We start from the raw sequence: 57,671 nt of genomic DNA, 5'->3' as shown, positions 1-57,671 counted from the left end.
GCGGCTTCCATTGACGGTGCGCGCGGTGCGCGGCGCTTCTGGACCATCGTTTTCCCGCTGCTTGCGCCGACAACCTTCTTCCTGCTGGTCGTCAACACCGTCTACGCCTTCTTCGATACGTTCGGCATCATCCATGCCGTAACCGGCGGCGGCCCCGCCAAGGCGACGGAAACGCTGGTCTACAAGGTCTATAATGATGGCTTCGTGAACCTCAATCTCGGCTCTTCCGCCGCGCAATCCGTCATCCTGATGGTGATCGTCATCGCGCTGACCGCCTTCCAGTTCCGCTTCGTCGAGAAGCGCGTGCATTACGGCTGAGGATCTCCCATGATTGAAAATCGCCCCATTGCGCGCGTGATCGCCCATCTGATGCTGGTTCTCGGCATCATTATCGTCGCCTTCCCGATCTATTACACCTTCGTCGCGTCATCCATGACGTCGACGGATATCATCCGCCCGCCGATGTCGCTGCTGCCCGGCGATCATCTCACCGAAAACTACACCGAGGCCATGGTCGGCGGCGTCGAAAGGGTGGTCGGTGTCAGCCTGGAACGGCTGCTGTTCAACAGCTTCGTCGTGGCGCTCGCCATTGCCATCGGCAAGATCGTCATCTCGTTCCTGTCGGCCTTCGCGATTGTGTTTTTCCGCTTTCCCTTCCGCATGGGCTTTTTCTGGATGATCTTCATCACGCTCATGCTGCCGGTGGAGGTGCGCATTCTGCCCACCTACAAGGTCATCGTCGATTTAGGCTTGATCGATACCTATGCGGGACTGACACTGCCGCTGATGGCGTCTGCGACAGCGACATTCCTGTTCCGGCAGTTCTTCCTCACCATTCCCGGTGAGATGGTTGAGGCGGCACGTATCGACAATGCCGGCCCGTTCCGCTTCATGCGCGATATCCTGCTGCCACTGTCGAAAACCAATATCGCCGCTCTTTTCGTGATCCTGTTCATCTACGGCTGGACCCAATATCTCTGGCCGCTGCTCGTTACCAACGACGCCAAGATGAACACGATCATCATCGGCCTCAAGCGCATGGTAGATTTCACCGATGCTTCGACGCCCTGGAATTATGTGATGGTGACGGCGATCCTCGCCATCATCCCCCCGATTATCGTTGTGGTGCTGATGCAGCGCTGGTTCGTCAAAGGTTTGGTGGAGACCGAGAAGTAATGGCAAAAATTGCGCTGAAAGACGTCCGCAAAGTTTACGGCGGCAATGTCGACGCCATCAAGGGCGTATCGATGGAGATCGCCGACGGCGAGATGATCGTGCTGGTCGGCCCCTCCGGCTGCGGAAAATCCACGCTTCTACGCATGATCGCCGGACTGGAAAGCATATCGGGCGGTCAGATCGTCATCGGCGACCGCGTCGTCAACGATCTGGAACCGTCTGACCGTGACATCGCCATGGTGTTCCAGAACTACGCGCTTTATCCGCACATGACGGTGCGCCAGAACCTTGCCTATGGCCTGAAGAACCGCAACACGCCGAAGGATGAGATCGACCGGCGTATCACCGAGGCCGCCAAGGCGTTGGAAATCGAACAATATCTGGAGCGCAGGCCGCGCCAGCTTTCCGGCGGCCAGCGCCAGCGCGTCGCCATGGGCCGCGCCATCGTGCGCAAGCCCGCAGCGTTTCTGTTCGATGAGCCGCTCTCCAACCTTGATGCCAAGCTGCGCGTGCAGATGCGTGTCGAAATCCGCCGTCTGCAACGCTCGCTCGCCACGACAAGCGTGTATGTGACCCACGACCAGATGGAGGCCATGACGCTGGCCGACCGGCTGGTGGTGCTGAATGCAGGCCGCATCGAACAGATGGGCACACCGATCGAGCTTTATGAAAAACCGGCCACCACCTTCGTTGCCACCTTCATCGGCTCGCCATCCATGAACCTGCTGACCTATGGTGCGGCATCGGCCAACGGTTCATCCGGCTGGTCGGTGAGTGGAACCGGCGCACTGCCGCAAAACGTCGCTACGCTCGGCATCCGCCCGGAAGACATCACGCTGGCGGAGGCAGAGCCCGCCGACGCTGCCTTCACCGGCACAGTGCAGGTGGACGCCGTGGAACTGGTGGGCGCGGAAAGCTACGTACACGGCTCCTTCGCCGACAGCACCACCATCGTCTTCCGAGTTCCCGGCCGTTCGCAGCTTCGCATTGGCGAGATGCTGAAGATTGCCGCACAGGCGAAGGATTTCCACCTGTTCGATGCGGCAGGGAAACGGATCTAAGGCCTTACGACCGACAAGGAGACACCCGCCTCGCGGCGGGTGCTCGGGCTACCACACCAGTTCCACCTGCGGCAGGCCGTTGGAGGTTTTTTCCACCGTGCGTCCTGATGTGTCGATGTTGCAGTGGATACGCTGCCGGAAAGCGGAGAAGCTTTCGAAGGTCACAACATCCACCGGATCGTCGAGATGCAGGGTGAGCCGGTAGCGTTCAGGATCGCCGCCGAGTGCCTGCACACCCAGCACGGAAGCGACGAAGGGCTGGCCGAGATAAAGACCTTCTACCCGTGAACCCAGAAGATAGGGATTGAAGACGGGGCGGTTTCCAGCCGCGGCGTGCAGAGTATTCCAGTCGCGGAAGCCATATTGCGCAGCAATGAGTTCCAGCGCCTTTGAATGGGTGATTGCCTGCCCCTCTCCTTCAAGGGCGGCGCGCAGCCGTTTTGCCTGTTCTTTTAGTCCCTCAAGCGCGGGAAGTGGTTTGGACGCGTTCATAACGGTTCTCCAACATGCGCATGCCGAATTTTCCGAAGGGGGTCCGCGTTGCCATCGACGACATGCTAAACATGGGGATGACCGTTATTCAGGAAAGAGCTTCACCAGGGGCGTAAACGCCTGCGGACGGCCGGGGCTCTTTCGCCCGTGGCCGTCCGTATAACTTAGAAAGCACCGCCAGTCAAAGGCGATGCTGCGCCGACAGGAGCGTCAGAAACGATAGGTGATACCGGCACCGATCAGCCAGGGATCGAGCTTCGCCTTGCCGCTGATCGGCGTGCCGCCCAGTTCGGCGGTCCAGTCTGTCTTCAGGAAAATCTTCTTCACGTCAAAGTTCACGCCCCAATGCTCGTCCAGCATATAGTCGAAACCCACCTGCACGGCCGCGCCGAACTTGTTCTTGACGTCCAGATTGCTGAAACCCGGCTTTTCGGACTGGTTATAGAACATCGAATAGTTCACACCCGCGCCGATATAGGGCTTGAAGGCGCCGAAATCGGTGAAGTGATATTGCAGGGTCAGTGTCGGCGGCAACAGCCATGTCTTGCCCACCGGCGTGCCGGCCAGCACACCCTCGCCGTTGATCTTGGCATAAGTCGTGCCGAGAATGAGTTCTGCGGCGATATTCGGGGTGAAGAAATAGCTGATGTCGAGTTCGGGGATCACGGTATCCGAATAGGACAGGCCGGCACCCGGCACGCCATCGACGCTGCCGCTATCATTGGTGATGACACCGAGACCACGCACGCGCAGCATCCACGGGCTTGCCGCCGCAATCGCCTCTTCGGCAGTGGGCGCCGGTGCTGCCGGGGCCAGGTCGGCCGCCATGGCATTGGTCGACATCAGCATTGCCGCAATACCGGCAAGCAAGGCGGTTTTTTTGTTTCTCTTGGTCATTCCATCTCTCCTTTAGCGCACCGCACCGGACAAGCCCCGGCTGATGATCGCAGTCCCCGCGGATCCCCGCTTGCCGCGATCGCTGCGGCCATTATGGCCAAGCGAAAGGAGGGCCGATTGAGATGGATCAAACCGAAGCGCCCATGATGGGCCAAGGCGACCGACCGGCCGGAATTGTGACAATTGCGCAACAAGCTGCGATGACAGCTGTCAATAAAACGGCTCGTGCCCGTCCACCGGAAAGCGCAAAGGAGGCCTCTCTTCGCAGGCCTCCTCCACTACATCATTACGCTATCACGCCGCCTGCGGCGCAAGAGTCGCCGAGCCCGGCTTCCTGAGAAGCAGCACCGAGACGGCTGCGATCATGCACATCACGCCGGCAATCTGGAGTGCGGGCATATAGGTGTCGAAGTCGCTCTTGAAGAAACCGGCACCGAAGGCGGCGGTGGCGGCTCCCAGCTGATGGCCTGCAAACACCCAGCCGAACACGAGGCCAGCCTTTTCACGGCCGAAACTTTCAGCGGCAAGCTTCACCGTTGGCGGCACGGTCGCGACCCAGTCCAGCCCGTAAAACACGGCGAAGACCGAAAGCTCCACGAAGCTGAAGCCCGAAAGCGAGAGATAGATCAAAGACAGTCCACGCAGGCCATAAAACCAGAAGAGCAGGAAGCGGTTGTCGAAACGGTCGGAAAGCCAGCCGGCGAAAATGGTGCCGAAGAAATCGAAAATGCCGATTACCGCCAGCGTGCCCGCTGCCGTGACCGCCGCCATGCCGAAATCACCACAGATCGAAATCCAGTGTGTCTGGATAAGGCCGTTGGTCGAAAGCCCGCAGACGAAGAAGGTGCCGAAAAGCACCCAGAATACCGGGTTGCCGGACACGCTCTTCAGCGTCAAAATCGGCGATACCAGCGTTGCGAGAAACTTATGGTCCTGCTTCGGCGGTTTTACCACCACCGTCTCGCCATAGGCGGGCAGGCCGACATCGGCGGGATGGTCACGCATCAAGAGCAACACGAGAATCATGGCGATAGCAATCACCGCAACGGATAGCGTCAGCGCAGTCCGCCAGCCATAAGCTTCCGTCAGTGCCGCAAGCAGAGGCAGAAAAACCAGCTGTCCGGTGGCATTGCTGGCCGTCATCAGGCCGATCACCAGTCCCCGGCGCTTCGAAAACCAGCGCGACGCCACCGTCGCACCCAGCACCAAGGCCGTCATGCCGGTGCCGACACCGATTACCACACCCCAAAGCAACAACAGCTGCCACACCTGCGTCATGAAGAACGAGGCAACGATGCCGCTCATGATGAGGGCAAGTGCGGCAGACACCACCTGGCGGATGCCGAAATGATTCATGAAGGCAGCGGCGAATGGCCCAAGCAGGCCGAAAAGTACCAACCTGACCGCCATGGCCGAGGAAATATCGGCGATATCCCAGCCGAATTCCTGGTGTAGCGGCTGGATCATGACCCCCGCCGATCCCATCGCGCCGGCGGTGGCCAGCATGGTCAGAAAGGTGGTTGCGGCAACAAGCCAGCCATAATGTATGTTTTTGCCGGCCATCCAGCTGGCAAGGCGTGTGGAGAGCATGTTCAAAATCCCTTTTCGAAAGCCGATGGCCGGTATTTTACGGGCATATACCCACTTCTCTTCCAAAAAATTACAGGGCTGCGAGCAGTTCCTGCAATTGTGCGGTCTTTTCCGGCCCGAGCCGGGCCTCTATCTCATCCTGCACGGCGTCCCAGAGCGGTGCGCCTGTTTTCAGGATCTCCTGCCCCTCTTCCGTTACGGTCAGCATAGCCTCCCGCTGGTCCTCACCGTGGCCGATCACCACCAGCCCCATGCGCACCAGCACCCTGGCATTACGGCCAACGGTGGAGCGATCCAGTTCCACACGCGCAGCCAGATCGGTGAGCGATACCGGCGCCACGCTGTTGATGTTGCGCAACAGGCTGAACTGACCGATATTGACGCCAAGCGGCGCCAATGCCTCGTCATAATATGACGAGACCTTACGGGATGCTTTGCGCAACAGGATGCAGTGGCAGGTATTGTTCGGCATTTGTCTCGGGTATATACCCGTAAATTCTCGCGTGCAAGAGGCGTTCGGAAAATTGTCGTCAGGGAAAGGTCGCGCGCATTGCCCGAGACAGGCGCTTATCGCGGAAGGGTACGATCCCGAAAGCGATCGTCACCTACTGCCCGGATCTAATCATCTCACGAATTTTAGTCGCCTTCTCGAAATGATCGAGCGCATGGGTTTTGATCCACCACTCGGCGGCTTCCATCAGGAGGTCGGGGTCGTCGTTCCTGTTCGCAAAAAACGCATAAAATGACAGGCCAACGCCCTCACCCTTTTTTGCGATTTTGTCGTCGCAGACTGAAATGACTTTCGTCCTTAGGGTTGGTCTCATGGTCTGCCTTATACTTCGCAAGTCGCCTAGAATCGGCCTGCGCCCTTAGGGTCCAAGCACGACGATGGGATCGCTCACGGACCCGTTGGGCGGAAGCCAGATCGTTTGCATTGATGGCTGCATGCCACCGGTTGATGGCGTTTTCCATGATCTTGGTCATAAGCCAATATATAGGCGATTTGCATACATACAATCAGGAGATGCTATATCGCATCCGATCCCTCGGCTTTGCATAAAAGAAGATTTTGCGGCACTTAAATATCCGCGGCATCACCCCCGGCCGTTCAGCCGGGGCATGAGATCAACGGAAATTCGTCTCAGGCAAACAGCCTGCGGCCGCTTGCGACCAGCATGCCGGCAGCGCCTTCCAGCCAGCCGGCTTTCAGTTCCAGCGCCAGAAAACGGCTGCGCTCGAACGGGCCGGGCATGATCAGGTGCTGGGCCTTGTCGGCGAAAAAGCCGAAACGCTCGTAATAGGACGCGTCGCCGACCAGAAGAATGCCGCCGTGGCCGCGTTTGGTGGCTTCGGAGATCGCAGCGCGCATCAGCGCCGAGCCGATGCCCTTGCCCTCATGGGCAGCATCGACCGCAAGCGGGCCAAGCAGCAGCGCTTCGACAGCGCGACCTTCGCGCGAAATGCCGGCCTCGACATTCCACAGGCGTACCGTGCCGATGACATGGCCGTCCTCATCGCGGGCGACGAGCGCCAGGCCTTCGGCCGGAACGCGGCCGGCGCGCAGCTTTTCGGAAGACTTGCGGCGGCGGCCAGCGCCCATGGCGCGGTCGAGCAGGTTTTCACGGGCAACGACGTCGCCCGGATTTTCCTGATCGATATGAAATGTCTGCGGTGTGAAAAATGCACGTACCGAATTCAGAAGAGCGGCCATCTCTCGGCCCTCCGTCACACAACCGCCCACACGCGGCCCTTGATCAAAAAATGGTGGAGCCGTTCCGGCCCGCCGACACGCTTTCCTCGGCTGGAAGAGGAGCGGCAAGCAGGGGTTTGCGCAACAGCACAATCGGCAGAGCCGGAACGGAAGCTTGTTCGAGACGCCGCCCTGCTCAGCGGGCGGCGTTCGGATCAGATGACGTAGGCTTTCAGCGGCTCGAAACCGTTGAAGGCAACCGCCGAATAGGTCGTCGTATAGGCGCCTGCGCCTTCGATCAGAACCTCATCGCCGATGGTCAGAGAGACCGGCAGCGGGTACATGTTCTTTTCATACAGCACGTCGGCGCTGTCGCAGGTCGGACCGGCCAGAACGCAGGGCTCCATCTCGTCCTGATCGCGCTCAGTGCGGATCGGATAACGGATAGCCTCATCCATCGTCTCGGCGAGACCGCCGAACTTGCCGATGTCTAGGAACACCCAGCGGTGGTTGTCGTTGTCGGACTTGCGCGACACGAGAACAACTTCCGCCTTGATGACGCCAGCATTGCCCACCATGCCGCGGCCCGGCTCGATGATCGTCTTCGGGATCTGGTTGCCGAAGTGCTTGCGCAGCGCCGTGTCGATAGCATGGCCGTATTCTTCGGCAGCAGGAACGTCGCGCAGGTACTTGGTCGGGAAACCACCGCCCATGTTGACCATCTGCAGGTGGATGCCCTGCTTGGAGAGCGAAGCGAAAACACGCTTGGCATCGCCCAGCGCCGCATCCCATGCGTCGAGATTCATCATCTGCGAACCGACATGGAAGGAAACGCCGTAGGATTCGAGACCCAGCTGATGCGCATAGACCAGAACATCGACAGCCATCTGCGGCACGCAACCGAACTTGCGCGACAGCGGCCATTCGGCGCCTTCACCATCCGTCAGCACGCGGCAGAAGACGCGCGCGCCGGGAGCGGCACGGGCAACCTTCTCGACTTCCTCATGGCTGTCGACGGCGAAGAGATCGATACCGAGCGCGTAAGCGCGGGCGACATCGCGTTCCTTCTTGATGGTGTTGCCGAAGGAGATCCGGTCGGACGTTGCGCCCGCATCGAGCGCCATCTGGATTTCAGCCACGGAGGCGCAATCGAAGTTGGAGCCGAGCGAAGCAAGCAGCTTCAGGATTTCAGGGGCCGGGTTTGCCTTCACGGCATAATAGATCGCGCTGTTCGGCAGGGAATGCCGGAACGCGTTGAAATTGTCGCGCACGACGTCGAGATCAACCACAAGGCAAGGGCCTTCGGGACGTCGGGTTTTGATGAAGTCGAGAATGCGTGCAGTCGTCATCGATATATTCCCTATAAAACCGGCTCCGGAAAATCCGGAGGACAAAGGACGCTCGAGATATGCATACGAATCAGCCGGTGGAGGCGCAGAATCGATAGCATACGCTCAAGGCGTGAATGTGAACGATGCCCTGCCAGAGCATCATTCGGCTTTGTCTGCCATCGATTGGAGGGAATGACCCGACCGCACTTCAGGCAATGATGGTGTGCCTCTTCAGTACCCCGGCTGATGGAAAGCCGGCAGAGAACCAGAAAGGCCCGCACCGTCGTTGCTTCATATGTCCTCGCATTTCCCGGTTGGCCGGAATAGCGACTGGAGGGGTTAGTTCCAGGTACCTTACCGAACTCCTCACCACATCGAGGACTCGGCGGACACACATGGGCACGTGCGACTTTGGGCAGCACGGGAGATAAGAATATTCGCAGTCATAATCAAGAGGATTTTTTCACCAGATAGCGGATTTTTTCGGCAACCATTTTACGGGTTGAACAGTCACCCCTCAGCGTTCAATTATATGGAACGAACCGGAGGGACTTCATGGACACGCTCACCCGCATCCGCGCCTTTATCGATGTTGTCGAAGCGGAGGGTTTTTTCAGCCGCCGCCCGCAAGACCGGGCGTTCCAAAGCGCTTTTGTCCAAATATGTCCGGGAGCTGGAAGACGATCTCGGCGCGCTGCTTCTCAACCGCACCACCCGGCAATTTTCGCTGACGGAGGCCGGCCACACCTATTACCGCACCGCCTCCGACATCTTGAAGGAGATCGACAACCTCGCCGATCTGGTACGTGAGAAGAATGCCGATCTGAAAGGCAAACTCAGGATCTCGGTTCCGCGCACCTTCATCGATGCCGATGTCGGCCAGAGCCTCATCGATTTCGCCAAGGAAAATCCGGAACTGTCGCTGGAAATCGTCGCCGATGACCGATTCGTCGATCTGATCGAGGAAGGTTTCGACCTTGCGATCCGCATAACGCGGCTGGAAGATTCGGGTCTCATCGCCCGCAAGCTCTCCGATTTCCGGGTCTATGCGGTGGCAACGGCGGATTTTGTCGCCAGGCACGGTCCGCTCGATGGCCCGCAGGATTTTTCCCGCGTGCCCTTCATCATCGACACCAATACCCGCTTCCATAATACCGTGCGTTATCTCGAACCGGATGGCGGCTCGAACTCCGTTACCATCAGCGGGCCGATCGAGGTGAACAGCCCGCAGGCAACGCTGCGCGCCGCCCGCGCCGGGCTTGGCATCGCCATGGTGCCGGATTTCATCGCACGGCCCTATATCCAGTCCGGCGAACTGGTGACGCTGTTCGACGACTATATTTCCAAGGACCGGGGCATCTACGCGGTCTATCCGCACCGCCGTTACCTGCCCGCCAAGGTGCGCAGCTTCGTGGACTATCTCTCGGCGTGGTTTCGCAAAAGCGGTTGACGAACGGTCTTCATTCTTCACCTGCAAACAAAAAACGCCCGCCTTCCGGCGGGCGTTTCCCATTGGTCAAACGAATCCTCAGAACGGCGAATTCGGGAAGTAGAACTGCTTGGCATTGTCCTTGGTGATGAGCGTCGCGTCGAGAATATACTCGCCGGCAACCGGCACCTGATCATAGAAATGACCGGCCGTCAGCTGCATGGCGGTCGCCACCATCGCTGGCGGGTAGAGCACGTCGACCGGCACCAGCTTGTCGCCGTCCATGACCTTCTTGATCATGTCCTTGGAACCGGCGCCCGCAACAATATACTTGATATCGGTGCGTTTCGCCTGCTGGATAGCTTCCAGCACGCCGATCGCCATGTCGTCGTCCTGACACCAGACCACGTCGATCTTCTTGTATTTGGTCAGGTAGTCCTGCATCACGCGGAAGGCGTCGTCGCGGTTCCAGTTGCCGTACTGGCGGTCGAGAACCTTGACGCTGGAACCGGCAATACCCTTGTCGAAACCATCCTGGCGCTGCTGATCGATCGGGATCGGCAGGCCGCGAATGACCACCACTTCCGCGTCAGGCGTGGTTTTCTTGATGTATTCGCCCGCCACCTGTCCGAGTGCCGGATTGTTACCCGCAACATAGAGATCGCGGATCGAATTGTCGTTGACGCTCGGTGCGCGGTCGACAAGCGCGACAAAGGTGCCCTTGTCCTTGATTTCCTTGATGGCGTTGACGAGCGGATCGGGATCCGACGGCAGCACGACCAGTGCGTCCAGCCCCTGCACGGCAAGATCCTGAAGCGCGTTTGCCTGGTTGGCGGCATCCGGCGAGGTCTTGACGATGATGTTCAGGCCCGGATGCTCCTTCATCAGAAGCTTTGCCACCCGCTCGGCATGATAAACGACGCCCGCCGTCCAGCCATGGTCGGCCGCCGGAATGGACACGCCGATCGTTACCTTCTTGTCCTGCGCATGGGCAGAGCCCGCAAGGACGGCAGCCAGCGCGGCAAATGCCACGCCGATGAATTTTCTACGCATAGTCTCTTTCCTCCCAAGACCGGGGCGTTCCTCCTCTTAACAACCGCGCCTGCCCCACATAGCGCGGCCAAACTCCCCATCCTCCCGGCTACCTGCGGCTCAAAGAGCGCTGCACCAGCATGGCGATGATGATGATCGCGCCCTGAATGGCGCCGATCAGATATTCGCTGACGAAGTTCGACAGGATCATGATGTTGCCGACGATCTCCAGAATGAAGGCGCCGCAGATTGTGCCCCAGATGCGCCCGACGCCGCCCCGCAACGCCGTGCCGCCCACGACGACGGCGGTGATGGCCTGCAGCTCCCACAACATGCCTGTCGTGGCAGATGTGGAGGCAAGACGCGGCACATAAAGCAAGACGGCAACGGCGACGCAAAGTCCCTGAACCACATAGGCAATCGTGCGGACCCGGACGACCGAAATGCCGGAATAACGCGCCACATCCTCGCTGGAACCCACCGCCGTCAGATGCCTGCCGTAACGGGTACGATAGAGCACGAAAGCGGCAATGGCGGCGGTGACGAAGATGACGATGACCGGCACCGGCACGCCGAAGATGTTACCGAAATAGACCGGGCGATAAAGCGTCTGGATTTCCGGGTTGCGCAGCGTGATCGCGCCGCCCTGCGACAGCCAGGTGGTCAGCCCGCGATAAATGCCCATGGTGCCGAGCGTGGCGATGAAAGGTTCGATGCGGCCGATGGTGGTGATGAGGCCGTTTGCCAGCCCACAGGCCGCGCCGATGGCAATCGCCAGCGCCATGGCGGCGACCAGCATCAGCACCGGATGGGCAATGACGCCGCTGTTCATGAACAGGATCATCAGGCTGGCGACAAAAGCGACCATCGCGCCGACGGACAGATCAAGCCCGCCGGATGTGATGACATAGGTGGCGCCGAGCGCGATGATGGCGATGAACGCGCTACGGGTCACGACATTCAGAAGATTGTCGATGCCGATGAAATTCGGATTGGCGATGGTGCCGAGCACCAGCAGCAAAGCCAGCGCCACAAAGGGCGCGACGGCGCGCAGGTCCCAGTCTTTCGAGGTCTTCGGCGCTTTGCCGTTATCAAGTGCGGCCTCAGTCATATTTCCCCTCAGTTGTCTTTTCTTCAGGCCATTTCCGCCGGGACATCAGCCCTCAGGCAACTTCCTGCGTGTGAACGCCCGTCGCGAGCGCCACGATATCGTTTTCGGTCATGCGTTCGCCTGCCACCTCGCCGACAATCCTGCCGGAGCGCATCACGAGGACGCGGTCGCAAATGCCAATCAGTTCCGGCATCTCCGAGGAGACGACGATGATCGACCGCCCCTCATCCGCAAGCTTGGAGATAAAGCGGTAGATCTGTTCCTTGGTGCCGATATCGATGCCGCGCGTCGGCTCGTCGATGATGACGATGGACGGATCGAGCAGCATCATCTTGGCAAGCAGCAGCTTCTGCTGGTTGCCGCCGGAAAGCTGACCCGCGAGCAAGTCCTTGCTGCCGGTGCGGATATCGAAATCACGCACCGCATCGTCAAGCGCCTGCGCCTCCCGGCGGATATCGATCTGGAACAGCCGGCTGAATTTGTCGAGCGAAGCGAGTGTGAGATTGACCCGCAAATCCTTGGTCAGCAGCAATCCCTTGCCCTTGCGATCCTCGCTCAGATAAACGATGCCGGCCTTCAGGCTATCTTCCGCTTTCGCAAAATGTACCGGCCTGCCGAGATGGCGGATCGTGCCCCGCCCAGGACGCAGGCCAAGCACGCCCTCCATAAGCTCCGTTCTGCCCGCCCCGACCAGACCCGCAAAACCAAGGATTTCTCCCTTGCGCAGGCTGAAACCGGCATCCTGCGCATAACCGGGAACGGTGAAATGCTCCACCTGCAAGACAGGCTCGTGCTCACCACCGGCATTTCGGTCCGGATAGAGCTTTGCGACATCGCGCCCCACCATCAGCCGCGCCATATCGGCCGGCTCCAGCGCCGATGCCGGGTGCGAGGCGACCAGCCTGCCATCACGCAAAACCGTCACGCGGTCGGCGATCTCTTTCACCTCCGGCAGGCGGTGCGAAATATAAAGTACGGCCACGCCCTTTGCCCTGATGTCACGGATGACGTTCAGGAGTGCGTCGGTTTCGATGGGTGTGAGACTTGCAGTCGGTTCGTCGAAAATGACGACGCGATGCGGCACCAGCAGAACGCGGGCAATCTGCACCAGTTGCCGCTGAGCAATCGACAGGCTGCCGACGACGGCATCCGGATCGATCGTGCCGCCAAGCTCGGCGATCGCCTTGCGGGCGCCGGCACGCATGGCGCGGTCGTCCATCATCGGGCCTCTGCGCAATTCGCGACCCAGATAGATGTTCTGGGCCACCGTCAGATCAGGGGCCAGCAATATTTCCTGATGCACAAGAACGATGCCGCGATGTTCGGCATCCACCGGCCCGCTTAGCGCAACGGCCTCGCCGTCGATCCTGATTTCGCCGCCCGACGGCTTCTCATTGCCCGCAAGCAGCTTCATCAGCGTCGACTTGCCGGCACCATTCTCACCGATGATGGCGTGAACCTCGCCGGCGCGCACGGTAATCTCTATATCCTTCAGAACCTGTACGGGACCGAAAGACTTGGACAGGCCGACAGTCCGTATAAGGGCATGATCTGGAGATGAGTCAGCATAAGCCATTTGCCGTCACCGGTATCCGGCACGAACGAACGGCACTTGCGCCTCGATTTTACTTGAAATGACCATCTGCGAACCCCTCCCAAAGCTCTGGGAAGAAGCTAACGTCCGTTTTGAGGTACGTAAAGCAAATTTCGCTGGTCTTTTAGAATACACTCAAATTTGACCGGAGCGGCCACCCCGACAGGTGCAAAAATCCGGTCATTATGCCGGGGAGCGGTCGCCCGGAAACGGGGCGGCCGCGATTGATCGGCGAAACAGGTTGGCAGAGCGCACTCCCGGCGCGAAAGCAACCCGAGACGTACCCGTCCGGCCTAACCGGCGCGCATGATGTGCGCTGCCAGATCGAGGCAACGGCAGGCATAACCCCATTCGTTGTCATACCAGGCAACAAGTTTGGTCAAACCACCTTCGGTCTGCATGCCGGCGAGCGCATCGAAGATCGAGGAATGTGGATTGCCGCGCATGTCGGTCGAGACCACGGGCTCGTCGCAATAGGCCAGGATGCCTTTCATGCCGTTCGCAGCCTCGGCCCGGATCATCGCGCATATGTCCGTGTAGGACACGTTTTCCCTGAACCGGCAGGTGAGATCGATCATCGATACGTCCGACACCGGCACGCGCACCGCCAGACCGTTGATCCGGCCATTCAGCTCGGGCACCACCCTGCCGACCATGCGTGCAGCACCAGTTGTCGCCGGGATGATATTCTCGAGGATGCCACGCCCGAAACGCCAGTCCTTGCGCGCCACGCCATCAACCGTATTCTGGCTCGACGTTGTCGCGTGAACCGTCAACATCAGCGCCTCTTCCAGGCCGAATGCGTCGTTCAACGCCTTGGCGAGCGGCGCGACACAATTGGTGGTGCAGGAAGCGTTCGAGACAATGGTTTCGCCGGCATAGCCGCTCGCATTGACGCCCATCACGAAGACCGGGGTGTTATCCTCCGGCGGCGCCGAAAGCAGGACCTTGCCTGCCCCGGCAGCAAGATGTCCTTCCACCGCCTTCGCTGTCAGGAAAAAGCCGGTCGATTCTGATGACGACATCGACGCCCACCTCGCCCCAACCGATTGCGCCCGGCTCCCGCTCACTGAAGGCACGGAGCCTGTCGCCATCGATAACAAGCGCGCCGTCCGAGGTGGATATGCTGCCCTTGAAGCCGCCGTGAACACTGTCATACTTGAGGAGATAAGCGAGATGATCGATCGGCAGCAGATCGTTGATCGCCACGATCTCGATGTCGTCGCGCGCCATCGCGGCCCGCAGAACGGTCCGGCCAATACGGCCGAAGCCGTTAATGCCGATACGGATTTTGTCAGTCATCGGTTGCCCTTCGTGTCGAGACAAAGAAAAGGTGCGTGCTTTCGCACGCCTACGCGGCCCGGAGCGCTGCAGGTCGCAACGCATGCGTCTGCCTGCCACCCGCTGCTTCAAGAGGGATTGTTTTCCGCACTGCGTATTTTTATACTAGATCGCACAAAAATACGGCGCAACGAATTTATTGCGAAACGGTACAAAAATGACAGAAAAGTCTACCCGAGGGCGTCCCCGCCAATATGATGCCAGGGCTGCGCTTGATGCCGCACTCCTTGAGTTCCGGCGTCACGGCTACTCGGCCACATCGCTCGACCACCTGTCGGAGGCGACAAAAATGGCTCGACCGAGCCTTTATGCGGCCTTCGGCAACAAGCGCGCCATCTACTTGCGGGCGGTCGCACAACATATCGAGGACAGCGCGGAGCGCCGGAACCATGCGCTCTTTTCCGAACCATCGCTCGCCAAGGCGCTGAATGACTACTTCATGAGAATTATCGCCATCTATTCGGAAGGTGATGACTACCCGCTTGGCTGCCCGGTGCTCAGTGTCATTACCGGCGAGGCAACCGCCGATCCGGTGATGGGCGCCGAACTGTCTGCCGCTATCGGCCGCACCGATGCGCGGTTTCGTGCCCAGATCGTAGCGGCGCGCGACGATGCCCAGCTGCCGCCCGAAGTCGACATCGATGCCACCGCCGACATGCTGGCCGCCCTGCAGCACAGCCTCGCGCAACGCGCCCGTGCGGGCACCGCCCGGCCGGAACTGGAGCGCATTGCCCGCAATAGTATTGCGCTGATCCTCAAGGCCACGGGTGCCACCCAGACTTTATAGGCGTCGAGACGACTGCTATCAGAGAAGGCGTTTCAGGGATGTGGCTTCCGGCTGCGGGGAAGCCTTCGTTGTGTCGCTATTGTCGGCAGACCTGTTGCGCAGGGCGGCATAATAGGCGTTTTTATGCTCGTACATATGCATATCGGCGCGGCGCACCAGCGACTCCATCGTCTCGCCGGTCTCGCTGGTCGCCACACCGAGCGAAACGCTGAGCGGCGCGCTGGAGTAAAACTGGTTGTTGATCTTCAGCAGCTCATAAACGGTATCGACCATCGCGGCGGCGATCTGCTTGTCGGCGCCGGGTAAAAGGATCGCGAATTCGTCGCCGCCGATGCGCGCGGCGTGGTTCGGCGCGGTGACGACGCCGTTCAGGACCTCACCCAGACGCCGCAACAGCGCATCGCCGGCATCATGCCCGAGCTTGTCGTTGGCATCCTTCAGGCCATTGAGATCGATGACGATGGCCGAAACGGGCCGGACCGTGCTGCGCTCCAGTCTGTTCATCTCGTCCGAATAGAAGGCGCGATTGTGCAGCTTGGTCAGCACATCATGCTTGCCGAGATATTCGAGATAGGCTTCCGCCTTCTTGCGTGCCGTAATGTCCGTCAGCGCAACCTGCACCAGCGACCAGTCATGTTCATGGCCGGGAAAAACGGAGAAATGCAGCAATACATGCCGCTCCGACCCATCCAGCGCGTAGTTCACCACCTCGCGGTGGTGGTTGAGATTGCCGTTCCAAAGCTCCATCAGCTGTTCACGGAAGGGCTTTTCCATTTCGCCACGGAAAATATCGCCAAGCCGCTGCAACAGCACCTGCCGGTCCGGTGCGCAAAACAGGTCCAACGTCGCCCGGTTGACGTCGATCACACGGATTTCGCTCATGCATTGCCGCACGAATTCGGGATGCACATCCATGAACACCCGGAAATCGACGATGCCGCGTTCCCTGACCTCCTCAATCAATCGCCGAACCCGGCTGAAATCCTCCACCCACAGGGAAACCGGCGAATGTCTGAACATGCCTTCGGCATAACGGCGGTTGAAAAGTTCCTTGCGGCGGGCTTCCTCACGTTCCGTCACGTCTTCGGTCGTCAGCAACAACCGTCCAAGCGTCTGTTCGTGGCCGGGGATGACCGCGCCACGTAGCTGGATATCCAGCCGCTTTCCGCCGATCGAATAATTGACGGCATTGCTGGTGAATTCCGTCTTTCCAGCCCAAAGCTCGGAAAGCTCGTTCACATGGCTTTCGAGCATGTCGTCGCGAAAAATCCGGTGCAGATTGTCGACAAGATGCGCCTGATCGCGCGCCTCGAACAGCTCCAGCGTTTTGGCATTGACCTGAACTACGCGGATTTTCTGCGAACACGCAGCCACCCGCGACAAATCCTCCAGCAAAAATGCCCGGATATCCTCGACGCCCTGCGCCCGCCAGATATCGAACTGGCTTTTCACCTCGCTGAAATCCTCGATCCACATCGCCACCGGAGCGAGATTGAAGATATTGGTATCGATGGTTTCAATCATACGGGCAGTCTTCTTCAGGATGAATGCGGGCGGATGCCGAAATCGTGCGGCGCAGCGATTGCCGACCGCATATTGGGATTTATTAGGGATATTCGATTTAACGCAAGCATTTATCGCGCAAGCCATCGGTTTGCGCGATAAATCTCGGTTTCGCTAAGGTATCGCCCGTTACCAGAGCTTCACGTGGCGGTTCACATCCTTGTAGAGCAGGTAGCGGAACCGGCCCGGCCCACCCGCATAACAGGCCTGCGGGCAATAGGCACGCAGCCACATGAAGTCGCCCGCCTGCACTTCAACCCAATCCTCGTTCAGCCGATAGACCGCCTTGCCTTCCAGCACGTAGAGACCGTGTTCCATGACATGGGTTTCCATGAAGGGAATGGTCGCGCCCGGCTCCAGGCTGACGATGTTGAGATGCATGTCGTAGCGCACGTCTTCCGGGTCGATGAACCGGGTGGTCGCCCATTTGCCGTCCGTATCGGGCATAGCCGACAAAGCGTGCTCATCCTCATGCGTGAAGATCGCCGGCGGCGGCTCCAGCCCGTCCACCGCCTGAAACGCCTTACGGACCCAATGGAACTTGATTGCTGCCTTGCTCGAATTACGCAGCTGCCAGCGCGAGCCGGCGGGCAGGAAAGCGAAAGAGCCGGCGCGCAAAGCGTGCTGCGTGCCTTCGAACTCCACGGTCATTTCACCGTCGACGACAAAGATCGCCGCTTGCGCCCTTGCATCCGGCTCCGGCCGGTCGCTACCGCCGCCGGGCTGCACTTCAACGATATATTGCGCGAAAGTCTCGGAAAAACCCGTCATCGGCCGAGCGATGATCCATGCCCGTGTGCCGGTCCAGTGCGGAAGCACGCTCGTCACGATATCGGACATTACGGTTTTGGGGATGACCGCATAGGCAGTCTTGAACACAGCCTTGCTCGACAGCAGTTCCGTCTGACCCGGCAGACCGCCCATATCCGAATAATATTTCTTCATTTCAGCCATTCCATTCTGCAACGATTTCGCGCGAATTCTTAGGCTTGTGGCGGCGTTTAATCAAATAATTATTGGTGCAGATAGCACTTGCCGCCCGCATACCAAAGACGGGCGGCATATTTCGCACGGACAAGCGAAACGAAATCCGGATCAGGCCTTTTTACGCATCGTGGCGTAGACGATATTGTGGTTTTCGCCGAAGAACACTTCCGCCTCAATGCTTGCGGGATCGGCGCTGGCGTTGACGATCCGCCACATATCCGCCTTCGAGCGCAACAGCAGCGCCCAGTTCATAAAGGTTTCCATGTAACCATCGACCACGATGTCTTCGGAGAAGTTGGCGAAGAGGAACATCCCGCCGGGCTTCAGCATTTCCATGCAGCGTCGCGTGAGCTTGATCGCCACTTTGTCATTCAGATAATCGTAGAGACCGGCGGCATAAACCAGATCGAACGTGCCGAGTTCCTGCGAACGCAGGACGATATCGCGCACCGAACCATCAACCGCCTCAATGCAGCTGCCACTGAAATCGCGGGCGACGGAACCAACGCTTAGGGGATCCTGATCGAGCGCCACCCAGCGCCGGATCTTGCCCTCTTTCAACGCCACCGATGCATCCGCCTCGCGTAGATGTCCCGACGCGATGGTGAGGATTTCCGTTTCGTTTCCATGCCGGGCTGCGGCCTCGTCAACAAACCGCGTCAGCAAATCCCGCCGCTCGCGGACAGCGACCGAGGAGCTGGCATCCTTGGTATAATCATAAAGTGCCGTGCCAAGTGGCGTCGCGTTCTTCACCTTGTCGGCAACGCTGTCGTGACCGTAGATGAAGTCGAGAAGTTGGGCATCGCCCGAATAGCCCCGCGGCTTTTCGAACGACCAACGCGTGAATGGATCTTCCAGAAAATAGTCCGATACGGAGTGATTCTGCACCAGGAGGATCAGTTCAGCCCACACGCTGGAGTGGAGCTTTTCGCGCAGGCCATGCAGTGCGCCTGCCGTTCGATGTATTATCTCATGTGCTGAAACACCATTTTCGAACTGCTGCTGTGCCAATTCAAGAATGATCGCGATCTCTGCTTTCGCAACTGCGAAATGCTCATCGAACGTTTCCGTTTTCCGTGCAAAAACCTCTTTTGCGACAGTATCCGGGGTGATCAAACTTGCTCCGTCCAGATTTCTTTTCTTTACCTGCCTCACTTCAGCCTCCAGTATTAACACATTGTTAACTATACGTTTCTGGGAGACGGAAGGCCACTCGCTTTCGATTTTTGAGCGGTGTAGGGATACATTAGTTTATTAGCGTATTTTTTTGGTCACACTCGTGAACCGGAGGAGAAAGCGGATACGCGATTTAGCGAAACTTAATGTTGCGAGCGTATGATGCGCTCTTCCTTTCCATGTTTCCCGCCCGCATGGGGAGAGATCGGCAGGAACTCGCGCTTAGCGCGAAAGTACACGGAAAAGTGGAATAAGCAGTTACTTGATAAAGTATACGCAACACTATGGGAAAGTGCATGAAGCACACATTAGGAGAGGTGAGTGGACAGCAAGAATATCGGCGGCCGGACTCCCGGTTTTCTGATGAACTTCTTGCCCTTTACCAGCAGGAAGGCGAACGCAGCCGCCGGGGTTCGATCAGGCAGGGCCTGTGGATCGCTGTTTTCATCTATCTGCTATTCGCCATTACCGACATCATTCTGGTACCCGACGTCGCTTTTTATACAATCATCGCACGACTTCTCGTTGTCACAACATCCCTGCTGACGCTGGAAATCCAGCTGCGCCTGGGTGCGAGCACCGCAGCACTCGACCTTACCTGCGCGACCGCGCTTGTCATGGGCTATATCGGCTGGCTGGTGCCCTCCTTTTGACCGATAATCTCGAAAACATGTCCTATTACATGGTTTTCGGGGCGATCTTCATGATGGGCGCCAATCTGTTTTTCACCTTCCGCTTCCATCTTTCGCTCGTGTCTTCGGGCATCATTCTCGTCACCTATTTCCTGGCGGCGACGCAATTTCCCGAAGATGCGTTCTACAAGTTCGCTTTCGGCACCTTCTATATCTCCTGCTTCGTCTTCACCTCTTACGTGAACTGGAACCTGAACCGGGAACGCTACCACGTCTTTCTCAACGGGCTGGAGGCAAAGGCCCAGCAGAAGGCGGCGGACGAGCGGGGGCAGGCGCTATTGCGGCTTTCGAACACCGACTCCCTGACCGGCCTGCAGAACCGCCGCGCTATCGACCAGCATCTGCGCCTGCTGTGGGACAATTGGAGCAAGAAGCAAGAAGGTTTCTCCGTCTTTCTGATCGATGTCGACTTCTTCAAGAAATACAACGACCGTTATGGCCACCAGGAAGGCGACAAGTGCCTGGTGACGGTGGGCAACGCCCTGCAGGACGCGATCATCGACCATGGCGCCTCTATCGGCCGTTATGGCGGTGAGGAGTTCATTGTTTTAGCGCCGTTCAAGTCCCGGCAGCAGGTCGGCGAACTTGCCGAAATCATCCGCCACACCGTCGAAGACCTGTCGCTTTCGCATGATCAGCGCCGCGACGGCACCTTCATGGTCACCGTCAGCATCGGTGCGTCCTTCACCCGCCCCAATCCGGACGGCAAGCTCGAAAAAATCATCAATGAGGCGGACCGGGCGCTTTATATCGCCAAGGCCAATGGCCGCAATTGCATGAAACTGTTCGATCCGGACGATCCGCAGACCAGCGACGAGACGGAAAACATCGCGGCACTTCTGAAAATCGCCGTCGCGGAAAACCTCGTTTCCCTCGTTTATCAGCCGATTCTCAACGTATCGACCAATGAGACGGCAGGGGCTGAAGCCCTGATGCGTCTTCGCCTGCTCGATGGCGGTTCCGTATCGCCCGGTATTTTCATCCCCATTGCCGAACGTACCGGCACGATCATGGAACTGGGCCTCTGGACCATCAAGACTGCCTGCCGGCAGATATTGGCCGACGACAAGGCGGCGGTGGTCAGCGTCAACGTATCACCGATGCAGCTGAAGAACCCCGGTTTTGCCACTTCGGTCGCAGCGATCCTCGTCGAGGCGGGGATTGGCGGCGGCAGGCTGGCCTTCGAAATCACCGAAGGTGTTGATATGGAGATGCATTCGGATGTGCTGCGTTGCCTCAACGACCTGAAGACGCTCGGCATCAAGATATGGCTGGACGATTTCGGAACCGGTTTCGCGGGCCTTTCCTGGCTGCGCATGACCGATTTCGATACCGTCAAGATCGACCGATCCTTCCTGCATGACAGCAAGACCCCGCGCGGCCGGGCGATGCTGCAGGACATGATCCGCCTTATCCGCAATCGCGGCCACAAGATCCTGATCGAAGGCGTGGAGACGGAAGAGCAGCTGCGGCTCGTGCGCCAGCTAGAGATCGATTATGCGCAGGGTTATTATATTGGACACCCGGTCGTAGCCGAAAGGTTGAACGTGACGGCGACGCCCTATCCGCGGCCCAACATGCTGCTGCGCCCCGCCTGACGGGGCGATGGTGGCGGCGAACCGCCGTCATCGGTACACCGCCTTAGAGCGTTTTCGCTTTTACTGGAAATGCCTAATGATAGGCGGGCGGAACGATCGAGAATTTTGCGGCAAACCCGTCAAACGCCGCCCGGGTGACGGGATCGACAGGCGCGCCTTCCCTCTCCCGCTTTGCCGCCACCGCCCATTCCCGGTCGCCCGGCGCCATAACCTTGCAATCCTCCCGGACCGGTGATTCCCGCAGCACCTCAAGGTAACGTTTCATCCCCTCGTCAAACACCTCGCGTTCAAGGAAGGCTTCCGGCTTCAGCGCCAGCACGAAGGCCCCGAGCCCGCGCGGTGTGGAAAAATCCGGCCCAGACATCGGCGCAAGATCGAAACTGAGCTTCATGCCGGTAAGGACAGCGCTGAATATCTCCACCATTCCCGCCAGCGCCGCGCCCTTGAAACCGAAGGCGCCGCCAAGAGGGGCAAGCATTTCGACGGCATGCGGGTTCTGCGTGTCGACACCATCGGCATCCGACGCGACGCCTTGCGGCAATTGCTGTTCCAGGCTGCGGTAAAGCAGAACGCGGTTATAGGGCACCGCACTTGTGGCCATGTCCAGGAGCCAGGGCATGTCATCGGCTGCCGGCACACCAACCGCAATGGGGTTGGTGCCGTGGAAACGCATCGCGCCATCATGCAGGCGCATGAAACTGTCGGAGTTGCAGAAGGCAAGGCCGATATATCCCCGCCGCGCCGCCTCCAGCACATAAGCGCCGGCCGGGCCGAAATGCGAGGAGTTCCTGATCGCAACTGCGCCGATACCGAATTTTTCCGCAAGCGCGGTGGCCCTATCCATCGCCGCATAGGTGGCGCGGGCGCCATGGGCATGGTCGGCGTCGATCGTCTCCACCGCGCCGAAACCGGACACGCGACTGATCTGTGGCCGTGGATTGAGACGCCCACCTTCCAGTCCTGCAACATAATGCGCAAGCAGCCGCACGCCGTGGCTGTCGACGCCCAACCGCGTGCCATGCATCATGGCGCGGGTCGCCGCGTCGGCCGTTTCGTCATCGGTACCGACTGCCAGGAAAACCGCGCGGCAGAACCGCTCCAACTCATCCAGCCTTGCCAGAACGGTGACATTTTCATTGCTGTGCGACATCAGGGAAACCTCCCGATTCCAGAATCCATGCCGCACAAGCTAGTCACGGGGCGCGTTTTTGCAATCGAATATCGCGCCTGAAACGCCAATCAATCAGCAGGCGCATGCAAACCGACTTTAGTGCCGTGCCTTGAGCAAATGCCGTGGCTTGTGATGCTCCCTCACGTCCGTCATTCCGGCCCTAAGCCGGAATCCTGCGCGATCAAGTCCCTGATTACGAAAGAATAGCTTCTCACGGCGTAGACGCGCCGTGGCTGGATGCCGGATCCAGGTCGCATCCTCATTAATTTTATTGCCGCGGAGAAAACCTCGCCCACGGCTGTGAAAACCCGACTATGCGCTATTCCTGCGTTGCGACTTGCGTCAAAGAGCGTCGGTAGTGCATGGCAACAACGCCGTTGCGGAGCGGCTTGGCTGAAACCAGTTTGAGCTGTCGCGCGCTCGGCAAGCCGCTCTCGTATAGAGTGGGGCCGTGGCCGGCGATCCTGGGGTGAACGAGGAACTTGTACTCGTCGATCAAATCCAGCCGATCCAGCTCAGTCGCGAGCTTGCCGCTACCAAGGAGCACGCCCGCAGGGGTCGCACCTTTAAGATTCTGCACGCCTGTTCGCAGATCACCGGCGATGTGGTGGCTATTGTTCCACGGGAAGTCGTTTCGCGTTGACGACACCACGTATTTCGGCTTGGCATCGAGTTTGACCGCCCACTCGCGCGTCGACGGCGGTACCTCCGCTTCGCCGCGGGCGACCGCTGGCCAGTAGCTCTCCATCATCTCGTAGGTGACGCGGCCCCACAGCATCGCCCCGCTCTCGTCCATGAGGCGGGTGAAGAAGGCGTGTGTCTCGCTGTCGGCGATACCTTCCTGGTGGTCGACACAGCCGTCCAGGGTGACGTTGGTGCTGAAGATCAATAGTCCCATGCGACAGGCATACAATCTTCCGATACCGCAGTCACGCGGTTCCTGTGGCTGTTGCGGGCGGCAGAACGGCTACTTGAGGTCGCATGTTCATAAGCGACAGGCAGATCGGCTGAGAACCGATTCAAACTCCGAAAGGAGTTTACGATGGCCCACGGCCGTTATGACCTGACTGAGTTTGAGTGGAATGTGATCAAGTAACATTTGCCGAACAGGGTGCCGGGCGTTTCGAGGGTAGATGAGCGGCGCGTGAACGACAGATACGCTCGGCTTACCTCGCCTTTGCAAAGCTTGGTGCTATCCGGCTATGGCTCAGGTTTTATGAGTCCACAGCCCGGTTCGGCATGACAAGGTTAAGGGAACTGCACAAGAGATCCCCAGAATCTATGCGCCTATCAGTCGTCCGCCCCCATGGGCTCGTAGGTATCACGCTCGCCGGCAATGATGGCGCGTTTGCCGACATGGTTGGCCGGGCCGACAATGCCTTCCTGCTCCATACGCTCGACCAGCGAGGCGGCACGATTGTAACCGACCGACAGGCGGCGCTGGATATAAGACGTCGAGCACTTCTTGTCGCGCATCACCACCTTCACGGCCTTTTCATAGAGGTCGTCGCTGTCGTCGTCGCCCATCGATGTCTTGTCGAAAACCGCCGTTTCCTCTTCAGCCTCGTCATCGGCCTCGTCGGCGTCTTCGGTGACGGTGCCGAGATATTCCGGGCGCCCCTGGGTTTTCAGATGCGCCACGACCTTTTCCACTTCCTCGTCCGATACGAACGGACCGTGGACGCGGGAGATGCGGCCGCCGCCCATCATGTGAAGCATATCGCCCTGGCCGAGCAGATGTTCCGCGCCCTGTTCGCCAAGAATGGTGCGGCTGTCGATCTTCGAGGTCACCTGGAAGGAGATGCGGGTAGGGAAGTTGGCCTTGATCGTGCCGGTGATGACATCGACGGACGGACGCTGGGTGGCCATGATGAGATGGATGCCGGCGGCGCGCGCCATTTGTGCCAAGCGCTGGATCGCACCTTCGATTTCCTTACCCGCGACCATCATCAGGTCGGCCATCTCGTCGACGATGACGACGATATAGGGCATGGCGGTGAGGTCCATTTCCTCCTGCTCGTAAACCGCCTCGCCGGTCGCGCGGTCGAAGCCGGTCTGTACGTTGCAGAACACCGTCTCGCCCTTGGCGCGGGCGGCAGCGGCCCTTGCATTATAACCGTCGATATTGCGCACACCAAGACGCGACATCTTGCGATAGCGGTCTTCCATTTCGCGCACGGCCCATTTCAATGCCATGACCGCCTTTTTCGGATCGGTGACCACAGGGGTCAGCAGATGCGGGATTCCGTCGTAAACGGAAAGCTCGAGCATCTTGGGGTCAACCATAATCAGGCGGCATTCCTCCGGCTTCAACCGGTAGAGCAGCGACAGGATCATGGTGTTGATGGCGACCGACTTGCCCGAACCGGTGGTGCCGGCAACGAGCAGATGCGGCATCTTCGCCAGTTCTGCAATCACCGGCTCGCCACCGATGGTCTTCCCGAGGCAAAGGGCGAGCTTCTGGCGGGTCTCACTGTAGTCAGTCGCTTCGATCAGCTCGCGCAGATAGACCGTCTCACGCACCGGATTGGGCAGCTCGATGCCGATTACGTTGCGGCCGGGCACGACGGCGACACGCGCCGAGAGCGCCGACATCGAGCGGGCGATATCGTCCGAGAGGCCGATGACGCGCGAAGATTTCACGCCGGGGGCGGGCTCGAACTCGTAAAGGGTCACAACGGGGCCGGGGCGAACATCGATGATCTCACCCTTGATGCCGAAATCTTCCAGCACGCTTTCCAGCAGGCCGGCGCTCTGTTCCAGCGCTTCCGGCGTCATCGTCGTGGTCTGCTGGACCCGGGCTTGCTGCAGAAGATCGATGGAAGGGTATTCGTATTCCCCGTCCGCAAAGATTGGCGCGTCCCGGAACATCGGCTGCGAAGCCTGAATGGGCGCGCGCGGCGTGAAACGCGGCTCGGTCACAGGCCTTTCCACCGGCTGAACCTGCTCCACTGGCCTCTGCGGCTCGGCAACCACGACCGCCTCCACGACGGGCTGTGGAGCGATCTCCGGTTCGGCGACCTGCATGGGCGCTGGGATCGCGGCCTGATGCACGCCGATTTCGCGGTAAAGCCTGATCGCGGAACCGCCGGGCACCCTGACGACGGGCGGTACGGCCGAAAGCCGGATGGTGGGGGCGACTGGAGATGCAGGGGCCACCGTCGTGGCAATCGCGGGCGCTGTCAGCGACGGGTTTGCGAGCACGGCGCGTGCAGAAGCGGGAAGGCCTTCGCCGGCGTCGCCCGGCAGATCGAGCGTCATCACTTCCCAGAAAAGCTCATCCGGCAGATGCGCGGCAAAGGCGGGAATGGATGCCTGCGACGTGGCGACCTGTTCGTCGGACGCAAACGGCACGGCGGGCAGCGGCTGAACGGGCGAAGACATTTCCGGCACCGGCGTTTCGAAGACGACGGCTGCAGCCGTCGGCTGTACCGGCATCAGGGCCGCAGCGGCAGCTTCTTCCGCCTGCTTGCGGGCAAGTTCCAGTCGCAATTTGTAAGTCAGCGCCCTTGCGCCACGCGCATCGGGCGGCTGCGGCAGAAACGGCATGCGTGGCGGCTGAATGCGCGGCTCCGGCGACTTTACGACCGGCGGAAGCGCGGCCTCCTGTTGCACGATAACCTCCGGCTGCTCGACCATCTCAGGTTCGACAGTTTCCGAAAGGACGGCGACGGGCACTTCTTCTTCCGCAAGATGCGGTGTCTCAACCGGCATGCGCCGATTGAAGGCGCTTTCCGGCGTACGGGTGAAACGGACATTCGGACCAAGCACGAAAGCATTCTGCCAGCCCGGCATTTCGGCACGGCCCTCGATGGCGTCGGCTGCGCTGACATCGGCATTCGGCCGGGGCGTAACACCCGCCTTCGTTACCGCCGCCTGCTCCTGACCGGCAAGAGCCTTGCCGCCGGCATGACGAGCCTTATCGCTCCCCTCCCCTACGCTATTGGACGAATTCTGGAATCTGGATCGGGAGAAGCTCATGGCAGCGTGCACACTCATCATAAACGTACATATTTCGGTCTCCCTGAAATAGAAAATAAAGGTTAATTACCCCTTTCCAAACGGGGTCGACGAGGCAGATTTTCGCTTTGCCCACAGGAGGAGCGCCGTACGAACCACCAGCAAAACGGCATTCCAAGCCTTTAAATTTATTATATAAAATCAAGTTTTCAGGCCGCTGCCCATGAACCGGCACGGTGGAAGAAAAGGTTATTGCAGCCGTAAAGCATATTGTTTCCGCAAACGGCCACGCAACGTAAAATCATTGCTGTAAAGCCCGCGAATTAACGTGGACACTGCTGCGGTTGCAGTCTTAAGATCGGGCAGGCCGCGGCCCCGCGGAAAGGCCCGCCCCGCCCTCATTCCGGAGTGAATTTCATGTCGCCAGTCCACCTGTCCCGCCGCTCGCTTCTCAAGACCTCGCTGCTTCTTGCCGCAACCACCGGGCTTGCGGGAATCGCTGCCGCGCAGCAGTCAAAGCCCGGCGGACGGCTGATCGTTGCGGCCGATCGGAACCTAAGAACCTCAACCCGGCCATCGTCGCTTCCAACGGCGTGTTCTATATCGCGAGCAAGATCGTCGAGCCGTTGGCGGAAGCCTCCTTCAACGGCAGGGATGGGCTGGAGCCACGGCTTGCGACGGAATGGCACGGATCCGAGGACGGTTTGAGCGCCACCTTCAAGCTGCGCGAAGGCGTAACCTGGCATGACGGCAAGCCCTTCACCTCGGCGGATGTGGCCTTTTCCGCGCTTTCGGTATGGAAGCCATTGCAAAATCTCGGACGACTGGTCTTCGCCAATCTTGAAAAGGTGGATACGCCGGATGACCACACGGCCATCTTCCACTTCTCCAAGCCCACTCCCTTCCAGCTCATCCGCAATGCGCTGCCGGTCGTTACCAGCGTCGTGCCGAAACATCTTTATGAAGGCACCGATATCGCCACCAACCCGGCCAATACCAAGCCGGTCGGCACCGGGCCTTTCGTTTTTGCGGAATATAAGCCCGGCGAATATTATCGCCTGACCCGCAACCCGAATTATTGGGGCAAGAACCAACCACAGCTCGACGAGATCATCTATCGCGTTCTGCCAGACCGGGCGGGCGCCGCCTCCGCGCTGGAAGCCGAGGAAATCCAGCTTGCCGCCTTTTCCGCCGTGCCGCTTGCCGATCTCGCCCGCATCGCCAAAGTGCCGGGCATCAAGGTCATCCCGGAAGGTTACGAAGCCCTCACCTATCAGCTCGTGGTGGAAATCAACCATCGCCGCAAGGAACTGGCCGATCTCAAGGTGAGAAAAGCCATTGCCCACGCTATCGACAAGAAATTCGTCATCGACAAGGTCTTCCTCGGTTACGCCACGGCATCGACCGGCCCTGTGCCGAAAAATGCGCCGCAATTTTATACCCGTGAGGTCGAGACCTATGATTTCGACGTCGCCAAGGCAAACGCCCTGCTGGACGAGGCGGGTTATGCGCGCGGAGCGAATGGAACACGGTTTTCGCTGAAGCTTCTGCCGGCACCTTACTTCAATGAAACCAAGCAGTTTGGCTCCTATCTTCGCCAGGCGCTGCAGGAAATCGGCATCGATGCCGAGTTGGTCAACAATGACGCCGCTGCGCACCAGAAAGCCGTCTACACCGACCACGCCTTCGATCTCGCCGTCGCGCCGCCGGTCTTCCGTGGTGATCCGGCGATCTCTACCACCATTCTCGTGCGCTCCGGCATCCCGGCGGGCGTCGGTTTCTCCAATCAGGGGGGTTACGAGAACAAGGCGCTCGACGCACTGATCGACAAGGCGGCGGAAACCGTGGACACGGCCGCTCGCACGGTACTCTACAAGGACTTCCAGAAACAGGTCGCGGCCGATCTTCCGCTGATCAACGTTGCCGAATGGGGCTTCATCACGGTGGCGCGCGATACGGTCAAACATGTCGCCAGCAATCCCCGCTGGGCCGTTTCCAACTGGGCGGATACAGTGGTCGATACCTGAGGACACGCCGTGAGACGCACGGCGACATTGCTGCGACGAAGAGCGGTCAGCGCCATTCCGGTGCTGCTGATCGTTCTCATCTTCACCTTCGTCCTGCTTGAAAACGCATCCGGCGACGCGGTCGATGCCTATCTCGTGTCCATCGGCGGCGGCGATGCCGGGCTGCGGGATGCGTTGCGCGAGCAATATGGGCTGAACGGTTCGGTTCTCGCCCGCTTCTGGCTCTACGCCAGCTCGGTGCTACGGCTCGATTTCGGCTGGTCGCTTGCCTTCGATCGGCCGGTGCTGGGGCTGATCCTCGAGCGGCTGCCGAATACGTTGCTGCTGATGGGCAGCGCCACGGCACTCGCCTTCATCACCGGCACCGCACTCGGCATCGTTGCGGGCGCGCGTCCGGGCGGGCTGACAGACCGGGTGCTCTCCGCCTTGTCACTGGCGCTTTATGCCACGCCCGGATTCTGGCTGGGCCTCGTGCTTGCCATCGTTTTTGCCGTGCAGCTGCGATGGCTCCCGACATCCGGCATCGAAACCATCGCCTCGGGGAAACAAGGGCTTGCAAGGGCGCTCGACATTGCGCGCCATCTCGTCCTGCCGGTTGCCAGTCTCGGGTTGATCTATTTGGCGCTTTTCCTGCGCGTCATGCGCACCGCCATGGCGGCCATCTGGCCGCTGGATTTCGTGCTGTTCGCCAAAGCCAAGGGCCTTTCGAGACGGAGGATCGTGCTGCGCCATGTCGCCCGCAATGCCGCCCTGCCGCTCGTCACCGTACTCGGCCTGCAAGCGGCCACCATGCTCGGCGGCAGCGTTGTCATAGAGAGTGTCTTTGCCATTCCCGGCTTCGGTCGGCTGGCGCAGGAAGCAGTCAGCGGCCGCGATACGCCGCTGTTGATGGGCATCATCCTGACGAGTGCCGTCTTCGTCATCCTCGTCAATCTTGCCGTCGATATTCTCTATTCCGTTCTCGATCCGCGCATCGGCAGCGGGGAGCAGCAGGCATGAGTTTCACTCTCCGGCTCCTGCGCAGTTTCGAAGGTGCAACAGGCGTCATCATTCTGATGCTGCTTGCTGTGACGGCGCTCGCTGCGCCCTTCGTCTTTCCCGGCGATCCGCTATCGATCGTCGGCGAGCCGCTCATCGCGCCCTTCACGGACGCCGCCTTGCCTCTCGGCACCGACCGGCTGGGCCGAGATGTGCTGGCCGGACTTGCCCATGGTGCGCAGGCCTCCCTGCTCGTCGGCATCGGTGCCGCGGCTGCGGCTCTCATGATCGGCACCGTCATCGGCACCATTGCCGGATTTGCCGGCGGCCTCGTCGACGAAGCGCTGATGCGTGTTACCGACGCCTTCCAGATCGTGCCGAATTTCCTGCTGGCGCTTGCCTTCGTCAGCACCATCGGCCCCTCCATGCCCATCGTCATCCTTGCGATTGCGCTCGGCGCCTGGGCGGATCCGGCGCGGCTGATGCGGGCGCAGGTCTTGAGCATCCGCGAGCGCGATTATGTGCAATCCGCCCGCGCCATCGGCATGCATCCGCTGGAGATAGCCTTCCGGCAAATCCTGCCCAACGCCCTGCCGCCGGTACTGGCGCTTGCCGCCATCATCGTCGCCGCCGCCATCCTCACCGAAGCAGCACTCTCTTTCCTCGGCCTCGGTGACCCGAATATCGTCACATGGGGTTCGATGATCGCGGAAGGACGCAATGTCCTGCGGTCTGCGGCGTTTCTTTCCGTCATCCCCGGCATCGGCCTTCTGGTCACGGTCCTCGGCGTCTATCTTCTCGCAGAAGGCATCAACAAAGCGATGGCGACACGGAAGGAAACGCCATGAGTGGCAATGCACTCTGCCGGATCGACGACCTTGGCGTCCGCTATGCGGCGGGCGATGCACCGGCGCTGCAGGATGTTTCGCTGACGATCCGGCAGGGACAGAGGCTGGCGATCATCGGCGAAAGCGGCTCGGGCAAATCGACGCTCGCCAAGGCCATTGCCGGGCTGCTTCCCGCCGATGCGCGGGTTGCCGGTGATATCTCCTGGAGCCGCGACAGTGGTCTTTTCCCGGACAGGCCACTGCCCGGGCGCGATATCGGTTACATCTTTCAGGATACCGGCGCGACGCTGAACCCGGTTCTGACCATCGGTGAGCAGGTGGGGGAAGGTGCCGTGCGGCATCTTGGCCTTTCATGGGGCCAAGCGCGGGATCTTGCCCGCGACCTTCTCGAACGGGTGCGGTTGCCGCATCCATCGCATCTCCTCGCCGCCTATCCGCACCAGCTTTCCGGCGGGCAAAGACAGCGCGTGGCGATTGCCGCCGCCATTGCCGCACATCCTGCAATCCTGATCGCCGACGAGGCGACGAGCGCGCTCGACACGGTGAGCCAGGCCGCCATCGCCGCCCTGCTGGATGGTCTGGTACGCGACGAAGAAAGAACACTGGTGTTCATCACCCATGATATCGGCCTCGCCTCCAGCCTTGCCGACGAGATTGCGGTTCTGCGGGCGGGACTGCTGGTGGAACACGGCACGACCCGGCAGGTGCTCTCCGCCCCTGCACATGACTATACGCGTGCGCTGCTCTCCGACTATCTCGATCTCTCCACCCCGCCTCTTATCAATGAGGCCGTGTCATGAATGAGGCCCTTCTGAGCGTCGAAGACCTCTCAAAGACCTACCGGACCGGCGGACGCACGGTAGAAGCACTTTCCGATATCTCCTTTTCGCTTCAGCCCGGCGAGACGCTGGGGCTTGCCGGCCCCTCCGGCTGCGGGAAATCGACATTGGCGCGCATCCTGATGCGGCTGATCCCGGCCGATGAAGGCATCGTTCGTTTTGAGAATCGCGACTGGCTGGCGCTGAACGGTAGTGAACTGCGCACTGCCCGGCGGCACATGCAGATGGTGTTTCAGGATACCCATGGCGCGTTCAATCCACGCGCCAGCGTCGAGGACGCCATAGACGAGCCGCTACGCATCCATCGCGTCGTCGAAAGACGCGCGCGTCCGGCGGAAATCCGCCGTCTTCTCGACCGTGTCGGCCTGCCCGCCAACTATGCCGGCCGCTCCGTCTTCGAGCTTTCGGGCGGGCAGCGGCAGCGCGTGGCGATTGCACGCGCCATCGCACTCAAGCCATCCCTTCTCATTCTCGACGAAGCCGTTTCGGCGCTGGATGTTTCCATCCGCCGGCAAATCCTCGAACTGTTGGTGGAAATACAGCGGGAGACGGCCGTCGCCTGTATTTTCGTTTCCCACGACCTCGCAGTCATTCGAGCCGTCTGCCATCGCGTCGCCATCATGGAGGCGGGGCGTATCGTCGAAATCGGCAGGACCGGAAATATCGTTTCCGCGCCGCAATCCTCGACCGCCAGAACCCTGATCGAGGCCGCACCGCGGCTCACCATCACCACGCAAGGATAAGATATGCCCGCCCCGGATTACGCATTGCTGCTCGACCCGCCCGCCTTTCCTGCAGAGCGTTATGCCGTTCTGGCCGACCGGCTGGCAGCTTTGATGGGCACGAAGAACGACGTGCTGCTGATACAGGCGGAGGCCGTGCTGGCGCTGGAGGCAGCGGCGACCAGCCTCGCGCGGCCGGGCCTCAGAGCGCTCAACATCGTCACCAGCCCCTATGGCGCATGGTTCGGCGGCTGGCTGGAAAGAGGCGGTGCCACGGTGCGCAACCTGACTGCCACCCCGGCAAAGCCGATCGCAGTTCACGAGGTCGAGCGGGTGTTGAACGAGGAACAAGGTTTCGACCTTCTCTCCATCGTCCATGCGGAATCGGCAAGCGGCATTCTCAATCCCCTGCCCGCCATAGCCGCGCTTGCGAAGGACAGAGGCATCGTCACCCTCGTTGATGCCGTAGCCTCCATCGGCGGCCATGCCTTCGATGTAGACCGACTCGACATTGATATCGCAGTCATCGGCCCGCAAAAGGCGCTGGCAGGACCGGCAGGCGTATCTGCCGTCTCCGTCAGCCAGAGGGCGTGGGAGCTTCTTTCCCATGGCACCGCACCGGAAAACTCCATGCTTTCGCTTCTCGACCAGAAGAAACTCTGGCTTGATACCGGCCGCGGCGCGCTGCCCGGAACACCGGCGCCGCTGGAATTCTACGCGCTGGAAGCGGCACTTGACCGGATAGAGGCCGAGGGTCTCGCATCCGCCAATGAACGCCACGAACGGGCGGCAGCAGCCACCCGCAACGGCATTGCAGCGCTCGGCATCGCAACATGGGCGGAAGAACCCCACGCGTCTGTCCTGGTTTCCTCGGCGATCTTGCCGGACACGGTGGATACCGGCGCGTTTCTTGCGGCTGCGTCCAAAGAGCAAGGTGCTGATATTTCCGGCGGCGTCGGCCCCGGCGCGGAACGGCTGATACGGCTCAATCATACCGGCCGACGCGCGAACCCGGATGCGGTGAAAGCCAATATCGTGGCCGTCTCAAGCGCCTTGAAAAACCTAGGCCACACAGCAGACACCGATTCCGCGCTGGAAGCGGCCGAAAAGAGCTATTCCGACACCTCAACAAAGGGTCTTTGACGGCGCAGATAAACGTTCATTGCGCGAAATCCGTCACCGGCGGAACGTCAGTCACGACATTGTTGTTAAAAATGGTAGACAAATTCCTCGGCCAATCTTGACGAAATCATGGCAACGCGCGAAACTTAACGCAACGTTAACTCGCGTGAAGAAGGGAAATGGCCATGGTAGCAGGGTTCAATATGCTCTCCTTTGACCTCTTTGGCATCGGCCGAAGAACACCCGTCATGAACGAGCGGGTCGAGAAGGATTTGCAGGACAGGACACCACGCAGACCCGACGACGAACAGCACGATGACGACCGTGACCAGGAATACGAACTGTTCTTCTGGTCGCTTTATCCGGTGATCTGAGTGTCTCACGGCGGCCCACAGGGTACGAACCTTGCCAAGGACCGCCGGTTCATTCAATGATTGGCGCATGCGCCGGTCCGGAAATGAAAAAAGCTCTGCAAACAGAGACCTGAAACTCCTGCGCCGACTTCTGCGCGCCAGGGATCATATGGACGCGGCGCCCCATGAGGCGTGGCCTGTTTCACGCCTTGCAAGTGTCAGCGGCGCCTCGCAGGCCCACTTCGCAAGATCTTTTCGAGATGCTTTCGGCATACCCCCTCACCGCTATCTGCTGACCCGCAGGGTCGAGCGTGCCGCTGCACTATTGCGTGACACGGACCTTCCCATCATCGAAATCGCTTTAGAGACCGGCTGGAACAGCATCGGTACTTTCGGTCGCGTTTTCCGTGACGTGACCGGGGAAAATCCGAGTGAACTGCGGCGGCGGATGCGGGCTGCACCGGGTGATCTTGAGCAGGTTCCCCATTGCTTCGTGAGCGCTGCGCATCGCCCCCACCTCAAAATGGCAGTTTCGGAGAAGCGCCGGCAGACGGAAAGCGATAGGCACGACGAGCGAAACGGAGATATCTGATGAAAAATGGTGTTCAGGTTGTCGGGCTTTATGTTCTTGATCAGGACGAGGCGCTGCAGTTCTATGTCGAGAAACTTGGATTTCGTGTGCATACGGACGCGCGCAACGGCGATTATCGCTGGCTGACCGTCCAGCACCCGGACCAGCCGGACTTTCAGCTGGGTCTGTTCCGGCCGCAGGCTCCAGTCGTTGATGACGCAACGGTACAGGATCTGATGGAAGCCGTGGCCAAAGGCGCAATGCCGCCTCTGGTTCTGGTGGTCGATGATTGTCAGGCCGCCTTTGACGTCATGCACAAACGCGGCGTCGAATTCACCCAGGAACCGATCGCCCGCTACGGCTCCGTCGATGCGAGCTTCCGCGATCCTTCCGGCAATGGCTGGAAGCTCGTTCAGGCGCGCTGAGTCGCGTCCTATATGAAAAAGCCATCGGGTCCAACAAGGGACTAGACAGGTGAGCGACGAGACGCCGTTCGCCTTGACCGCCCGGGATATTCCAGTGGTTCTGAAGTCCGGATAATCAATCGAAGATACAAAAATGTTTCAGCCCCGGAGTGAACCCCGGGGCTGATGGAAAAAAGAGGTCAGCCGAACTGGCCTCACCTTAGTGGTTGTCGCGCGGCAGGCCCTTGGTCTGGGCGATGCGCTGATACTTCACGGCCGGTTCCAGAACCGCGCCGGTTTCCATCTGGCTGACGATGCCGCGCTGGATTTCTTGCCATGGCGTCTGGTGATCGGGGAACTTGAAACCGCCCTCGGCCGCCAGCGTCTCGTAACGCTTGGCGAGTTCTTCGCCGGAGATCAGGATATCGGCACGGCCGCGACCCACGTCGACGCGAACGCGGTCACCCGTCTGCAGAATGGCAAGACCGCCACCGGCCGCCGCTTCCGGAGAAGCGTTGAGGATGGACGGGCTGCCCGACGTGCCGGACTGGCGACCGTCACCGATGCAGGGCAGCGAATTGATGCCTTCCTTCAGCAGATAATCCGGCGCGCGCATGTTCACCACTTCCGCCGCACCCGGATAACCGATCGGGCCGGCGCCGCGCATGAACAGGACGGTGTTGGCGTCGATCTTCAGCGACGGGTCGTCGATGCGGTGGTGGTAATCCTCCGGACCGTCGAACACCACGGCACGGCCTTCGAAGGCTTCCGGATCGTTCGGGTTGGAGAGATAACGGTTGCGGAACTCTTCCGAGATCACGCTCGTCTTCATGATGGCGGAGGAGAACAGGTTGCCACGCAGAACGCGGAAGCCTGCACGCTCCTTGAGCGGCTGGTCGTAAGGACGGATGACCTTTTCGTCTTCGATAATGGCACCACGGCAATTGTCGCCGATGGTCTTGCCGTTGACGGTCATCGCGTCTTCCATGATGAGCCCCTGGGTCATCAGCTGGTTGACGACTGCCGGAACGCCGCCGGCATGGTAATAATCCTCACCGAGATATTCGCCGGCCGGCTGCAGGTTGACGAGCAACGGCACGTCTTCGCCATAGGTCTGCCAGTCATCGACGGTCAGTTCGACGCCGACATGGCGTGCTAGGCCGTTCAGGTGAATCGGCGCGTTGGTGGAGCCGCCGATGGCCGAGTTGACGCGAATGGCGTTGATGAAGGCATCCTTGGTCATGATATCGGAAGGCTTCAGGTCTTCCCTGACCATGTCGACGATGCGCAGGCCGGTCAGGTAGGAGACTTCCTGACGGTCACGGTAAGGTGCCGGAATGGCAGCGGAACCCGGAAGCTGCATGCCGAGTGCTTCGGCGAGCGAGTTCATCGTTGTCGCCGTGCCCATGGTGTTGCAATAACCGGTGGAGGGCGCGGACGAAGCGACGAGCTTCACGAAGCCCTGATAATCGATCTCGCCCTTGGCCAGAAGTTCGCGGGCCTTCCAGACGATAGTGCCTGAACCGGTGCGCTCGCCACGGAACCAGCCGTTCAGCATGGGGCCGACGGAAAGGGCAATCGCGGGAATGTTAACGGTGGCCGCCGCCATAAGACAGGCAGGCGTGGTCTTGTCGCAGCCGATGGTCAGAACGACGCCGTCGAGCGGATAGCCATAAAGCACTTCCACGAGGCCGAGGTATGCGAGGTTACGGTCGAGACCGGCGGTCGGACGCTTGCCGGTTTCCTGGATCGGATGCACCGGAAACTCGATGGCGATGCCACCAGCTTCACGGATACCTTCGCGCAGGCGGTTAGCCAGCTCCAGATGGTGGCGGTTGCAGGGCGAAAGGTCCGAGCCGGTCTGCGCAATGCCGATGATCGGGCGGTCGGACTGAAGCTCTGCCTGGCTCAGGCCGAAGTTCATATAACGCTCGAGATAAAGCGCTGTCATATCCGCATTGGCGGGGTTATCGAACCACGCGCGCGAACGAAGCTTGCCTTGGGTTGCGGGCAGATTGTCGGATTTGGTCATGATGCGGTCTCCAGCCGGAAGTGGCCAACGGTAAAATATTACGAAATGCGACAAGCTTATGTTGTGCGCAAGGAAAATGGAATCAGCTTTCGGAGATCACGCATAACCGACAGTGAGAGCCCAGACGAGTAGGCTTGGGCTGCTCTGCGGCTTTAACCGAATATTTTTCGGCATTTACGGCCATCACGGAACTGCGCAAAGGAATATTCCTCCCTGTTTCGCCGGTTAAACCCTGATCATGCGACCCAAAAAACCCGACAAAAAACATCTTCTTATTTGTATTACTATTAGAAATCTCTGCATCCTGTCAAGCGATATAGCGTTTGGCACAGCGGTGATATCAGTTGTTTAAACCAGAAACCGTGAACTATTTATTATATTGATTTCATTTGTTTTATTTAAAAATCTCCCAGCTCTGCCGTCACTTTAAAATTGAAATATGTGAAAATCCCTCTTTTCAAGAGTATTACTATATGCTCATAGTGTCTCCGTCACGCTGACATCATCTCTGGGAGGATTAAGATGAGAAAAGCTCTCGCGACAGTCACTGTCGCCGTTTCGCTGTGCCTTGCATCCAGTGTTTCCGCAAAATCGCTCACCGTCGGCTTCTCGCAGATCGGTTCGGAATCCGGCTGGCGCGCGGCCGAAACCACTGTCACCAAACAGCAGGCCGAAAAGCGCGGCGTCACGCTGAAATTCGCCGACGCGCAGCAGAAGCAGGAAAACCAGATCAAGGCCGTTCGCGGCTTCATCGCACAGGGCGTCGATGCGATCCTAATCGCACCTGTCGTCGCAACCGGCTGGGACGCCGTGCTGAAGGAAGCCAAGGAAGAAAAAATCCCTGTCATCCTGCTCGATCGCCAGATCGAAGCGCCGGATGATCTTTATCTGACCGCGGTTACCTCGGACCAGGTGCATGAAGGCAAGGTTGCCGGCGACTGGCTGGTAAAGGATGTCGGCTCGAAGGACTGCAAAGTGGTCGAATTGCAGGGCACGACCGGCTCTTCGCCTGCCATCAACCGCAAGAAGGGCTTCGAGGAAGCCATCGCTTCGCACAAGAACATCAAGATCGTGCGCTCGCAGACGGGTGACTTTACCCGTACCAAGGGCAAGGAAGTGATGGAAAGCTTCATCAAGGCCGAAGGCGGCGGCAAGGATATCTGTGCCGTGTACGCCCATAATGACGACATGGCCGTTGGCGCAATCCAGGCCATCAAGGAAGCCGGTCTGAAGCCCGGAAGCGACATCAAGGTCGTGTCCATCGATGCCGTGCCCGATATCTTCAAGGCCATGGCCGCCGGTGAAGCCAATGCGACGGTGGAACTGACGCCCGACATGGCCGGCCCTGCCTTCGACGCTCTCGAAGCCTATCTGAAAGACAAAAAGGCACCGGCGAAGTGGATTCAGACTGAATCCAAGCTCTACACAGCGTCTGACGACCCGATGAAGGTCTACGAGGCAAAGAAGGGTCTGGGTTACTAATAACCTTTTCTTCGGAAGGAGCGGCACGTCGTGCGTGCCGCTCCGTTACAGCTTCTTTCATGCAGGGCCTGCGCAATGTCCGAAACGGCACCACTTCTGGAAGCACGCGCCATCGGTAAATCCTTTTTGGGGATCACGGCGCTGGACAGCGTCGATTTTTCGCTCGGACGCGGTGAAATTCACGCGCTTCTCGGCGAAAATGGCGCGGGCAAATCGACACTCATCAAAATACTGACCGGCGTTTACCACCGCGACAGCGGCTCGATCTTTCTGGAGGGTGGCGAGATATCGCCCGCCAATGTCGGTGAGGCGCAGGCGCTTGGTATTGGCACGGTCTATCAGGAAGTGAACCTTCTCGAGAATCTCACCGTTGCCGAAAACCTCTTTCTTGGCCGCCAGCCGCACCGCTTCGGGCTGATCGACCGGGCTACGATGCAGAAGAAATCGCAGGCGCTGCTTTCCCAGTACGGACTTTCGATCGACGTCAACGCCCTCCTTTCCAGCTATTCCGTCGCCATCCGCCAGATCATCGCCATCGCCCGCGCCGTCGATCTTTCCGGCAAGGTGCTGGTGCTGGACGAGCCGACCGCCAGCCTTGATGCCCATGAGGTCGAGATGCTGTTCGGCGTGTTGCGGAAATTGCGCGCCCGCGGTATCGGCATCGTCATCATCACCCACTTCCTCAACCAGGTTTACGATATCGCCGACCGGGTGACGGTTCTGCGCAACGGCCGCCTCGTCGGCACCCGCGACATCGGCAACCTGCCGAGATCCGAACTCATCGCGATGATGCTGGGCCGCGAGCTTCAGCACATCACCCACGAACATCAGGCGACTGACGATACTGTTGCCGAAGGCGAGCCGCCGATCCGTTTTGAAAGTTACGGCAAACGCGGCAGCATCGCCCCCTTCGATCTTGGTATTCGCCCCGGCGAAATCGTCGGCGTCGCCGGTCTCTTGGGTTCCGGCCGAACGGAAACGGCTTTCCTGCTGTTTGGCATCGACAAGCCCGATACCGGCAAGGCCACGATAGACGGGAAAACGATTGCCATTTCCTCGCCCGAAGCCGCGATCACTGCCGGGTTCGGTTTTTGCCCGGAGGAGCGCAAGACGGATGGTATCATCGGCGACTTTTCCGTGACCGACAATATCGCACTGGCGCTTCAGGCCCGTCAGGGCTGGGCGCGGCCGCTTTCGCGCCGGCAGAAGGCGGAGCTTGCCGAAAGCTTCATCAAATCGCTCGACATCCGCCCGGCCGATCCCGACCGGCCGATAAAATTCCTGTCCGGTGGCAACCAGCAAAAGGCCATTCTGGCACGCTGGCTTGCCACCCATCCCCGGCTTCTGATCCTCGATGAGCCGACCCGCGGCATCGATATCGGCGCCCATGCGGAAATCCTCAAAATGATCGAAAAACTCTGTACCGAGGGCATGTCGCTCGTGGTCATCTCGTCCGAACTGGAAGAACTGACCGCTGTTGCGCACCGCGTCGTCGTACTGTCCGACCGTCGCCATGTCGGAGAGCTGAAGGGCAGCGAAGTAACCGCCGACAACATCATGCGGGCGATTGCGGATGCGGCCCGCACGGAGGCGGCATGATGGTGGCTGTGACACGACGCCTGAAAAGGCTTGCTCCCCAGCTCGCTGCCCTCTTCATCATTCTGGCAGCGATTACAATCATTTCTCCCGGTTTTCTGAACGTTTCGTTCCAGAACGGCAGGCTCTACGGCAGTCTGATGGATATTCTCGTGCGCGCCGCCCCCGTGGCGCTCCTGACCATCGGCATGACGCTGGTGATCGCCACCAAGGGCATCGATCTGTCGATCGGCGCGGTGATCGCCATTTGCGGCGCGGTGGCGGCAACGCTCATCAGCAACGGCCATTCCATCCCCACCGTCATCGCCATCTCGCTTGCTGTCGGCATCGCCTGCGGCCTGTGGAACGGGGTGCTGGTCGCCCTGCTCGATATCCAGCCGATCATCGCCACGCTGATCCTGATGGTGGCGGGACGCGGCATCGCCCAGCTCATTACCGAAGGCGTCATCCTCACCTTCAACGATGACAGCTTTTCCGCCATCGGCTCCGGCTCCTTTGCCGGCATTCCCCTGCCCGTCATCATTTGGGTGGCGGCAGCGCTGGTGATCGGCGTTCTGGTACGCAAGAGCGCGCTCGGCTTTCTGATCGAGGCCACCGGCATCAATCGCCGCGCGGCGGCACTTGCCGGGGTGCGGGCACGCTTCCTGCTGTTTTTCGTCTATGCCGTTTCCGGTCTCTGTGCGGCTATCGCCGGCATGATCGTCACGGCTGATATTCGCGGCGCGGATGCCAACAATGCCGGGCTGTGGCTGGAACTCGACGCCATCTTGGCGGTGGTGATCGGTGGTACATCTCTGAATGGCGGCCGCTTCTCCATCACCGCATCGCTCATCGGCGCGCTCATTATCCAGACCATCAATACCGGCATTCTGGTCTCCGGTTTCCCGCCGGAGTTCAATCTCATCATCAAGGCGGGCATCATCATGGTGGTCCTGACACTGCAATCACCGGCGATCATGGCGGTTCTGGGCTTCGTCAAAACACCCAAGCCGCATGCTAAACCGGCCACCGCCAACGGAATGACCAAGGAAGGTACCGCGCGATGATCCACAGCCGCAATCTTCCGTTCCTCACCACCCTGACGATCTTCCTCATCGCCTATCTTCTGTGCGTGCTGCAATATCCGGCGATCCTGTCGACGCGAGTGATCGGCAATCTTTTGACCGACAATGCCTTTCTCGGCATCGCTGCCGTCGGCATGACATTCGTGATCCTGTCGGGCGGCATCGATCTGTCCATCGGCTCGGTCATCGCCTTTACCAGCGTCTTCGTGGCTGTCATGGTCGGCACCTATAATATTCACCCGCTTTTGGCCTTCGCCATCGTGCTTGTGGTTTCGACCCTGTTCGGCTGTCTGATGGGGGCGATGATACGCTTCCTGTCGATCCCGCCTTTCGTGGTGACGCTGGCGGGCATGTTTTTGGCGCGCGGTGCGGCCTATCTGATCTCCACGCAATCCGTGCCGATCTCGCACCCGTTCATCGACGCGATTCAGGGCTTTTATTACCGCTTTCCGGGCGGCGGCAGGCTGACGGCTCTCGCCATACTGATGCTTATCGTTTTTGCCGTCGGCATGCTGATTGCCAGCCGCACACGCTTCGGTGCCAATATCTATGCGCTTGGCGGCAACCCGCAATCGGCCGAGCTCATGGGCGTGCCGATCGGGACGACGACAATCGGCATCTATGCGCTTTCCGGTTTCCTCTCCGGCCTCGCCGGCATCGTCTACACGCTCTACACTTCTTCCGGCTATTCGCTGGCGACAGTGGGTGTGGAGCTGGATGCCATCGCAGCCGTTGTCATCGGTGGTACGCTTCTGACCGGGGGCATGGGGCTGGTGGCTGGAACTTTCGTCGGCCTGCTGATCCAGGGGCTGATCCAGACCTACATCGTTTTTGACGGAACGCTGTCATCCTGGTGGACCAAAATCGTCATTGGCGTGCTGCTTTTCGTCTTCATCGTGTTGCAGCGCGCAATCATCTGGTATTCAAACAGGAGACTGGCCGGACCACATCCGGCATAACCAGCACGGAGGCTTTATTGGGGCTGCTCGAAACGACGATAAGCGGGCGAAAACGCCGGAACAGCCACGCGCATGTGGTCTCCGAACTCGGCAGCGCCATCGTCTCGGGCAGGATAGCGGAAGGCTCCCTGCTGCCCAATGATGCCGAACTGTCCCTCCGTTTTGGGGTCTCGCGCACCGTGCTGCGCGAGACGATGAAGACGCTGGCGGCCAAGCGGCTTGTCGAACCCAAGGCCAAGGTCGGCACCCGCGTTCTTGATCGCTCAAGCTGGAATTTCTTCGATCCGGATGTGCTGGGCTGGCGCTGCGAAGCCGGAATAGACCAGGAATTCGTCACGCATCTGGCGGAAATCCGCCTCGCGCTCGAACCAGCAGCAGCGGCGGCTGCGGCCTTGCAGGCATCGAATGACGATATCGTTTCCCTTTACGTGATCGCCGCCAAATTCGACAATCCGCAGCATACGCCGGAAACCATCGCCAAGGTCGATCTCGAATTCCACCTTGCCGTGGCGCATATGTCCGGCAACCCGTTCATGCGTTCGGCAAGCGGGCTGATCGAAGCCGCACTTGCCATCTCCTTCCAGCTTTCATCCCCGGCCTCGTCGCCCGGAACCATCGCCGAGATCGCCGCCAACCATCTGCGCATCGTGCACGCCATTGCCGCCCGCGACGCGGACGCCGCCGTGAAAGCCATGCGCCATGTGATCGAGGTCGGCAAGGACCGGACGCGAAAGGCAATCAATACGCCTTGAAGGGGAAAACCCGCCGACATCCTTTCGGTCATGCCGTCTCAATGCCGGCGTGACAGAAGTGGGGTCTGCTTTTCATCATAAAGTTCAGGCCCGCACGAATGCGGGCCCTTTTTCTCTCGGCAAGTATCTTATCCCTGCGAGGCCTCAACCTGCGGCACCACACCACGGCGGGACGCCATGAGTGATGCGCCGAGCAGTGCTGCGATGGCCACGAAAACGAAGACCATGGTTGCGCCCTGAAGATCGATCAGCAGCCCGCCCAGAACCGCACCGCTGGAGATAGCGATCTGGAAGGTGGTGAGCAAAAGCGCGCCAGCGCTTTCGGCCTCATCGGAAGCGACCCTCGTGATGAAGCTCTGCACACTGACCGGAAGCGCGCCGAAAGCAAAGCCCCAGGAAGCGATGGCAACACCGGCGACGACGGGCGACCCACCGGCAAGCACCAACACCGAGGCAGATGCGGCGATCAGGGTGGCGGCAAATGTCACCGCCCAGGCCGTGTTTTTCTCGGCGAGGAAACCGCCGAAGAGATTACCAAAAAAGCCGCCGACACCATAAACCAGAAGGACGAGCGAAATCGCTTCGACGCCAAGAAGCGTCACATCTTCCAGGAACGGACGGACATAAGTGAAACCGGCAAAATGACCTGCAACGATGAACAGCGTCGTCAGAAGGCCGATCCGGACCTGCGGCCGCTGCAACAGGCGGAACATGGTGGAAAGACCGGGGGCACCAGCTGGCGGCAGCGACGGAACGGTGAGTAATTGCGCGACGAGCGCAATGACACCGAGCACACCTGCAACCACGAAGGCGGAACGCCAGCCAAGTGTCGCGCCGATCCACGCCCCGACCGGAGCGGCGCAGACGGTGGCGACCGAGACCCCTGTCAGGATTATGGCCATGGCGCGCGGCATTTTATCAAGCGGTACAAGTCTCAGTGCCAGCGCCGCGGACATGGCCCAGAAGCCGCCAAGGCCGATGCCAAGCAGAACGCGCGAGGCAAACAGCATGAAGAGACCGTTGGCGAAGGCGGCCAGCGTGCTGGAGATGATCAGCAGCGTGGTGAGGCCGAGCAGGGTCCAGCGGCGGTCAATGCTTCGCGTGCCGATGACAACGCCGGGACCGGCAACCGCCGCGACCAGTGCCGTGACGGTGATGGATTGGCCGGCAATGCCGGAACTGATGGAAAGATCGGTCGACAGCGGCGTCAGAAGGCTGACCGGCAGGAATTCCGCCGTTACCAGACCGAAGACGCCGAGCGAAAGCGAAACCACAGCGGCCCACTTCGCATCCGGCTCTGTCTTGCGCGGCACATATTCAAGTTCGTTGATTGTCCGGCTGTTCATGAAAATCTCCTGATGCACATCCTTGAAATGCGCCCTGAAACGGAATGGGAAAGCGATGAAACCGGTGGGAGTCCGATCCATCCTCTCCAAATCGATGCCCGTAAGCTACGCGTGACAGCTCGGCGTTTCCATGCTAGAAAATCCGTATTCCTTAACCAAACGTCCGAATTTGCGAGATGCCATGAACGATGCTCTGACGGAAATGCTGCGCGGCCTGCGACTTGACGGTGTGGAATATGGCCGCTGCCGCATGGCAACGCCCTGGGCTACGGCCTTTCCCGAACAGGAGGCGGCACGATTTCATTTCATCGGCGTGGGCCAAGCGAAACTGCGCAAACCCTCTGGAGAATGGCTGACACTGACATGCGGCGATGCGGTGCTTCTGCCCCGTGGCCACGCCCATGTGCTGGGCAGCGGCGAGGATGTGACACCTGCCCTCTTCGATCGTTTCGGAAAAAAGGAAGTGTGCCAGGGCATTTTCGACATGGAATGCGCCAGTGCAGGCGGCGACACGGTGGCGTTTACCGCCTCGATGCGTTTCAACATGGATAATCTGCACCCGCTTTTGCAACTGATGCCGGATGTGATGCTGACCAGCGACCTCGCTAAAAGCGACCCGGCCATTCCGCACCTGCTGGAGGCCATGGCACGCGAAGTGGAGCTGAACCGCGTCGGCGCGGGCGGCATTCTGGCTCGGCTTGCCGATGTTTTGACGGCAACGCTGATCCGCACCTGGGTGGAATATGGCTGCGGCGATTCCAGCGGCTGGCTTGCCGCCGTGCGTAATCCCGAACTCGGGCGAGTGCTGGCTGCGATCCATCTTACCCCCGAGAAAGACTGGAGCGTTGAGGAGCTTGCCTCCCTGATGGGTGCATCCCGCTCCAGTTTCGCGGAACGTTTCACCCGCGTGGTGGGTGAAAGCCCTGCCCGTTATGTGGTGCGCATCCGCATGCATCAGGCACGGCTTTGGCTGCGCGAAGGCATGCGCGTGACGCTGGCTGCGGAAAAACTCGGCTACGATTCCGAAGCCTCCTTCAGCCGCGCCTTCAAACGCGTGATCGGCGCACCGCCCAGCCAGTTCCGCAGGAAGGACACGGCCGGGCTGGAGGATGCAGCTTAAAAGCTTCAAACAAACCAGATAGGATATTGCGCGAGAGCAGATACGCCTGAAGCTTAAGAGCGCCGTCCGGGGAGCATCCACCATGAGCATTGCCGACGACGCCCGTTTCTGGAATAGGACCGCGCGGAAATATGCGAAGGGCAGGGTTTCTGATGAAGCGGGATATGAGCGGACGCTGGAGCGGACCCGCGCCCTGCTAAAACCGGATGACAAGGTATTGGAACTGGGCTGCGGCACGGGGACAACGGCAATCCGGCTGGCAGGCAGTGTCAAAGACTATCTTGCGACGGATATTTCCGCCGACATGATCGCGATTGCCGAGAAGAGAAAATCCGCCGCCGGAACTCTTTCAAACCTCGCCTTCCGCATAACGACTGCGGAAGCGCTCCTGCCCGGCGACGTGCCGTTTAATGCGGTGCTGGGTTTCAACTATCTTCATCTGGTCCGCGACCTGCCCGGCACCTTGCGGCACATCCATTCCCTGCTTGCCGTGCAGGGCCTGTTCATTACCAAGGCACCCTGCGTCGGGAATATGAACCCGCTCATCCGCCTTCTCTTGCCGGCGATGCGCGCGATCGGAAAAGCACCCTATGCGGGCGTGTTCAACGCGGCCGGGCTGAGCCAGCATATAAGCGCTGGCGGCTTCGACATTCTGGCAACGGAAATCCATGCAACGAAGGGCAATGACAATCGCCCTTACATCGTGGCGCGCAAAAGGTGAGCTGAGCCGCCCTTTCAGTGGAAATTGCGGGAAATGACCTTTATCCGCTCCACCTCATCTCCATCATGGGCAGCAGGCGGTGGGCGCTTCCTGATATTGCGATGATCATCCGATGGAACCCCATGGTGGAACTCATCGCCGCGCCCATGCGGCAAAGGAAAGGCGTGGTTGCGTTCGCCCACGCTTGCCAGCGCCTCCGACAGATCAGTCAGCCGGTGGGCGACCAGATGCACCACCTCGCCTTCACGCTGGATCTTGCCGTAAATGCCGACCATGCCGGCGGAAAGCACTACGCGGCGGTATTTTTCGAAGGTTTTCACCCACAGGACAGCATTGGCGATGCCCGTCTCATCCTCCAGCGTCATGAAAATCACGCCCTTTGCCGAGCCGGGGCGCTGGCGCACCAGCACCAGACCTGCCGTTTCCAGCCATGTGCCATCCCGCACACGCACCGCCTCCGCGCAGGTGACGATGCGGCGGCGGGAAAGATCGCGCCGCAGGAAGGTCATGGGATGTTCGCGCAGCGTCAGTCCCACATGGCCGTAATCCTGCACCACCTCGCCGCCATCCGTCATCGGTCTGAGTACAACGGAGGGTTCGTGAAGCTCGTCCACCACGGCGTTTTCCCGGCTGGCGGCGGCAGCAAAAAGTGGCAACGGCTCATCCCGCAAGGCCTTGATGGCCCAGAGCGCCTCACGTCTGGAAAGCGAGAGTGACGGCAAAAATGCATCGGCCTCCGCCAGACACACCAGCGCTGCGGCCGGAACGCCCGCCCTTCGCCAGAGATCGTCCACGGAGGAAAAATCCCGATCCTGTCGGCCGGTGACGATATCCGCGGCGTGATCGTTAGAGAGTCCCTTCACCATGCGCAGGCCAAGCCGCACGGCATAGCGCTCCTTACCATTCGCATTCTTCTTGCCCGTAGGCTCCAGCGTGCAATCGAAACGGCTGTTATTAACGCAGACGGGGCGCACCTCCACGCCATGATCGCGCGCATCGCGCACGATCTGCGCCGGGGTGTAAAAGCCCATCGGCTGCGAATTGAGAAGGGCAACGCAGAAAATATCGGGATAATGGCACTTCAGCCATGAGGAGGCATAGGCGATCAGCGCGAAGGAAGCCGCATGGCTTTCGGGAAAACCATAACTGCCGAACCCTTCCAGCTGCTTGAAGATGCGTCTTGCGAATTCTTCCTCATAACCGCGCTCCACCATGCCATTGATCAGATCCTGCTCGAATTTGGAAATGGTGCCGACATTCTTGAAGGTCGCCATGGCGCGACGCAATTGGTCCGCTTTGCCGGGTGAAAACCCGGCGCATTCGATGGCGACACGCATGGCCTGTTCCTGAAACAGCGGCACGCCCAGCGTCTTGCCCAGCACGTTCCTCAATTCCTCCTTCGGGTAATGCTCATCCTCCTTTCCATCGCGCCGGCGCAGATAGGGGTGCACCATATCCCCCTGAATGGGGCCGGGGCGAACGATGGCGACCTGAATGACGAGGTCATAAAATTTTGCCGGTTTCAGGCGCGGCAGCATCGACATCTGTGCCCGGCTCTCGATCTGGAACGTGCCAAGCGTATCGGCTCTCTGGATCATTTTGAATGTTGCGGGATCATCATCACGCATGGAAGTGAGATCGTGCTTTTTGCCTGTCCGCTCCTCCAGCATGGTGAAGCCGCGTTTCATGCAGGAAAGCATCCCCAGTGCCAGACAATCCATCTTCATGAACTTCATGATATCGACATCATCCTTGTCCCATTCGATGATCTGCCGCTTATCCATGGCGGCGGGTTCGATCGGCACCAGCTCGTCCAGCCGGTCATGGGTCAAAACGAAGCCGCCCGGGTGCTGGCTGTGGTGACGCGGCGTGCCGACAAGTTGATTGGCCAGTTCGAAGGCGAGTTTCAGGCGGCGATCCTCCATATTGAGGTTCAGCTCCTTTACCTGTTTTTCATCCACCCCCTCACTCCAGCCCCAGACCTGCGAGGACAGAAGTTTCGTCAAATCTTCCGGCAGACCTAGAACCTTGCCGACATCGCGCAGCGCGCCTCGCCCACGATAACGGGTGACGACAGAACAGAGCGCGGCCTTATCACGGCCATAGGTGTCATAGACCCACTGGATGACCTCCTCGCGCCGCTGATGTTCGAAATCCACGTCGATGTCAGGCGGTTCGCGCCGTTCTTCCGAGACGAAACGTTCAAACAGGAGATCGACCTTGACGGGATCGATAGCGGTGATGCCGAGCACATAACACACTACCGAATTGGCCGCCGAGCCACGCCCTTGACACAGAATATCCTCCCCGCGCGCAAATTGAACGATGGCATTCACCGTCAGAAAATAGGGTGCATATTCCAGCCTGCCGATAAGCCCCAGTTCATGGTGCAGCGCCTTTTCGACCTTTTCCGGCAAACCATCCGGATACCTGATCTGCACTGCCTCCCAGACCATCTTCTCCAACGCCTGCTGCGCCGTCAGTCCCGGCAGGCTGCGCTCCTCGGGATATTGATAAACCAGTTCCTTCAGCGAAAATTTGCAGCGCTTCGCGATTTCAAGGCTGCGGGCCAGCGCTTCCGGATAACGGGCAAACAGCCGATGCATTTCCTCCGGCGGTTTCATATAGCGGTCGGCATGTCGTTCGCGCCGGAAACCCGCCTCGTCGATGGTGCAATTATGCCGGATGCAGGTAACGACATCCTGCAGCATGCGCCGCTCGGGCACATGAAACAGCACGTCATTGGTGACCACCGTCGGCACGCCTGCGGCTTCTGCCATGTTCGACAATTCGAAAAGCCGCATCTGGTCGTTGGGGCGTCTTCGGAGGCTGAGCGCCATATAGGCCCGGTCCGCAAAAGCGGACTTCAGCCGCCGCAGGCGAAGGGCGCAGAGATCATCGGCCAGATCGGCGAGCAGCACCACGATCAGACCTTCGCCATAGGTAACGAGATCGTCCCATGACAGCTGGCACTTGCCCTTGCCACCCCTCTTTTTACCAACGGACAGCAGGCGGCAAAGCCGGCCGTATGCCGGGCGATCCATGGGGTAGGCAAGTACGGAAAGATCGTCATCCAGGTCGAGCCGGCAGCCGATGACGAGCCGGATGCCGTGGGTGCTTGCCGCCTCGTAGGCACGGGGAATGCCCGCAAGGCTGTTGCGATCCACAATACCCAGCGCCTCAATGCCGAGTTTTTTCGCCTCTTCGAACAATTCGTCACAGGAGCTTGCGCCGCGCAGGAAGGAAAAATGCGTGGTCACCTGAAGTTCGACATAACGGGGCGCGCTCATGCGAAAACCCCGTGGATGAACCAGCCTTGCGAGCCGGTTTCGACATGTTCGCCGTCGCCGGAGCGGAAAATCCAGAAACGTTCGCCGCTTTCATTTTCCACCGTGAAATAATCACGCACGGCTTCCTTTTCCCGGTCGCGTTTCCACCATTCGCCGAACACCCGTTCCGGCCCGTCGGCACGCCGCACATTATGGCGCATGCCTTTCCAGATGAAATAACGCGGCGGATGATCGGGCAGGAGCGCAAGTGTCTCGATGGGTTCCGGCCTTGCGAAAAGCCGCACCGGACGCGGCCAGTGGCCGGGCCAGCCGAGCATATCCTCAGGTGCCTGCGCCGCAACCCGGGCAACGGAGCGTTCCGGCACGTCGCTTGCCACCGCCGCATAACGATAGACCCTGTGGCCGCGGTTGAGGATGACATCCACCGTATCGGCGATTTCCGCGCGGCCTTCTTCCAGCAGCGAGGAACGGGCCTGTGCCGCCACAAGCGGCTCGGCATGGGTGGCCGTCAGCACCATCATCTCGATACCGAAACCGGGATCGATAGTGTCGATACGGTCGGTCAGAAGCCGGACAAGCTGTTTGACGTCGCGCACCGGTCTGGAGGTGCCGGCGCGTATCGCCTGCAAACCACTATCCACCCGGTGCAACACCAGATCGACACGGCGGGCGCCGAGGCCGCGTTTTTCCAGTGCTGCGCAAAGTTCCGCAACCAGCTTTTGCGTATAACGGGCAATCGTTTCCGCCGCCGCGATCGGTTCGGGAAAGGCACGCCGTACCTCTACCAGTTCGGCAATGCGCACCGGCTCGATAGGCTCACCAGTCTCGCCAAAAGCCTGGGCGAGACGCCTAACGACTTCCGGGCCGAAACGCAGGGTAAGCGGTGCGCGCGGGGCTTCGGCAAGTTCGCCGATGGTGCGGAAACCGAGCACCTTCAGCCCGGAAATGATACGGTCCTCCAGCCTCAACGCGGAAAGCGGCAGTGCGCTGATCGCCACCCGCTGGCCACCCGGCGGCACAATACTGATCTCTTCCCGGCTAAAGCGGGCCAGCGCATGGGCCGCACCCCAGCTATCGGCAATGGCAGCGCGGGCGGCAAAACCTGCGGCATGCAGGCGGTTGACCATGCCGCTCAGCATCAGCGTCTCATTGCCATGCAGATGGTCCGCGCCCGCCGTGTCCAGCACCAGCCCATCTGGCGGATCGGCAGCGACAATCGGGGCATAGATGCGCAGGAAATGAAAGGCGAGTTGCTGCAGGGCGCGGGCATCCGCCGCCGCATCCAGATTTTCGACGACGAGACCCGGCACCAGCGCCTGCGCCTTGCTGACGGGCGTGCCAAGCCGGATGCCAACCGCCCTTGCCGCCTTGTCCAGCGCCAGCACGAGACGACGGCTGCCCTGACGGCCGATCATGACCAGTGGTTTTTCAACCGGCGGCGCGTTCTGTCCCGAAAGACGCCGGTAGCGATCCGTCGGCCATGTCGGCAGGTAAAGCGAGACGACCCTTTGCATCACAGGCTTCCACTTCAAATTCAGCACTTTCACCACCGCGACACCGCAGAAGCTCCAGAAACCAGCGCGGCCTGCCCACCCCCGGCACCGGCAGGGCTGAGGAGGGACGAACGGAGACACGCCAGCGGGTGACGGCCGCCGTCGGCTCACCGAACAGCGTCGCATCGGCCGCACGCCGGAAGCGGCGGATGGCAATGCCGGTAACACCAGAGGTTTCCGCCGCCAGTTGCAGCCGCCGCGAGGCATTCATCGGCAATTTCGCCAACTCACCCATCACCGCGCCGAAACCGTTGCAGCGTAAGCCCTCCTCGAAACAGTCGAGCACGCCTTTTTCATCGCGGCATTCAACGATGATGACCCGGTTCTGCGACAGGCCTGCCTGCGTCAATCCCGGCATGAACAGATCCCGCCGGGTGACGCACCATAAGACCTTGCCGGGCAGCCGCGCCGCGACACCGGCCGCAAAAAGGGCCGCCGCTGCGCCATCGGCGGCGCCATTGCCGCCACCGCTCACCTCATGCAGGCTGCCGAGCTTCAGCCCGCCTCCCGGCAGGTGATGGTCGATGACATCCACGCCGAAAGGCAAGGTCTCGTGCAGACGGGCAGACCCGCCGCTGATCCTTTCCAGCCTTTCACGCAGCTCTTCGACAACGAGCAACTGTTCCGCGCGCTTTTGCATGGCATGACAAGTTTCAATTCCGGATTTTCAATTCTATTGTTCCTGTTTTGTTCTTATTTCAGCAAAGAGTCAAGCAATGCCATGCCGCTCTTCAACAGTTTGCGCGGGAAGAGCGGGAATATGGCCTTGCGGCCATGCGTACCGCCGTTAAAACGGAATTGTCCTTGCCGTCCGTGTTTTCACGAAGACCGCCGTGTAAGGACCTCAAGGTTTTTGGAGGAAAGCCGCCGATGATCGCCAGTATTCTGATTGCCGCCGTTGCGGCCATTCATATCTACATCGCCATTCTGGAAATGCTGCTGTGGGAAAAACCGGCAGGCCGCAAGGCTTTCGGCCTCTCGGCGGATTTTGCCCGACAGACGAAGGTGCTTGCCGCCAATCAGGGGCTTTATAACGGCTTTCTGGCGGCTGGGCTGATCTACGGGCTGACGCAGGGCGATGCGGGCCTGAGCTTCAAGGTGTTTTTCCTCGCATGCGTTATCATTGCCGGTGTTTTTGGCGCCGTCACCGCCAATATGAAGATCCTGTTCATTCAGGCGCTGCCCGCCATTGTGGCGCTCGTCGCACTCGCCTTCAGCACCCTGGGAGCATGACCGCCATGACGGAATGGAACGACCGGCGCGCCAAGGATGCCCTCAACCGGATTTTCATGGCCGCCGTATCGAGCGCCGATCCCGCAAAGGTGCTGAAACATTATCTCCCATCCCCGCCGAAGGGCAGATGCGTGGTGGTTGGCGCCGGCAAGGCCTCGGCTGCCATGGCCGCTGCGCTCGATAAGGCCTGGGCGGATGTCGATCTCTCCGGTGTCGTGGTGACCCGTTATGGCCATGCTGTTCCGGCCGGACGCATCGAGATCATCGAAGCATCCCATCCCGTACCTGACGACATGAGCGCGGAAGCGGCTAGACGCATTCTTGCCGCTGTTGAAGGGTTGACCGCCGACGACATGGTGATCGCGCTGATTTCCGGCGGCGGTTCGGCGCTGATGGTCGCGCCCGCCGAAAACATGACGCTTGCGGACAAGATGGCCGTCAACCGTGCGCTTCTTGCCAGCGGTGCGACGATTTCCGAAATGAACGCCGTGCGCAAGCACCTCTCCCGCATCAAGGGCGGACGGCTGGCGCTGGCTGCCAAGCCGGCCAAGGTGGTGTCGTTGTTGATCTCCGATGTACCGGGCGACGATCCCTCCGAAATCGCCTCCGGCCCGACGGTTGCCGATCCGAGCGACATCGACAGCGTGAGGGAAATCGTCTCCCGTTACGGGCTCGATCTTCCTGAGAACGTGCGCAAGGTGCTGGAAAAGGGTGAGGAAACTCCGAAGGCAGGCGATATCGACGAGGATGTCAGGATGATCGCAGCCCCCTCGCTCGCCCTGCAGGCGGCAGCGGACGAGGCGGTGAAGCTTGGCCTTACGCCACTCATCCTTGGGGATTCCCTTGAAGGCGAGTCAAAGGATGTCGGCGCTGTCATGGCGGGTATCGCCCTTTCCGCCAGCCGCAAGGGCCTGCCGGTCAAAGGCCCGGCCGTGCTGCTTTCCGGCGGTGAAACCACTGTCACGATTGGCAAGGGTGCGGCCGGCAAAGGCGGGCGTAATACTGAATTCCTGCTGAGCCTCGCGCTGACGCTGAAGGGCGCGGCAGGCATCTGGGCGATTGCCGGCGACAGCGACGGCATAGACGGCGTGGAGGATGCAGCCGGTGCTCTGGTGACACCGGATACGATTGCCCGCATGCGCGACGCCGGTGTCGATCCGCGCCAGTCGCTTGTGGGGCACGACAGCTATACCGCATTCAGGGCAGCCGGAGACCTTGTCGTGACGGGTCCGACCCTGACGAATGTGAATGATATCCGGGCGATTTTGATCGGCTAAAACCGGGAGAGTTCAAGCCGGCTATGGCCGTCCCGTGCGCATCATTGAGGGAGGCCGTTTTGACTATACCGTCAGACGGGTGTAGTCTGATGGCCTATCTTTTGGAGCCTCAGCCATGCGTCTTGGAGTGCTCGTAATTGCTCTGGCACTGGTCCTGATCCCCACTTTGGCGGATGCCCACAATTGCAAATGCCGAAATCGCGGTGTCATGTTCCAACTCGGCCAGACATCCTGCCTGAAGGTCGATGGCGGCTCCTATCTCGCGCGTTGCGAGATGAAGCTCAACGTCTCGTCCTGGACCAAGCTTCAGGACGGTTGCCCCATAACAGAACGAGCGCGGCCGCAGTCGACATTCATCAATTGATCACGTCGTGGTGGTGTCCGACCAAGCTCTCTGATCAAGGTGTCCTAAGCTTGGGCCGAGCGATGGCGAAGACGACAAGCTGCATGCGCTCAGGATTTATGTTTTCCCAATGATATAGGCAAGACGAGCCCTCCTCCGTCATCCTCGGGCTTGCCCCGAGGATGACGTGGAATGCGAGGATGGGTTGTCAGCAGCTTGGGACGGTTCACGCCCCTGCTCTGTTACAGCTTTACCCAGCCGCCGTTCTTCTTGCCGGATTCGATGCAGGCCGTAACAAAGGCCACACCTTTGACGCCGTCATCCACTGTCGGATAGATGACCGCCTTGTCCAGCGCCGAGCCGGTGCGGCGGGCTTCGATGGCATGTGCGGCCTCGGTATAGATGGTCGCGAAAGCTTCGAGATAACCTTCCGGATGGCCCGACGGAATGCGGGTGACGCGTGCGGCCGCAGCCCCTGCCCCGGCACCGCCGCGAGTGATGAGCTGCTTCGGCTCGCCGAGTTTCGTGAACCAGAGATAGTTCGGATCCGCCTGCGTCCACTCAATGCCGGCCTTGTCGCCATAAACGCGGATTTTCAACCCGTTTTCATGACCGACGGCAACCTGGCTGCACCAGAGTAGCCCCTTGGCCGCCTGCTTGCCATCCTTGGCCTTGAAGCGCAGCATCACATGCGCATTGTCGTCAAGACGGCGACCTTCCACGAAGGTATGCACATCCGCCGCCAGCTCATCCGCTTCCAGACCGGAAATGAAGCAGCCGAGATTATAGGCATGGGTGCCGATATCGCCGGTCGAGCCGCCAACGCCGGATTGCGCCGGGTCGGTACGCCAGACAGCCTGCTTCGCGCCGGTCTGCTCCACCGCTTCCGTCAACCAGTCCTGCGGATATTCCATCTGCACCAGACGGATATTGCCGAGCGCACCGGTTTCCACCAGTTCGCGCGCATGCCGCACCATCGGATAACCGGTATAGTTATGGGTGAGGATGAACAGCGCATCGGCCTTGTCCGCCACGTCCTTCAGCTTTTTGGCGTCCTCCAGATTGGAGGTCAGCGGCTTGTCGCAGATGACATGGATGCCGCGCTCCAGAAACGCCTTCGCTGCCGGATAATGCACATGGTTGGGGGTGACGATCGCTACCGCCTCGATGCCGTCCTCGCGCAGCGCTTCCTTTTCCGCCATTTCCTCGAACGAGCCATAGCAACGCTCGGGATCAAGCCCAAGCTCACGGCCGGATGCCAGGGATTTTTCCGGTGTCGAGGACAAAGCCCCGGCCACGAGATCGAAGCGGTTGTCGAGCCGTGCGGCCATGCGGTGAACGCCGCCGATAAATGCACCCGAACCGCCGCCGACCATGCCCAGGCGAATCCGCGTGTTCGCCTTGTCGGTTGTTTTTCCTTCAATAGCCATAATGTCTCCTCGGCATTTTCTTAGCGCATTTCCTGAGTGAAAACCGCTTCACACTTTTCCTGGAAATGCTTTCAAAGCCCAAGCATACGACGGTTGGCCGCATCGTCCGTGCCACCAGATGCGAAATCGTCGAAGGCCTTTTCCGTGACGCGGATGATGTGGTGTTTGACGAACTCGGCCCCTTCGCGGGCACCGTCTTCGGGATGTTTCAGCGCGCATTCCCACTCGACCACGGCCCAGCCATCGAAATCATTGGCCGCCATTTTCGAGAAGACCGCACCGAAATCCACCTGCCCGTCGCCCAGCGAACGGAAGCGGCCCGCGCGGTTGACCCAGCCCTGATAACCGCCATAGACGCCCTGTCGTCCGGTCGGGTTGAATTCGGCATCCTTGACGTGGAACATCTTGATGCGGTCTTTGTAGATGTCGATATTGTCGAGATAATCGAGGCATTGCAGCACGTAATGCGACGGGTCGTAGAGCATGTTGGCGCGCGGATGGTTCTTTACCCGCTCCAGGAACATCTCGAAGGTGACGCCGTCATGCAGATCTTCGCCCGGATGGATTTCGTAGCAGACGTCGACGCCCTGCTCATCGGCATAATCGAGGATCGGCGTCCAGCGTTTCGCCAGCTCGTCAAAGGCGGTTTCCACCAGACCGGCCGGGCGCTGCGGCCAAGGATAGATGAAGGGCCAGGCAAGAGCGCCCGAAAAGGTCGCATGTGCGTTGATGCCGAGGTTTCTCGAGGCTTTCAACGCCAGCTTCACCTGCTCCACCGCCCATTGCTGGCGCGCTTTGGGGTTACCGCGCACTTCCGGCGCCGCAAAGCCGTCGAAAGCTTCGTCATAGGCCGGGTGAACGGCAACCAGCTGGCCCTGCAAATGGGTGGAAAGCTCGGTCACTTCGACGCCGTTCTGGCGCGCGACACCCGCGAATTCGTCGCAATAATCCTTGGATTCAGCGGCTTTTTTCAGATCGATCAGCTGCCCGGCCCAGGTGGGAACCTGCACGCCGGCATAACCCTTTTCCGCCGCCCATTTGGTAATACCGTCCCATGTATTGAAAGGCGCTGCATCACCGGCAAACTGACCGAGAAAAAGACCCGGCCCCTTGATCGTCTTCATAAAAATCTCCTCCTGTATCGATACAGTTGAGCGATAAAACCGCTTTGGCTGCCAATGCGTCAAAGCTAACCGCTCGTAATTTTCAAACAGCCCCAAAAGTCGAAGGGCGAGAGAATTTCGTTATTTTACTTAAAGAGCGAAAGGCGATTAAAGCGCCAGCCCGCTTGCCCTGTCGAACACATGTACGCGCTCGTGATGCACGGTGGCGGCAAAGGGGGTGTTGACCCTGACCGGCTGCTCGCCATCCACCACCGCCGTCACCTGATCGCCCGCCAGTTCAAAGACCACATGTGTCTGCGCGCCCGTCGGCTCCACCAGCACAGTCCTGCCGGAGAGCGAAACATCGCCGCCGATGGTTGAACCGATATGTTCCGGTCTCAAGCCAATCGTTACCGGCTGGCCGCGCTTGACCTTTCTGGAGGCTGAAATGCGGATCGCGGTTCCGTCCTTCAGACGCGCGGCGGGCTGATCGCCCTCGCCATCGACCACGCCTTCGATCAGGTTCATGGCCGGCGAGCCGATAAAGGCGGCAACGAAGAGATTGGCCGGTGTCTTATAGAGTTCGAGCGGCGTGCCCTGCTGTTCGATACGTCCGTGATTGAGCACCACCACCCGGTCTGCCAGCGTCATCGCTTCAATCTGGTCGTGGGTAACGTAGATGGAAGTCGTGCCGACCTTCTGGTGCAAAGCCTTGATCTCACTGCGCATCTGCACGCGGAGCTTGGCATCGAGGTTGGAGAGCGGTTCATCGAACAGGAAGACCGCCGGGTTGCGCACCACGGCGCGTCCCATGGCAACGCGCTGGCGCTGGCCGCCGGAAAGCTGCGAGGGCTTGCGATCCAGAAGCTTGCCGAGATCGAGCATGCGGGCGGCTTCCGCCACGCGCTGTTCGATGACGTTTTTCGGCTGACCCGCAAGCTTCAGGTTGAAGCCCATGTTTTCCGCCACCGTCATATGCGGATAAAGCGCATAGGACTGGAAGACCATGGCGATGTTGCGCTCGCGCGGCGTCATGTCATTGACGACCGAGCCGCCGATGAGGATGTCGCCATCGGTGATTTCCTCCAGCCCGGCGATCATGCGCAAGAGCGTGGACTTGCCGCAGCCCGAAGGCCCGACCAGCGCGATGAATTCGCCATCGGTTATATCAAGCGAGATGCCGTGAATGACATCAAGCGCGGCGTAGGACTTGCGGATATCCCTAAGTTCGACGGAAGCCATATTTTGCTCCTTTCAAGTCACGATTTGACGGCACCGGCCGTCAGGCCCGCGATGATGTGTTTTTGTGCGAGGAAGAAAACGATGACGGTCGGCAGGATCGTCAGCGTGATGAAGGCGAGCACGAGCTGCCATTCCGTGCCGAATTCACCGCGATAGACCATGATGCCGAGCGGCCAGGGATATTTCGATTCCGAGTTCAGCATGATGAGCGGCAGGATGTAGCTGTTCCAGCTGCCGACGAAGGACACGATGCCAACCGTGGCGACGATGGGTCGCGAAAGCGGCATGGAAATGTGCCAGAAGAAGCGCAGATAACCGCATCCATCCACGAAGGCGGCCTGAAACAGTTCCTCCGGCAGATTGCGGAAATAATTGCGGAACAGAAGAATGCTCATGCCGAGCCCGAAAGCCACCTGCGGCAGCACCACGCCCCAATAGGTATCCAGCAGGCCGAGATCGCGGATGCGGATGAACAACGGCAGGATGGCGGTGGCAGCCGGAAACATCAGCCCGAGCAGGAAATAATTGAGCAGGAAGGACGAGCCGAAGAACTTCACATGCGCGAAGGTGAAGGCGGCCATGGCCG

The 57,671-nt window shown here is 59.9% G+C and carries 49 protein-coding genes and 3 pseudogenes (2 of these 52 cut by a window edge); 25 read left to right on the top strand and 27 right to left on the bottom strand.

Going from position 1 to position 57,671, the window contains the following annotated elements; all coding sequences use genetic code 11:
• The 3 genes in view from ugpA to RBH10_RS08565 are tightly spaced (at most 9 nt apart) and all read left to right on the top strand, a layout consistent with a single transcriptional unit that may run on beyond the window.
• Positions 1 to 318, top strand: partial view of a sn-glycerol-3-phosphate ABC transporter permease UgpA gene (gene ugpA, locus RBH10_RS08575; protein WP_281037419.1) — the 3' portion only. It extends 564 nt beyond the left edge of the window; 318 of the gene's 882 nt are visible here — the last part of the coding sequence; the start codon falls outside the window, past its left edge; it ends in the stop codon at positions 316 to 318.
• A 9-nt stretch (positions 319 to 327) separates the two neighbouring features.
• Entirely contained in the window at positions 328 to 1,176 is an 849-nt protein-coding gene (ugpE, locus tag RBH10_RS08570) for a sn-glycerol-3-phosphate ABC transporter permease UgpE (protein ID WP_045024783.1), read from the top strand.
• The gene (locus RBH10_RS08565) at positions 1,176 to 2,237 is read left to right on the top strand and encodes a sn-glycerol-3-phosphate import ATP-binding protein UgpC (protein WP_281037420.1); all 1,062 of its coding nucleotides are present in this window, start codon (positions 1,176 to 1,178) and stop codon (positions 2,235 to 2,237) included. Before ugpE ends, RBH10_RS08565 begins: the two co-directional genes overlap by 1 nt.
• A 48-nt stretch (positions 2,238 to 2,285) precedes the next feature.
• Here the strand turns inward: RBH10_RS08565 and RBH10_RS08560 are convergent, their stop codons facing one another.
• The 7 genes from RBH10_RS08560 to odc2 form a co-directional block, all read right to left on the bottom strand.
• A complete protein-coding gene (locus tag RBH10_RS08560; protein ID WP_281037421.1) occupies positions 2,286 to 2,729 on the bottom strand; it encodes a glyoxalase superfamily protein in 444 nt (147 codons plus the stop codon).
• A 210-nt stretch (positions 2,730 to 2,939) separates the two neighbouring features.
• Positions 2,940 to 3,626, bottom strand: a complete 687-nt coding sequence (locus tag RBH10_RS08555; RefSeq protein ID WP_281037422.1) for an OmpW family protein — start codon at positions 3,624 to 3,626, stop codon at positions 2,940 to 2,942.
• Between the two features lie 294 nt (positions 3,627 to 3,920).
• Positions 3,921 to 5,216 (bottom strand): MFS transporter, encoded by a 1,296-nt coding sequence (locus tag RBH10_RS08550; protein ID WP_045020598.1) that lies wholly within the window; start codon positions 5,214 to 5,216, stop codon positions 3,921 to 3,923.
• Positions 5,217 to 5,286: 70 nt separating this feature from the next.
• Positions 5,287 to 5,688, bottom strand: coding sequence for a MarR family winged helix-turn-helix transcriptional regulator (locus RBH10_RS08545; RefSeq protein WP_281037423.1), 402 nt, complete (start codon positions 5,686 to 5,688; stop codon positions 5,287 to 5,289).
• A 133-nt stretch (positions 5,689 to 5,821) separates the two neighbouring features.
• Positions 5,822 to 6,040, bottom strand: coding sequence for a DUF6500 family protein (locus RBH10_RS08540; protein WP_281037424.1), 219 nt, complete (start codon positions 6,038 to 6,040; stop codon positions 5,822 to 5,824).
• Positions 6,041 to 6,357: 317 nt separating this feature from the next.
• Positions 6,358 to 6,927 carry a GNAT family N-acetyltransferase gene (locus RBH10_RS08535; protein ID WP_045020604.1) on the bottom strand — a complete coding sequence of 190 codons (570 nt, stop codon included), beginning with the start codon at positions 6,925 to 6,927 and terminating at the stop codon, positions 6,358 to 6,360.
• 194 nt (positions 6,928 to 7,121) lie between these two features.
• On the bottom strand, positions 7,122 to 8,255 hold the full coding sequence (gene odc2, locus RBH10_RS08530; RefSeq protein ID WP_281037425.1) for an ornithine/lysine decarboxylase: 1,134 nt from the start codon (positions 8,253 to 8,255) through the stop codon (positions 7,122 to 7,124).
• Between the two features lie 537 nt (positions 8,256 to 8,792).
• On the opposite strand from odc2, the pseudogene RBH10_RS08525 reads away from it, so the two are divergent.
• Positions 8,793 to 9,687, top strand: a pseudogene (locus tag RBH10_RS08525) (LysR family transcriptional regulator).
• 78 nt (positions 9,688 to 9,765) lie between these two features.
• Here the strand turns inward: RBH10_RS08525 and RBH10_RS08520 are convergent.
• The 5 genes from RBH10_RS08520 to RBH10_RS08500 form a co-directional block, all read right to left on the bottom strand.
• The gene (locus RBH10_RS08520) at positions 9,766 to 10,719 is read right to left on the bottom strand and encodes a substrate-binding domain-containing protein (protein WP_281037426.1); all 954 of its coding nucleotides are present in this window, start codon (positions 10,717 to 10,719) and stop codon (positions 9,766 to 9,768) included.
• An 88-nt stretch (positions 10,720 to 10,807) separates the two neighbouring features.
• Positions 10,808 to 11,809, bottom strand: coding sequence for an ABC transporter permease (locus RBH10_RS08515; protein ID WP_281037427.1), 1,002 nt, complete (start codon positions 11,807 to 11,809; stop codon positions 10,808 to 10,810).
• A gap of 52 nt (positions 11,810 to 11,861) precedes the next feature.
• Entirely contained in the window at positions 11,862 to 13,385 is a 1,524-nt protein-coding gene (locus RBH10_RS08510; RefSeq protein ID WP_281037428.1) for a sugar ABC transporter ATP-binding protein, read from the bottom strand.
• Between the two features lie 311 nt (positions 13,386 to 13,696).
• Positions 13,697 to 14,428: a type I glyceraldehyde-3-phosphate dehydrogenase gene (locus RBH10_RS08505; protein WP_306180517.1), complete on the bottom strand. Its 732-nt coding sequence runs from the start codon at positions 14,426 to 14,428 to the stop codon at positions 13,697 to 13,699.
• Positions 14,322 to 14,705, bottom strand: coding sequence for a glyceraldehyde 3-phosphate dehydrogenase NAD-binding domain-containing protein (locus RBH10_RS08500; protein WP_306180516.1), 384 nt, complete (start codon positions 14,703 to 14,705; stop codon positions 14,322 to 14,324). The genes RBH10_RS08505 and RBH10_RS08500 overlap by 107 nt, the downstream gene beginning before the upstream one ends.
• Positions 14,706 to 14,901: 196 nt before the next feature.
• Between RBH10_RS08500 and RBH10_RS08495 the strand changes: the two genes are divergently transcribed.
• Positions 14,902 to 15,531, top strand: coding sequence for a TetR/AcrR family transcriptional regulator (locus RBH10_RS08495; RefSeq protein ID WP_306180515.1), 630 nt, complete (start codon positions 14,902 to 14,904; stop codon positions 15,529 to 15,531).
• A gap of 18 nt (positions 15,532 to 15,549) precedes the next feature.
• Here the strand turns inward: RBH10_RS08495 and RBH10_RS08490 are convergent, their stop codons facing one another.
• The 3 genes from RBH10_RS08490 to RBH10_RS08480 form a co-directional block, all read right to left on the bottom strand.
• The gene (locus tag RBH10_RS08490) at positions 15,550 to 17,055 is read right to left on the bottom strand and encodes a sensor domain-containing diguanylate cyclase (protein WP_281037431.1); all 1,506 of its coding nucleotides are present in this window, start codon (positions 17,053 to 17,055) and stop codon (positions 15,550 to 15,552) included.
• 168 nt (positions 17,056 to 17,223) lie between these two features.
• Entirely contained in the window at positions 17,224 to 18,048 is an 825-nt protein-coding gene (locus RBH10_RS08485; protein WP_281037432.1) for a bifunctional allantoicase/(S)-ureidoglycine aminohydrolase, read from the bottom strand.
• Positions 18,049 to 18,189: 141 nt separating this feature from the next.
• Positions 18,190 to 19,236 carry a class I SAM-dependent methyltransferase gene (locus tag RBH10_RS08480; protein ID WP_281037433.1) on the bottom strand — a complete coding sequence of 349 codons (1,047 nt, stop codon included), beginning with the start codon at positions 19,234 to 19,236 and terminating at the stop codon, positions 18,190 to 18,192.
• A gap of 317 nt (positions 19,237 to 19,553) precedes the next feature.
• Between RBH10_RS08480 and RBH10_RS08475 the strand changes: the two are divergent.
• Positions 19,554 to 21,547: pseudogene (locus RBH10_RS08475) on the top strand (putative bifunctional diguanylate cyclase/phosphodiesterase).
• A gap of 73 nt (positions 21,548 to 21,620) precedes the next feature.
• Here the strand turns inward: RBH10_RS08475 and RBH10_RS08470 are convergent.
• The 3 genes from RBH10_RS08470 to RBH10_RS08460 all read right to left on the bottom strand — a co-directional run bounded on the left by RBH10_RS08470 (position 21,621) and on the right by RBH10_RS08460 (position 26,720).
• The gene (locus RBH10_RS08470) at positions 21,621 to 22,697 is read right to left on the bottom strand and encodes an Ldh family oxidoreductase (RefSeq protein ID WP_045020622.1); all 1,077 of its coding nucleotides are present in this window, start codon (positions 22,695 to 22,697) and stop codon (positions 21,621 to 21,623) included.
• Positions 22,698 to 23,037: 340 nt separating this feature from the next.
• On the bottom strand, positions 23,038 to 23,616 hold the full coding sequence (locus RBH10_RS08465; protein WP_281037435.1) for a dihydrofolate reductase family protein: 579 nt from the start codon (positions 23,614 to 23,616) through the stop codon (positions 23,038 to 23,040).
• Positions 23,617 to 24,008: 392 nt separating this feature from the next.
• Entirely contained in the window at positions 24,009 to 26,720 is a 2,712-nt protein-coding gene (locus RBH10_RS08460) for a DNA translocase FtsK (RefSeq protein ID WP_281037436.1), read from the bottom strand.
• A 375-nt stretch (positions 26,721 to 27,095) separates the two neighbouring features.
• Here RBH10_RS08460 and RBH10_RS08455 point away from each other — a divergent pair.
• The 9 genes and pseudogenes from RBH10_RS08455 (at position 27,096) to RBH10_RS08415 (ending at position 34,563) form a co-directional block, all read left to right on the top strand.
• A pseudogene (locus tag RBH10_RS08455) lies at positions 27,096 to 28,705 on the top strand (ABC transporter substrate-binding protein).
• Positions 28,706 to 28,714: 9 nt separating this feature from the next.
• Positions 28,715 to 29,704, top strand: a complete 990-nt coding sequence (locus RBH10_RS08450; protein ID WP_281037438.1) for an ABC transporter permease — start codon at positions 28,715 to 28,717, stop codon at positions 29,702 to 29,704.
• Positions 29,701 to 30,531 carry an ABC transporter permease gene (locus RBH10_RS08445; protein ID WP_281037439.1) on the top strand — a complete coding sequence of 277 codons (831 nt, stop codon included), beginning with the start codon at positions 29,701 to 29,703 and terminating at the stop codon, positions 30,529 to 30,531. The genes RBH10_RS08450 and RBH10_RS08445 overlap by 4 nt, the downstream gene beginning before the upstream one ends.
• Complete coding sequence (locus RBH10_RS08440) at positions 30,528 to 31,331, top strand: ABC transporter ATP-binding protein (RefSeq protein ID WP_281037440.1); 804 nt, start codon at positions 30,528 to 30,530, stop codon at positions 31,329 to 31,331. The genes RBH10_RS08445 and RBH10_RS08440 overlap by 4 nt, the downstream gene beginning before the upstream one ends.
• Entirely contained in the window at positions 31,328 to 32,113 is a 786-nt protein-coding gene (locus RBH10_RS08435; protein WP_281037441.1) for an ABC transporter ATP-binding protein, read from the top strand. The genes RBH10_RS08440 and RBH10_RS08435 overlap by 4 nt, the downstream gene beginning before the upstream one ends.
• A gap of 3 nt (positions 32,114 to 32,116) precedes the next feature.
• Positions 32,117 to 33,235, top strand: coding sequence for an alanine--glyoxylate aminotransferase family protein (locus RBH10_RS08430; RefSeq protein ID WP_281037442.1), 1,119 nt, complete (start codon positions 32,117 to 32,119; stop codon positions 33,233 to 33,235).
• A 158-nt stretch (positions 33,236 to 33,393) separates the two neighbouring features.
• Complete coding sequence (locus RBH10_RS08425) at positions 33,394 to 33,588, top strand: hypothetical protein (RefSeq protein ID WP_306180513.1); 195 nt, start codon at positions 33,394 to 33,396, stop codon at positions 33,586 to 33,588.
• Between the two features lie 67 nt (positions 33,589 to 33,655).
• On the top strand, positions 33,656 to 34,159 hold the full coding sequence (locus RBH10_RS08420; RefSeq protein ID WP_281037444.1) for a helix-turn-helix domain-containing protein: 504 nt from the start codon (positions 33,656 to 33,658) through the stop codon (positions 34,157 to 34,159).
• Positions 34,159 to 34,563 (top strand): VOC family protein, encoded by a 405-nt coding sequence (locus tag RBH10_RS08415; RefSeq protein ID WP_281037445.1) that lies wholly within the window; start codon positions 34,159 to 34,161, stop codon positions 34,561 to 34,563. Before RBH10_RS08420 ends, RBH10_RS08415 begins: the two co-directional genes overlap by 1 nt.
• 199 nt (positions 34,564 to 34,762) lie before the next feature.
• Here the strand turns inward: RBH10_RS08415 and RBH10_RS08410 are convergent, their stop codons facing one another.
• Positions 34,763 to 36,574: an IlvD/Edd family dehydratase gene (locus RBH10_RS08410; protein ID WP_281037446.1), complete on the bottom strand. Its 1,812-nt coding sequence runs from the start codon at positions 36,572 to 36,574 to the stop codon at positions 34,763 to 34,765.
• Between the two features lie 522 nt (positions 36,575 to 37,096).
• Here RBH10_RS08410 and ytfQ point away from each other — a divergent pair.
• The 5 genes from ytfQ to RBH10_RS08385 all read left to right on the top strand — a co-directional run bounded on the left by ytfQ (position 37,097) and on the right by RBH10_RS08385 (position 42,427).
• The gene (gene ytfQ, locus RBH10_RS08405) at positions 37,097 to 38,056 is read left to right on the top strand and encodes a galactofuranose ABC transporter, galactofuranose-binding protein YtfQ (protein WP_082065878.1); all 960 of its coding nucleotides are present in this window, start codon (positions 37,097 to 37,099) and stop codon (positions 38,054 to 38,056) included.
• A gap of 75 nt (positions 38,057 to 38,131) precedes the next feature.
• A complete protein-coding gene (locus RBH10_RS08400) occupies positions 38,132 to 39,655 on the top strand; it encodes a sugar ABC transporter ATP-binding protein (RefSeq protein WP_281037447.1) in 1,524 nt (507 codons plus the stop codon).
• On the top strand, positions 39,655 to 40,698 hold the full coding sequence (locus RBH10_RS08395) for an ABC transporter permease (protein WP_281037840.1): 1,044 nt from the start codon (positions 39,655 to 39,657) through the stop codon (positions 40,696 to 40,698). The genes RBH10_RS08400 and RBH10_RS08395 overlap by 1 nt, the downstream gene beginning before the upstream one ends.
• Positions 40,695 to 41,675: a galactofuranose ABC transporter, permease protein YjfF gene (gene yjfF / locus RBH10_RS08390; protein WP_281037448.1), complete on the top strand. Its 981-nt coding sequence runs from the start codon at positions 40,695 to 40,697 to the stop codon at positions 41,673 to 41,675. Before RBH10_RS08395 ends, yjfF begins: the two co-directional genes overlap by 4 nt.
• A 17-nt stretch (positions 41,676 to 41,692) precedes the next feature.
• Positions 41,693 to 42,427 (top strand): FadR/GntR family transcriptional regulator, encoded by a 735-nt coding sequence (locus tag RBH10_RS08385; RefSeq protein WP_045020645.1) that lies wholly within the window; start codon positions 41,693 to 41,695, stop codon positions 42,425 to 42,427.
• 128 nt (positions 42,428 to 42,555) lie between these two features.
• Here RBH10_RS08385 and RBH10_RS08380 read toward each other — a convergent pair whose 3' ends face one another.
• Complete coding sequence (locus tag RBH10_RS08380) at positions 42,556 to 43,773, bottom strand: MFS transporter (RefSeq protein ID WP_281037449.1); 1,218 nt, start codon at positions 43,771 to 43,773, stop codon at positions 42,556 to 42,558.
• 181 nt (positions 43,774 to 43,954) lie between these two features.
• Here RBH10_RS08380 and RBH10_RS08375 point away from each other — a divergent pair, with 181 nt between their 5' ends.
• Both RBH10_RS08375 and RBH10_RS08370 read left to right on the top strand, forming a co-directional pair.
• Entirely contained in the window at positions 43,955 to 44,893 is a 939-nt protein-coding gene (locus tag RBH10_RS08375; protein WP_281037450.1) for an AraC family transcriptional regulator, read from the top strand.
• A gap of 82 nt (positions 44,894 to 44,975) precedes the next feature.
• The gene (locus tag RBH10_RS08370) at positions 44,976 to 45,614 is read left to right on the top strand and encodes a class I SAM-dependent methyltransferase (protein ID WP_281037451.1); all 639 of its coding nucleotides are present in this window, start codon (positions 44,976 to 44,978) and stop codon (positions 45,612 to 45,614) included.
• A 14-nt stretch (positions 45,615 to 45,628) separates the two neighbouring features.
• On the opposite strand, the gene RBH10_RS08365 is transcribed toward RBH10_RS08370, so the two are convergent.
• Genes RBH10_RS08365 through RBH10_RS08355 form a run of 3 tightly spaced genes read right to left on the bottom strand, consistent with a single transcriptional unit; the run spans position 45,629 to position 51,097 of the window.
• Positions 45,629 to 48,904 carry an error-prone DNA polymerase gene (locus RBH10_RS08365; RefSeq protein ID WP_281037452.1) on the bottom strand — a complete coding sequence of 1,092 codons (3,276 nt, stop codon included), beginning with the start codon at positions 48,902 to 48,904 and terminating at the stop codon, positions 45,629 to 45,631.
• Positions 48,901 to 50,418: a DNA polymerase Y family protein gene (locus RBH10_RS08360; RefSeq protein WP_281037453.1), complete on the bottom strand. Its 1,518-nt coding sequence runs from the start codon at positions 50,416 to 50,418 to the stop codon at positions 48,901 to 48,903. Before RBH10_RS08360 ends, RBH10_RS08365 begins: the two co-directional genes overlap by 4 nt.
• Entirely contained in the window at positions 50,333 to 51,097 is a 765-nt protein-coding gene (locus tag RBH10_RS08355; RefSeq protein WP_281037454.1) for an ImuA family protein, read from the bottom strand. Before RBH10_RS08355 ends, RBH10_RS08360 begins: the two co-directional genes overlap by 86 nt.
• Before the next feature lie 230 nt (positions 51,098 to 51,327).
• On the opposite strand from RBH10_RS08355, the gene RBH10_RS08350 reads away from it, so the two are divergent.
• The 3 genes from RBH10_RS08350 (at position 51,328) to RBH10_RS08340 (ending at position 53,331) form a co-directional block, all read left to right on the top strand.
• A complete protein-coding gene (locus tag RBH10_RS08350; protein WP_045020659.1) occupies positions 51,328 to 51,690 on the top strand; it encodes a DUF1304 domain-containing protein in 363 nt (120 codons plus the stop codon).
• A gap of 5 nt (positions 51,691 to 51,695) precedes the next feature.
• Positions 51,696 to 52,967 carry a glycerate kinase gene (locus RBH10_RS08345; protein ID WP_281037455.1) on the top strand — a complete coding sequence of 424 codons (1,272 nt, stop codon included), beginning with the start codon at positions 51,696 to 51,698 and terminating at the stop codon, positions 52,965 to 52,967.
• Between the two features lie 115 nt (positions 52,968 to 53,082).
• Positions 53,083 to 53,331 carry a hypothetical protein gene (locus tag RBH10_RS08340; protein ID WP_281037456.1) on the top strand — a complete coding sequence of 83 codons (249 nt, stop codon included), beginning with the start codon at positions 53,083 to 53,085 and terminating at the stop codon, positions 53,329 to 53,331.
• A 221-nt stretch (positions 53,332 to 53,552) separates the two neighbouring features.
• Here the strand turns inward: RBH10_RS08340 and RBH10_RS08335 are convergent, their stop codons facing one another.
• The 4 genes from RBH10_RS08335 to RBH10_RS08320 form a co-directional block, all read right to left on the bottom strand.
• Positions 53,553 to 54,740, bottom strand: coding sequence for a Gfo/Idh/MocA family protein (locus tag RBH10_RS08335; protein WP_281037457.1), 1,188 nt, complete (start codon positions 54,738 to 54,740; stop codon positions 53,553 to 53,555).
• A 71-nt stretch (positions 54,741 to 54,811) separates the two neighbouring features.
• A complete protein-coding gene (locus RBH10_RS08330; protein WP_281037458.1) occupies positions 54,812 to 55,864 on the bottom strand; it encodes a sugar phosphate isomerase/epimerase in 1,053 nt (350 codons plus the stop codon).
• Positions 55,865 to 56,011: 147 nt separating this feature from the next.
• On the bottom strand, positions 56,012 to 57,085 hold the full coding sequence (locus RBH10_RS08325; protein WP_281037459.1) for an ABC transporter ATP-binding protein: 1,074 nt from the start codon (positions 57,083 to 57,085) through the stop codon (positions 56,012 to 56,014).
• A 17-nt stretch (positions 57,086 to 57,102) separates the two neighbouring features.
• On the bottom strand, positions 57,103 to 57,671 hold the 3' portion of the coding sequence (locus RBH10_RS08320) for a carbohydrate ABC transporter permease (protein WP_045020668.1). 280 nt of this gene lie beyond the right edge of the window; 569 of the gene's 849 nt are visible here — the last part of the coding sequence; its start codon lies off the right edge, out of view; its stop codon occupies positions 57,103 to 57,105.

This window comes from Rhizobium sp. AN73 (assembly GCF_030757975.1).
Classification (GTDB): domain Bacteria; phylum Pseudomonadota; class Alphaproteobacteria; order Rhizobiales; family Rhizobiaceae; genus Agrobacterium; species Agrobacterium arsenijevicii.
This window is presented reverse-complemented; position numbering and strand designations above follow the sequence as displayed.

Bases quoted from the DNA above. Each gene is read 5' to 3' on its own strand.
- ugpE (WP_045024783.1), top strand. From the start codon at position 328: ATGATTGAAAATCGCCCCATTGCGCGCGTGATCGCCCATCTGATGCTG.
- RBH10_RS08565 (WP_281037420.1), top strand. From the start codon at position 1,176: ATGGCAAAAATTGCGCTGAAAGACGTCCGCAAAGTTTACGGCGGCAAT.
- RBH10_RS08560 (WP_281037421.1), bottom strand. From the start codon at position 2,729: ATGAACGCGTCCAAACCACTTCCCGCGCTTGAGGGACTAAAAGAACAG.
- RBH10_RS08555 (WP_281037422.1), bottom strand. From the start codon at position 3,626: ATGACCAAGAGAAACAAAAAAACCGCCTTGCTTGCCGGTATTGCGGCA.
- RBH10_RS08550 (WP_045020598.1), bottom strand. From the start codon at position 5,216: ATGCTCTCCACACGCCTTGCCAGCTGGATGGCCGGCAAAAACATACAT.
- RBH10_RS08545 (WP_281037423.1), bottom strand. From the start codon at position 5,688: ATGCCGAACAATACCTGCCACTGCATCCTGTTGCGCAAAGCATCCCGT.
- RBH10_RS08540 (WP_281037424.1), bottom strand. From the start codon at position 6,040: ATGAGACCAACCCTAAGGACGAAAGTCATTTCAGTCTGCGACGACAAA.
- RBH10_RS08535 (WP_045020604.1), bottom strand. From the start codon at position 6,927: ATGGCCGCTCTTCTGAATTCGGTACGTGCATTTTTCACACCGCAGACA.
- odc2 (WP_281037425.1), bottom strand. From the start codon at position 8,255: ATGACGACTGCACGCATTCTCGACTTCATCAAAACCCGACGTCCCGAA.
- RBH10_RS08520 (WP_281037426.1), bottom strand. From the start codon at position 10,719: ATGCGTAGAAAATTCATCGGCGTGGCATTTGCCGCGCTGGCTGCCGTC.
- RBH10_RS08515 (WP_281037427.1), bottom strand. From the start codon at position 11,809: ATGACTGAGGCCGCACTTGATAACGGCAAAGCGCCGAAGACCTCGAAA.
- RBH10_RS08510 (WP_281037428.1), bottom strand. From the start codon at position 13,385: ATGGCTTATGCTGACTCATCTCCAGATCATGCCCTTATACGGACTGTC.
- RBH10_RS08505 (WP_306180517.1), bottom strand. From the start codon at position 14,428: ATGTCGTCATCAGAATCGACCGGCTTTTTCCTGACAGCGAAGGCGGTG.
- RBH10_RS08500 (WP_306180516.1), bottom strand. From the start codon at position 14,705: ATGACTGACAAAATCCGTATCGGCATTAACGGCTTCGGCCGTATTGGC.
- RBH10_RS08495 (WP_306180515.1), top strand. From the start codon at position 14,902: ATGACAGAAAAGTCTACCCGAGGGCGTCCCCGCCAATATGATGCCAGG.
- RBH10_RS08490 (WP_281037431.1), bottom strand. From the start codon at position 17,055: ATGATTGAAACCATCGATACCAATATCTTCAATCTCGCTCCGGTGGCG.
- RBH10_RS08485 (WP_281037432.1), bottom strand. From the start codon at position 18,048: ATGGCTGAAATGAAGAAATATTATTCGGATATGGGCGGTCTGCCGGGT.
- RBH10_RS08470 (WP_045020622.1), bottom strand. From the start codon at position 22,697: ATGTCGCACAGCAATGAAAATGTCACCGTTCTGGCAAGGCTGGATGAG.
- RBH10_RS08465 (WP_281037435.1), bottom strand. From the start codon at position 23,616: ATGGGACTATTGATCTTCAGCACCAACGTCACCCTGGACGGCTGTGTC.
- RBH10_RS08460 (WP_281037436.1), bottom strand. From the start codon at position 26,720: ATGATGAGTGTGCACGCTGCCATGAGCTTCTCCCGATCCAGATTCCAG.
- RBH10_RS08445 (WP_281037439.1), top strand. From the start codon at position 29,701: ATGAGTTTCACTCTCCGGCTCCTGCGCAGTTTCGAAGGTGCAACAGGC.
- RBH10_RS08440 (WP_281037440.1), top strand. From the start codon at position 30,528: ATGAGTGGCAATGCACTCTGCCGGATCGACGACCTTGGCGTCCGCTAT.
- RBH10_RS08435 (WP_281037441.1), top strand. From the start codon at position 31,328: ATGAATGAGGCCCTTCTGAGCGTCGAAGACCTCTCAAAGACCTACCGG.
- RBH10_RS08430 (WP_281037442.1), top strand. From the start codon at position 32,117: ATGCCCGCCCCGGATTACGCATTGCTGCTCGACCCGCCCGCCTTTCCT.
- RBH10_RS08425 (WP_306180513.1), top strand. From the start codon at position 33,394: ATGGCCATGGTAGCAGGGTTCAATATGCTCTCCTTTGACCTCTTTGGC.
- RBH10_RS08420 (WP_281037444.1), top strand. From the start codon at position 33,656: ATGCGCCGGTCCGGAAATGAAAAAAGCTCTGCAAACAGAGACCTGAAA.
- RBH10_RS08415 (WP_281037445.1), top strand. From the start codon at position 34,159: ATGAAAAATGGTGTTCAGGTTGTCGGGCTTTATGTTCTTGATCAGGAC.
- RBH10_RS08410 (WP_281037446.1), bottom strand. From the start codon at position 36,574: ATGACCAAATCCGACAATCTGCCCGCAACCCAAGGCAAGCTTCGTTCG.
- ytfQ (WP_082065878.1), top strand. From the start codon at position 37,097: ATGAGAAAAGCTCTCGCGACAGTCACTGTCGCCGTTTCGCTGTGCCTT.
- RBH10_RS08400 (WP_281037447.1), top strand. From the start codon at position 38,132: ATGTCCGAAACGGCACCACTTCTGGAAGCACGCGCCATCGGTAAATCC.
- RBH10_RS08395 (WP_281037840.1), top strand. From the start codon at position 39,655: ATGGTGGCTGTGACACGACGCCTGAAAAGGCTTGCTCCCCAGCTCGCT.
- yjfF (WP_281037448.1), top strand. From the start codon at position 40,695: ATGATCCACAGCCGCAATCTTCCGTTCCTCACCACCCTGACGATCTTC.
- RBH10_RS08380 (WP_281037449.1), bottom strand. From the start codon at position 43,773: ATGAACAGCCGGACAATCAACGAACTTGAATATGTGCCGCGCAAGACA.
- RBH10_RS08375 (WP_281037450.1), top strand. From the start codon at position 43,955: ATGAACGATGCTCTGACGGAAATGCTGCGCGGCCTGCGACTTGACGGT.
- RBH10_RS08370 (WP_281037451.1), top strand. From the start codon at position 44,976: ATGAGCATTGCCGACGACGCCCGTTTCTGGAATAGGACCGCGCGGAAA.
- RBH10_RS08365 (WP_281037452.1), bottom strand. From the start codon at position 48,904: ATGAGCGCGCCCCGTTATGTCGAACTTCAGGTGACCACGCATTTTTCC.
- RBH10_RS08360 (WP_281037453.1), bottom strand. From the start codon at position 50,418: ATGCAAAGGGTCGTCTCGCTTTACCTGCCGACATGGCCGACGGATCGC.
- RBH10_RS08355 (WP_281037454.1), bottom strand. From the start codon at position 51,097: ATGCAAAAGCGCGCGGAACAGTTGCTCGTTGTCGAAGAGCTGCGTGAA.
- RBH10_RS08350 (WP_045020659.1), top strand. From the start codon at position 51,328: ATGATCGCCAGTATTCTGATTGCCGCCGTTGCGGCCATTCATATCTAC.
- RBH10_RS08345 (WP_281037455.1), top strand. From the start codon at position 51,696: ATGACGGAATGGAACGACCGGCGCGCCAAGGATGCCCTCAACCGGATT.
- RBH10_RS08340 (WP_281037456.1), top strand. From the start codon at position 53,083: ATGCGTCTTGGAGTGCTCGTAATTGCTCTGGCACTGGTCCTGATCCCC.
- RBH10_RS08335 (WP_281037457.1), bottom strand. From the start codon at position 54,740: ATGGCTATTGAAGGAAAAACAACCGACAAGGCGAACACGCGGATTCGC.
- RBH10_RS08330 (WP_281037458.1), bottom strand. From the start codon at position 55,864: ATGAAGACGATCAAGGGGCCGGGTCTTTTTCTCGGTCAGTTTGCCGGT.
- RBH10_RS08325 (WP_281037459.1), bottom strand. From the start codon at position 57,085: ATGGCTTCCGTCGAACTTAGGGATATCCGCAAGTCCTACGCCGCGCTT.